The organism is Shinella sp. HZN7 (genome assembly GCF_001652565.1).
In the GTDB taxonomy this organism is placed as follows: Bacteria; Pseudomonadota; Alphaproteobacteria; order Rhizobiales; family Rhizobiaceae; genus Shinella; species Shinella granuli.
On sequence record NZ_CP015736.1, the window covers coordinates 2753133 to 2810542 of the forward strand.

The 57410-nt window shown below is 65.9% G+C and carries 51 protein-coding genes (2 of these 51 cut by a window edge); 21 read left to right on the plus strand and 30 right to left on the minus strand.

Going from position 1 to position 57410, the window contains the following annotated elements:
* On the plus strand, positions 1-1212 hold the 3' portion of the coding sequence (locus tag shn_RS13250; protein ID WP_064330821.1) for an aspartate aminotransferase family protein. 114 nt of this gene lie to the left of the window's left edge; only the last 1212 of its 1326 coding nucleotides appear in the window; the start codon falls outside the window, past its left edge; the stop codon is at positions 1210-1212.
* A 70-nt stretch (positions 1213-1282) separates the two neighbouring features.
* Here shn_RS13250 and shn_RS13255 read toward each other — a convergent pair whose 3' ends face one another.
* A complete protein-coding gene (locus tag shn_RS13255) occupies positions 1283-1693 on the minus strand; it encodes a thiol-disulfide oxidoreductase DCC family protein (protein WP_064330822.1) in 411 nt (136 codons plus the stop codon).
* A 31-nt stretch (positions 1694-1724) separates the two neighbouring features.
* The gene (locus shn_RS13260; protein ID WP_064330823.1) at positions 1725-2225 is read right to left on the minus strand and encodes a GNAT family N-acetyltransferase; all 501 of its coding nucleotides are present in this window, start codon (positions 2223-2225) and stop codon (positions 1725-1727) included.
* 213 nt (positions 2226-2438) lie between these two features.
* Between shn_RS13260 and shn_RS13265 the strand changes: the two genes are divergently transcribed.
* The 3 genes from shn_RS13265 to shn_RS13275 all read left to right on the plus strand — a co-directional run bounded on the left by shn_RS13265 (position 2439) and on the right by shn_RS13275 (position 5342).
* Complete coding sequence (locus shn_RS13265) at positions 2439-3308, plus strand: aldose 1-epimerase family protein (protein ID WP_064330824.1); 870 nt, start codon at positions 2439-2441, stop codon at positions 3306-3308.
* An 81-nt stretch (positions 3309-3389) separates the two neighbouring features.
* Positions 3390-5084: an adenine deaminase gene (gene ade / locus shn_RS13270; protein ID WP_064330825.1), complete on the plus strand. Its 1695-nt coding sequence runs from the start codon at positions 3390-3392 to the stop codon at positions 5082-5084.
* A 57-nt stretch (positions 5085-5141) separates the two neighbouring features.
* A complete protein-coding gene (locus shn_RS13275; protein ID WP_064330826.1) occupies positions 5142-5342 on the plus strand; it encodes a hypothetical protein in 201 nt (66 codons plus the stop codon).
* A 330-nt stretch (positions 5343-5672) separates the two neighbouring features.
* Here shn_RS13275 and shn_RS13280 read toward each other — a convergent pair whose 3' ends face one another.
* A complete protein-coding gene (locus shn_RS13280; protein ID WP_064330827.1) occupies positions 5673-7316 on the minus strand; it encodes an alpha-glucosidase family protein in 1644 nt (547 codons plus the stop codon).
* Between the two features lie 150 nt (positions 7317-7466).
* Between shn_RS13280 and shn_RS13285 the strand changes: the two genes are divergently transcribed.
* Positions 7467-8471, plus strand: a complete 1005-nt coding sequence (locus tag shn_RS13285) for an Ldh family oxidoreductase (RefSeq protein ID WP_064330828.1) — start codon at positions 7467-7469, stop codon at positions 8469-8471.
* Positions 8472-8554: 83 nt separating this feature from the next.
* Entirely contained in the window at positions 8555-9469 is a 915-nt protein-coding gene (locus shn_RS13290) for a sugar kinase (RefSeq protein ID WP_064330829.1), read from the plus strand.
* A 193-nt stretch (positions 9470-9662) separates the two neighbouring features.
* On the opposite strand, the gene der is transcribed toward shn_RS13290, so the two are convergent.
* From der to shn_RS13305, 3 genes are all read right to left on the minus strand, one after another.
* A complete protein-coding gene (gene der, locus shn_RS13295) occupies positions 9663-11096 on the minus strand; it encodes a ribosome biogenesis GTPase Der (RefSeq protein WP_064330830.1) in 1434 nt (477 codons plus the stop codon).
* A 91-nt stretch (positions 11097-11187) separates the two neighbouring features.
* Positions 11188-11859 (minus strand): tetratricopeptide repeat protein, encoded by a 672-nt coding sequence (locus tag shn_RS13300; RefSeq protein ID WP_064330831.1) that lies wholly within the window; start codon positions 11857-11859, stop codon positions 11188-11190.
* 102 nt (positions 11860-11961) lie between these two features.
* Positions 11962-12546, minus strand: coding sequence for an NnrU family protein (locus shn_RS13305; protein WP_064330832.1), 585 nt, complete (start codon positions 12544-12546; stop codon positions 11962-11964).
* A 139-nt stretch (positions 12547-12685) separates the two neighbouring features.
* On the opposite strand from shn_RS13305, the gene shn_RS13310 reads away from it, so the two are divergent.
* On the plus strand, positions 12686-13699 hold the full coding sequence (locus tag shn_RS13310) for a hypothetical protein (RefSeq protein ID WP_064330833.1): 1014 nt from the start codon (positions 12686-12688) through the stop codon (positions 13697-13699).
* A 9-nt stretch (positions 13700-13708) separates the two neighbouring features.
* On the opposite strand, the gene sbmA is transcribed toward shn_RS13310, so the two are convergent.
* From sbmA to glpK, 8 genes are all read right to left on the minus strand, one after another.
* Entirely contained in the window at positions 13709-14974 is a 1266-nt protein-coding gene (sbmA, locus tag shn_RS13315; RefSeq protein WP_064330834.1) for a peptide antibiotic transporter SbmA, read from the minus strand.
* A 95-nt stretch (positions 14975-15069) separates the two neighbouring features.
* Positions 15070-16260 carry a YbfB/YjiJ family MFS transporter gene (locus tag shn_RS13320; protein WP_145925920.1) on the minus strand — a complete coding sequence of 397 codons (1191 nt, stop codon included), beginning with the start codon at positions 16258-16260 and terminating at the stop codon, positions 15070-15072.
* Between the two features lie 109 nt (positions 16261-16369).
* Positions 16370-17122, minus strand: a complete 753-nt coding sequence (map, locus tag shn_RS13325) for a type I methionyl aminopeptidase (protein ID WP_064330835.1) — start codon at positions 17120-17122, stop codon at positions 16370-16372.
* A 45-nt stretch (positions 17123-17167) separates the two neighbouring features.
* On the minus strand, positions 17168-18229 hold the full coding sequence (locus tag shn_RS13330) for an LLM class flavin-dependent oxidoreductase (protein WP_064330836.1): 1062 nt from the start codon (positions 18227-18229) through the stop codon (positions 17168-17170).
* A 131-nt stretch (positions 18230-18360) separates the two neighbouring features.
* A complete protein-coding gene (locus tag shn_RS13335; protein WP_064330837.1) occupies positions 18361-18843 on the minus strand; it encodes an SRPBCC family protein in 483 nt (160 codons plus the stop codon).
* Between the two features lie 79 nt (positions 18844-18922).
* Positions 18923-20179: an RNA polymerase sigma factor gene (locus shn_RS13340; RefSeq protein WP_064330838.1), complete on the minus strand. Its 1257-nt coding sequence runs from the start codon at positions 20177-20179 to the stop codon at positions 18923-18925.
* A complete protein-coding gene (locus shn_RS13345) occupies positions 20176-20550 on the minus strand; it encodes a YciI family protein (protein ID WP_064330839.1) in 375 nt (124 codons plus the stop codon). Before shn_RS13345 ends, shn_RS13340 begins: the two co-directional genes overlap by 4 nt.
* A 378-nt stretch (positions 20551-20928) precedes the next feature.
* Positions 20929-22422: a glycerol kinase GlpK gene (gene glpK, locus shn_RS13350; protein WP_064330840.1), complete on the minus strand. Its 1494-nt coding sequence runs from the start codon at positions 22420-22422 to the stop codon at positions 20929-20931.
* Positions 22423-22618: 196 nt separating this feature from the next.
* On the opposite strand from glpK, the gene shn_RS13355 reads away from it, so the two are divergent.
* Complete coding sequence (locus tag shn_RS13355) at positions 22619-23392, plus strand: 3-hydroxybutyrate dehydrogenase (protein WP_064330841.1); 774 nt, start codon at positions 22619-22621, stop codon at positions 23390-23392.
* Between the two features lie 155 nt (positions 23393-23547).
* The gene (gene xdhC, locus shn_RS13360) at positions 23548-24387 is read left to right on the plus strand and encodes a xanthine dehydrogenase accessory protein XdhC (protein WP_064330842.1); all 840 of its coding nucleotides are present in this window, start codon (positions 23548-23550) and stop codon (positions 24385-24387) included.
* Here xdhC and shn_RS13365 read toward each other — a convergent pair.
* Positions 24384-24563: a hypothetical protein gene (locus shn_RS13365; protein WP_064330843.1), complete on the minus strand. Its 180-nt coding sequence runs from the start codon at positions 24561-24563 to the stop codon at positions 24384-24386. The genes xdhC and shn_RS13365 overlap by 4 nt on opposite strands.
* 101 nt (positions 24564-24664) lie before the next feature.
* On the opposite strand from shn_RS13365, the gene shn_RS13370 reads away from it, so the two are divergent.
* On the plus strand, positions 24665-25558 hold the full coding sequence (locus shn_RS13370) for a LysR substrate-binding domain-containing protein (protein ID WP_064330844.1): 894 nt from the start codon (positions 24665-24667) through the stop codon (positions 25556-25558).
* Positions 25559-25561: 3 nt separating this feature from the next.
* On the opposite strand, the gene shn_RS13375 is transcribed toward shn_RS13370, so the two are convergent.
* Positions 25562-26275 (minus strand): glutathione S-transferase, encoded by a 714-nt coding sequence (locus tag shn_RS13375; RefSeq protein ID WP_064330845.1) that lies wholly within the window; start codon positions 26273-26275, stop codon positions 25562-25564.
* A 159-nt stretch (positions 26276-26434) separates the two neighbouring features.
* Here shn_RS13375 and puuD point away from each other — a divergent pair, with 159 nt between their 5' ends.
* Both puuD and guaD read left to right on the plus strand, forming a co-directional pair.
* On the plus strand, positions 26435-27667 hold the full coding sequence (gene puuD / locus shn_RS13380) for a urate hydroxylase PuuD (RefSeq protein WP_064330846.1): 1233 nt from the start codon (positions 26435-26437) through the stop codon (positions 27665-27667).
* A 5-nt stretch (positions 27668-27672) separates the two neighbouring features.
* Positions 27673-28980, plus strand: coding sequence for a guanine deaminase (gene guaD / locus shn_RS13385; RefSeq protein WP_064330847.1), 1308 nt, complete (start codon positions 27673-27675; stop codon positions 28978-28980).
* A 6-nt stretch (positions 28981-28986) separates the two neighbouring features.
* Here guaD and shn_RS13390 read toward each other — a convergent pair whose 3' ends face one another.
* From shn_RS13390 to puuE, 3 genes are read right to left on the minus strand one after another with little or no spacing between them, the layout of a single operon-like run.
* Positions 28987-29481 (minus strand): ureidoglycolate lyase, encoded by a 495-nt coding sequence (locus tag shn_RS13390; protein ID WP_064330848.1) that lies wholly within the window; start codon positions 29479-29481, stop codon positions 28987-28989.
* Between the two features lie 51 nt (positions 29482-29532).
* On the minus strand, positions 29533-30030 hold the full coding sequence (uraD, locus tag shn_RS13395) for a 2-oxo-4-hydroxy-4-carboxy-5-ureidoimidazoline decarboxylase (protein WP_064330849.1): 498 nt from the start codon (positions 30028-30030) through the stop codon (positions 29533-29535).
* Positions 30027-30959: an allantoinase PuuE gene (gene puuE, locus shn_RS13400; RefSeq protein WP_064330850.1), complete on the minus strand. Its 933-nt coding sequence runs from the start codon at positions 30957-30959 to the stop codon at positions 30027-30029. Before puuE ends, uraD begins: the two co-directional genes overlap by 4 nt.
* Before the next feature lie 136 nt (positions 30960-31095).
* Here puuE and shn_RS13405 point away from each other — a divergent pair, with 136 nt between their 5' ends.
* Positions 31096-31470, plus strand: coding sequence for a PRC-barrel domain-containing protein (locus tag shn_RS13405; protein WP_064330851.1), 375 nt, complete (start codon positions 31096-31098; stop codon positions 31468-31470).
* Between the two features lie 7 nt (positions 31471-31477).
* Here shn_RS13405 and shn_RS13410 read toward each other — a convergent pair whose 3' ends face one another.
* Positions 31478-32656 carry an FAD-binding oxidoreductase gene (locus shn_RS13410; RefSeq protein WP_064330852.1) on the minus strand — a complete coding sequence of 393 codons (1179 nt, stop codon included), beginning with the start codon at positions 32654-32656 and terminating at the stop codon, positions 31478-31480.
* On the opposite strand from shn_RS13410, the gene mnmD reads away from it, so the two are divergent.
* Entirely contained in the window at positions 32655-33377 is a 723-nt protein-coding gene (gene mnmD / locus shn_RS13415) for a tRNA (5-methylaminomethyl-2-thiouridine)(34)-methyltransferase MnmD (RefSeq protein ID WP_064330853.1), read from the plus strand. The two genes, shn_RS13410 and mnmD, sit on opposite strands and share 2 nt — an antisense overlap.
* Before the next feature lie 4 nt (positions 33378-33381).
* On the opposite strand, the gene shn_RS13420 is transcribed toward mnmD, so the two are convergent.
* Positions 33382-37044 carry a response regulator gene (locus shn_RS13420; RefSeq protein ID WP_145925922.1) on the minus strand — a complete coding sequence of 1221 codons (3663 nt, stop codon included), beginning with the start codon at positions 37042-37044 and terminating at the stop codon, positions 33382-33384.
* 246 nt (positions 37045-37290) lie between these two features.
* Here shn_RS13420 and shn_RS13425 point away from each other — a divergent pair, with 246 nt between their 5' ends.
* Positions 37291-38886 carry a trimethylamine methyltransferase family protein gene (locus shn_RS13425; RefSeq protein ID WP_064330855.1) on the plus strand — a complete coding sequence of 532 codons (1596 nt, stop codon included), beginning with the start codon at positions 37291-37293 and terminating at the stop codon, positions 38884-38886.
* Positions 38887-38892: 6 nt separating this feature from the next.
* On the opposite strand, the gene shn_RS13430 is transcribed toward shn_RS13425, so the two are convergent.
* Positions 38893-39345 (minus strand): host attachment protein, encoded by a 453-nt coding sequence (locus tag shn_RS13430; RefSeq protein WP_064330856.1) that lies wholly within the window; start codon positions 39343-39345, stop codon positions 38893-38895.
* 212 nt (positions 39346-39557) lie between these two features.
* Between shn_RS13430 and shn_RS13435 the strand changes: the two genes are divergently transcribed.
* Both shn_RS13435 and shn_RS13440 read left to right on the plus strand, forming a co-directional pair.
* Positions 39558-40658 carry a DNA alkylation repair protein gene (locus shn_RS13435; RefSeq protein WP_064330857.1) on the plus strand — a complete coding sequence of 367 codons (1101 nt, stop codon included), beginning with the start codon at positions 39558-39560 and terminating at the stop codon, positions 40656-40658.
* Between the two features lie 354 nt (positions 40659-41012).
* Positions 41013-42443 (plus strand): DEAD/DEAH box helicase, encoded by a 1431-nt coding sequence (locus shn_RS13440; protein ID WP_084437984.1) that lies wholly within the window; start codon positions 41013-41015, stop codon positions 42441-42443.
* Positions 42444-42691: 248 nt separating this feature from the next.
* Here shn_RS13440 and shn_RS13445 read toward each other — a convergent pair whose 3' ends face one another.
* The gene (locus shn_RS13445) at positions 42692-43576 is read right to left on the minus strand and encodes a DMT family transporter (RefSeq protein ID WP_064330858.1); all 885 of its coding nucleotides are present in this window, start codon (positions 43574-43576) and stop codon (positions 42692-42694) included.
* Positions 43577-43921: 345 nt separating this feature from the next.
* Between shn_RS13445 and shn_RS13450 the strand changes: the two genes are divergently transcribed.
* The 3 genes from shn_RS13450 to shn_RS13460 are packed head-to-tail and all read left to right on the plus strand — an operon-like array spanning position 43922 to position 47096.
* Positions 43922-45316 carry a circularly permuted type 2 ATP-grasp protein gene (locus shn_RS13450; protein WP_206362217.1) on the plus strand — a complete coding sequence of 465 codons (1395 nt, stop codon included), beginning with the start codon at positions 43922-43924 and terminating at the stop codon, positions 45314-45316.
* A gap of 4 nt (positions 45317-45320) precedes the next feature.
* Positions 45321-46262: an alpha-E domain-containing protein gene (locus shn_RS13455; protein WP_064330860.1), complete on the plus strand. Its 942-nt coding sequence runs from the start codon at positions 45321-45323 to the stop codon at positions 46260-46262.
* Between the two features lie 12 nt (positions 46263-46274).
* Entirely contained in the window at positions 46275-47096 is an 822-nt protein-coding gene (locus tag shn_RS13460) for a transglutaminase family protein (RefSeq protein ID WP_064330861.1), read from the plus strand.
* A 103-nt stretch (positions 47097-47199) separates the two neighbouring features.
* On the opposite strand, the gene shn_RS13465 is transcribed toward shn_RS13460, so the two are convergent.
* The 7 genes from shn_RS13465 to chvE all read right to left on the minus strand — a co-directional run bounded on the left by shn_RS13465 (position 47200) and on the right by chvE (position 56440).
* Positions 47200-47901, minus strand: a complete 702-nt coding sequence (locus shn_RS13465) for a hypothetical protein (RefSeq protein ID WP_064330862.1) — start codon at positions 47899-47901, stop codon at positions 47200-47202.
* 199 nt (positions 47902-48100) lie between these two features.
* On the minus strand, positions 48101-49840 hold the full coding sequence (gene araD, locus shn_RS13470) for an L-arabinonate dehydratase (RefSeq protein ID WP_064330863.1): 1740 nt from the start codon (positions 49838-49840) through the stop codon (positions 48101-48103).
* A gap of 53 nt (positions 49841-49893) precedes the next feature.
* Positions 49894-51327, minus strand: a complete 1434-nt coding sequence (locus tag shn_RS13475) for an aldehyde dehydrogenase family protein (protein ID WP_064330864.1) — start codon at positions 51325-51327, stop codon at positions 49894-49896.
* A 48-nt stretch (positions 51328-51375) separates the two neighbouring features.
* A complete protein-coding gene (gene araD1 / locus shn_RS13480) occupies positions 51376-52371 on the minus strand; it encodes an AraD1 family protein (protein WP_064330865.1) in 996 nt (331 codons plus the stop codon).
* A gap of 130 nt (positions 52372-52501) precedes the next feature.
* Positions 52502-53710, minus strand: a complete 1209-nt coding sequence (gene mmsB / locus shn_RS13485) for a multiple monosaccharide ABC transporter permease (protein WP_064330866.1) — start codon at positions 53708-53710, stop codon at positions 52502-52504.
* Positions 53710-55245, minus strand: coding sequence for a multiple monosaccharide ABC transporter ATP-binding protein (gene mmsA, locus shn_RS13490; RefSeq protein WP_064330867.1), 1536 nt, complete (start codon positions 55243-55245; stop codon positions 53710-53712). Before mmsA ends, mmsB begins: the two co-directional genes overlap by 1 nt.
* Positions 55246-55366: 121 nt before the next feature.
* A complete protein-coding gene (gene chvE, locus shn_RS13495; RefSeq protein ID WP_064330868.1) occupies positions 55367-56440 on the minus strand; it encodes a multiple monosaccharide ABC transporter substrate-binding protein in 1074 nt (357 codons plus the stop codon).
* A gap of 256 nt (positions 56441-56696) precedes the next feature.
* On the opposite strand from chvE, the gene shn_RS13500 reads away from it, so the two are divergent.
* Positions 56697-57410, plus strand: partial view of a LysR family transcriptional regulator gene (locus shn_RS13500; RefSeq protein ID WP_064330869.1) — the 5' portion only. Its footprint extends 294 nt past the window's final position; 714 of the gene's 1008 nt are visible here — the first part of the coding sequence; its start codon is at positions 56697-56699; the stop codon falls past the right edge of the window.

Sequence of the window (57410 nt, forward strand, 5' to 3'; positions counted from 1 at the left end):
TACACCACCCATGACGGCCGCCAGGTGCTCGACGGCACGGCGGGCCTGTGGTGCGTCAATGCCGGCCACTGTCGCCCGAAGATCACCGAGGCGATCCGCGAACAGGCCGGCGAGCTCGACTATGCGCCCGCCTTCCAGCTCGGCCATCCGAAGGCCTTCGAGCTTGCCAACCGCCTCGTCGACATCGCCCCCGAGGGCATGAACCACGTCCTCTACACCAATTCCGGCTCCGAATCGGTCGAGACCGCGCTGAAGGTGGCCCTCGCCTACCACCGCGCCAAGGGCGACGGCGCGCGCTTCCGCCTGATCGGCCGCGAGCGCGGCTATCACGGCGTCAACTTCGGCGGCATCTCCGTCGGCGGCATCGTCGCCAACCGCAAGATGTTCGGCACCCTGCTGACGGGCGTCGACCACATGCCGCACACCCACTTCCCCGACAGGAACGCCTTCTCGCGCGGCGAGCCGGAACATGGCGGCGACATCGCCAGCGAGTTGCAGCGCATCATTACCCTGCATGACGCCTCCACCATCGCCGCCGTCATCGTCGAGCCGGTCGCCGGCTCCACCGGCGTGCTCATCCCGCCGAAGGGCTACCTGCAGAAGCTGCGCGAGATCTGCACGCAGCACGGCATCCTGCTGATCTTCGACGAGGTCATCACCGGCTTCGGCCGCCTCGGCGCGCCCTTCGCCGCGCAGTATTTCGACGTGAAGCCCGATATCATCACCACCGCCAAAGGCCTCACCAACGGCGTGATCCCGATGGGCGCCGTCTTCGTGACCTCCGAGATCCATGACGCCTTCATGAACGGCCCGGAGCACATGATCGAGTTCTTCCACGGCTATACCTATTCCGGCAACCCGATCGCCTGCGCCGCCGCGCTCGGCACGCTCGACACCTACAAGGAAGAGGGTCTCCTGACCCGCGCCGCGGAACTCGCCGCCTACTGGGAGGAAGGCCTGCATTCGCTGAAGGACTGCCCGAACGTCATCGACATCCGGAATGTCGGCCTGATCGGCGCCGTCGAACTCGCCTCCATTGCCGGCGAGCCGACCAAGCGGGCCTTCAATGCCTTCCTCAAGGCCTATGAGAAGGGCCTGCTCATCCGCACGACGGGCGACATCATCGCGCTCTCCCCGCCGCTGATCATCGAGAAGCGGGAGATCGACGAACTGTTCGGCAAGCTGCGCGAGGTGCTGCAGAACAACATCTGATCCGGCAGGGGGAATGGCGGCTTCGGCCGCCATTTCCGGACGCAATCACCGCCGAGAACGATGACCCGCCTCACAACACCCGGTCCGCATCCTGCGGCGAGGGTATCCAGCAGGCGGCGCGCCGTCCGAACAACCGGTAGCGGTTGCGCGCCAGCCAGCGATAGGCGGGATCGCGCAGGAAGCGCGGGATGAGACGCAGCGCGGACAGCGCCTTCCATGGCCAGCCGAGCCCGGCATAGATCGCCAGCACCGCATCGCTGTCCTTCAGCAGCCGGTCGCCGTCCACGACGATCATCGATTCGGGATCGGCCGGATCGATGCCGAAGCGGCGATAGAGCGCCGCGCCGACCGCATTCTGCATGGAGGCAAGACGGAAGCGCCGGGCGTGATCGTGCCGGAGCACGAATTGCGCATTGGCCGAGCAGAGGATGCACTCCGCATCGAAGACGATGATCGGGCCTGCCGCGTCGTTCCGGGTCATGTCCTCAACATAGGATGGCGGCGATGCGCCATCAATCCGCGACCGCCGGAGAAAGCCGCTTTTCATAGCGCCAGACCTCCAGGTCGAAAGGCCCCTCGATCGTGTCCAGCCGTTGGACGACGGTCGCGGCAAGGTGCCAGCCGCATTTCTCGTAGAAACGGGCGGCGCGGTGATTGCCGATCGCGCAGGCGAGCCAGGCGGTCGCCACGCCATCGGCGGCCAGGCGTCCTTCGGCATCCGCCACGAGCGCGGCGGCAACGCCCCTGCCGCGCCCTGCCGGCGCCACAAAAAGCTGGTCGAGCTCGTCATGCCGGATGGCGCAAAAGCCGAGCGGTGCGCCGGGCTCGCCGATGACGCGCACATCCGCCAGCATGGCCGACAGGCGATCGGCAAAACTCTGCCGCGTGCGCAGGCGGGCAAGCGCGGCTGGAAGTACCGCCGCATGCGCATCCTGCCATCCGTCAAACCAGAGCTGCGCCAGCGCCTCGATTTCCGAGGGTCCGGGCGTCCTTGTGGTCCATGCCGGCTGCATCCGCTTCTCCCTGAATGAAACACGGGCGTCGCCAAAGTGCGCAGCGATCTTGCAGATTTGCGCCTTGCACTTCGGGTCCCCGGTTTGCGCATGTCTCTTCGCCAAACCGCTGCGCCCATTTGCATGACCTGCTTTAGCCGCGGCCGGATGGGCCTTGCAAGTCCGGCCGCTTTGAGGGCTATTGTGCGCGCCGGAAACCTTAAGGGCGAGCCCATGCCGACCATCACCCGTATAGAGAACGACCTTCTGTCGATCGATATCTCCTCGCTCGGCGCCGAAATGCAGGCGATCACCACCCGGGACGGGGCGCAATGGCTGTGGAACGGCGACGCCGCGTTCTGGACGGGGCGCTCGCCGGTGCTCTTCCCGATCGTCGGCAAGGCGCCCGATGACACGCTCCTCATCGACGGCAAGCCCCATGCGATGGCGCAGCACGGTTTCGCCAGGCGCCGGGAGTTCTCGCTGGCCGCCGCAAGCGATACGCTGTGCCGCTACAGCCTTCAAGCCTCGGACGAAACCCGCGCCGTCTATCCGTTCGACTTCCTGCTCTCCGTCGAGCACAGCCTTGATGGACCGACGCTCACCGTCGCCGCCGAGATCGAAAACCGCGGCAGGACCGCCATGCCCTTCGGCTTCGGTTTCCACCCCGCTTTCGCCTGGCCCCTGCCCGGCGCGGCGGGAAAGCGGCATGTCGTGATGCTCGACAATGCCGGGGAGCCGCAGCGCCAGCCACTGGAAAAGGGCCTGCTGTCGCAAGACCGCACCCCTTCGCCCTTTGCGGCGGGCCGGCTCGTCCTCTCCCCCGATCTCTTTGTAGACGACGCCCTGGTTTTCCCGGAAGGCGCGGGCAGCGGCCTGACCTTCCAGGCCGAGGGCGGTCCCGCGCTGGCCTTCCGCTTCGAGAACCTGCCGAACCTCGCGCTCTGGACCAAGCCCGGCGCGCCGTTCCTTTGCGTCGAGCCCTGGCGTGGCACGGCGGCGGAATATGGCGGATCGGGCGAACTGAAGGACAGGCCCTATACGACGGTGCTTGCGGCGGGAGCACGCGCCCGCTTCGCCTTCACCGTCACCTTTCCGGTCTGAGAACGCAATTCGACGCACCGGCCCTTCCCTCTTGCCGCCGCGCCGCTAGAGTCTTCCGCAATGGAATCGGGAGACTTCGCCATGGCCGACTTGGAACGCTTCATCGATCAGGGAACCGGCCGGGAGCCCGCCGACATCGTGCTGAAGGGCGGGCAGTTCTTCGATCTCGTGACGGGCGACCTCGTCGCCTCCGACATCGCCATCTCGGGCGATCGCATCGTCGGCACCTGCGGCGACTACCAGGGCCGCGCGGAAATCGACATTTCCGGCCGCATCGTCGTGCCCGGTTTCATCGACACGCACCTGCACATCGAATCCTCGCTCGTCACCCCGCACGAATTCGACCGCTGCGTGCTGCCCTACGGCGTGACGACGGCGATCTGCGACCCGCACGAGATCGCCAACGTGCTCGGCACGGAGGGTATCGAATTCTTCCTCGACAGCGCGCTCGAGACGATCATGGACATCCGCGTGCAGTTGTCGAGCTGCGTGCCGGCGACGCATCTCGAAACGTCGGGCGCGGATCTGCCGATCGAGCGCCTGCTGCCCTTCCGCGACCATCCCAAGGTGATCGGCCTTGCGGAATTCATGAATTTCCCGGGCGTCATCCACAAGGACCCCGTCTGCCTCGCCAAGCTGAAGGCCTTCCAGGGCGGCCATATCGACGGCCATGCGCCGCTGCTCTTGGGCAAGGACCTCAACGGCTACCTTGCCGCCGGCATCCGCACCGAGCACGAATGCACCACCGCCGAGGAGGCGCTGGAGAAGATCCGCAAGGGCATGCACATCCTCGTGCGCGAGGGCTCGGTCTCCAAGGACCTGCTGGCGCTGCTGCCGATCATCACCGAACGCCTCTCGCCCTTCATCGCGCTGTGCACGGACGACCGCAATCCACTCGACATCGCCGAGCAGGGCCATCTCGACTACATGATCCGCACCGCCATCGGCCATGGCCGCGCGCCGCTCGCCGTCTACCGCGCCGCCTCGATCTCGGCGGCCAGGGCCTTCGGGCTGCGCGACCGCGGCCTCGTCGCGCCCGGCTGGCGCGCCGACCTCGTCGTCGTCGACACGCTGGAGACCTGCAAGGCCGAGATGGTCTTCTCCGCCGGCCGCAGGGTGGACGATGCGCTCTTTGCGACGCGCCGGCCCGTAGCCCCGGTCGGTCTCGACAGCGTCAAGGCCCGCCCGGTCAACGCCGCCCATTTCGCCGTGCCCGTCACCGATGGCGAAACGCCGGTAATCGGCGTCCTGCCGGGCAAGATCATCACCGAGCACCGCCGCTACCGGCTGCCCGCCAGGGGCAACCAGACGACCGTCGATCTCGCGCAGGACATCATCAAGGTCGCCGTCATCGAGCGTCACGGCAGGAACGGCAACCATGCCAACGGCTTCGTGCAGGGCTTCGGGCTGAAGAAGGGTGCCATCGCCTCGACGGTCGGCCATGACAGCCACAATATCTGCGTCGTCGGCGTCGACGAGGACGACATGGCGCTCGCCGCCAACCGCCTCGGCGAGATCAAGGGCGGCTTCGTCGTGGTGGAGGGCGGCAGGGTGACGGGCGAGATCGCGCTCCCCGTCGCCGGCCTGATGAGCCTCGAACCCTACGAGACCGTCCGCGACACGCTGCACCACCTGCGCCAGGCCGCCTTCGCGCTGGGCGCCACGCTGGAGGAACCCTTCCTCCAGCTCGCCTTCCTGCCGCTGCCGGTGATCCCGCACCTGAAGATCTCCGACCGGGGGATGGTGGACGTGGACCGGTTCATGCTGATGGGGTGAGGTTTACCTTTCCGCGTTCGGCTCCTTCGCATAGAATAGACATGAAGGGAGCGCGACATGACGAAACTGGAGCAGATTGAGAAAAGCGTGTCTGAACTCAGCCCAGAAGAGTTCGACCGGTTTTCCGCATGGTTCGAAGCGCTTCAGGCGGAGCGGTGGGATCGGGACCTTGCCGAAGACGCCGCAAACGGCACTCTGGACGAGCTCGCCGAACTCGCTTTGGCTGAATTCCGCAACAATCGGACACGCCCGCTTTGAAGCATCACGCCACGGACACGTTCTGGACGTGTTACGCGGCACTGCCTTCTCATATACGCGAACAGGCCGACAGGAATTTCACCCTCCTGAAAGCCAACCCCGCGCACCCATCCCTGCAGCTCAAACCCGTCGGCCGCTTCTGGTCGGCCCGGGTGGGTCTTTCCTGGCGCGCCCTCGCCGTCAGAGATGCGCAGACGGACACTCTCGTCTGGTTCTGGATCGGCTCACACGCCGATTACGACCGGCTCGTCGGACGAAAACGGTAGAACGCTCCCGGAAGGGAATATTGGCTGACCGTGCTTGCGCACGGTCAGGAATTGCCGGAACCCGCTACAACCGCACGCAGGCCATATCCAGCCCGTCCAGCTCGATCGTCCCGTCCTTCAGCTTCGCCCCGAAGCCGGGCACCGACAGGGGCGCGCCGAGTTTCAGCGATTTGGCCGGCACGAATTCGGCCTTTTCATGCGTCAGGTTGAAGACGAAGAGCAGTTTCTCGCCGCCCTTCTCGCGGGTGAAGGCGAGGATGTCGTGGTTGGAGTGCAGGAAGGCCATGTCGCCGTCATGCAGGGTCTCGTGTTCCCTGCGGAAGGCGAGCGTGGCCCGGTAATGGTTGAGCACCGAGCCGGCGATCTTCTCCTGCACGTCGACGGCAAGCCGGGCGTGGTCCTGCGGCACCGGCAGCCAGGGCTTGCCGGTGCTGAAGCCGGCATGGGCCTCGCCATGCTGCCAGGGCATCGGCGTGCGGCATCCGTCGCGCCCCTTGAAGGCCGGCCAGAAGCGGATGCCGTAGGGATCGCGCAGGTCCTCGAAGGCGAGGTCGGCTTCGGTGAGGCCAAGTTCCTCGCCCTGGTAGAGGCAGATCGAGCCGCGCAGGGTCGACAGCAGGGTGATGGCGAGCTTGGCAATGCGCTCGCGCTCCTCAGGCGCGCGGATGAAGCGGCTGACATGGCGGTTGACGTCGTGGTTGGAAAAGGCCCAGCAGACCCAGCCGTCCGTCACTGCCCGCTGGAAGCTCTGCACGCATTTGCGCACATGGTCGGCGGTGAAATCCGGCCCGAGAAGATCGAACGTGTAGCACATGTGCAGCTTGTCGCCGCCGCTCGTATAGTCGGCGACGGTCTTCAGCGAGCGGGCGCCGTCGCCCACCTCCCCCACCGTCGCACGTCCCTCGTATTCGTCGAGCAGCGCGCGGAACCGCTTGAGGAAAGCGACGTTCTCCGGCTGCGTCTTGTCGTAGCGATGGGTCTGCATGCCATAGGGATTGACGTCCGGCGCATCGAGGCCGACCGCTTCGGGATCGGGCTCGTGGGGCGGGTTGTCGCGCAGCTTCCTGTCGTGGAAGTAGAAGTTCACCGTGTCGAGGCGGAAACCGTCCACGCCGCGATCGAGCCAGAAGCGCACGGTCTTCAAGAGCGCCTCCTGCACATCCGGGTTGTGGAAATTGAGGTCGGGCTGCGAGATCAGGAAGTTGTGCATGTAATATTGCTTGCGCACGCCGTCCCATTCCCAGCCAGGCCCGCCGAAGATCGACAGCCAGTTGTTGGGCGCCGTGCCGTCGGGCTTGGGATCGGCCCAGACATACCAGTCCGCCTTGGGATTGCTCCGGCTGGATCGGCTCTCGACGAACCAGGGATGCTGGTCGGAGGTGTGCGAGATGACCTGGTCGATGATGACCTTGAGGCCGAGGCGATGGGCCTCCGCCAGCATGGCATCGAAATCGGCGAGCGTGCCGAACATCGGGTCGACGTCGCAATAGTCCGAGACGTCATAGCCCATGTCGGCCATCGGCGACTTGAAGAAGGGCGAAAGCCAGATGGCATCGACACCGAGCGAGGCAACATGCCCGAGCCGCTTCGTGATGCCTCGCAGGTCCCCCATGCCGTCGCCGGTCGTGTCCTGGAACGAGCGGGGATAGACCTGATAGATCACCGCCCCGCGCCACCAGTCATCAGCCTTCTTGCGGGGCTTCGCCATGCCTTTTCGCTCCGGTTTCCTGTTGCTTTCGGCAAGATGTAACGCGGCCCCGGCGGGGCGTAAACGGCAGGTACCCCGATTTTTCGAAGGTTGACGCGAGCCGGGTCGATCGGGATGATGCCGGCAAATTCCATAGAGAAGGTTGACCCCATGACCGATGCCGTCACCCTTTCCCCGCAGGAAGCACGCGACCTTGCCCGCACGGCGCTGATGCGTGTCGGCATGGTGGAGACCGCGGCCACGGCGCTTGCCGGCGCCACGGTGGATGCCGAAATGGCGGGCAAGAACGCGATCGGCTTCACGCATCTGACGGATTACCTGCGCAGCCTCGTCGACGGGCGGATCGACGGGCGGGCGGAACCGCTCATCACCTCGCCGGTCCCCGCCATCGTGAAATGCGACGCCATGGGCGGCGTGGCCCAGCATGGCTTTGCGATCGCCCTTGAGGAACTGGTGACGAAGGCGAAGGCGCTCGGCATCGCCGTCTTCACCGTCCAGAACAGCTACACCACCGGCGAGCTCGGCTGGTATGCCGCCCAGCTTGCCCAGGAAGGCCTGGTCGCCATCGCGGCGACGAACGGGCCGGCGCTGCTGGCCGGCGCGGGCAGCCGCCTGCCCGTCTACTGCACCAACCCGCTGGCCTTCGCCGCCCCGCTTGCCGACGGGCGCTTCCTGCTGGTCGACCAGGCCTCCAGCGCCACGGCCTATGTGAAGATCCGCGAGGCGGCCGCCCGGGGCGAGGCCATTCCCGCGGGTTGGGCGCTCGACCAGGAGGGGGAGCCGACCACCGACCCCTTCGCCGCGATGAAGGGAGCCCTGCTCGCCTTCGGCGGAACGCGCGGTGCCAATGTCGCGCTCATGGTGGAGGTGCTCGCCGCCGGCCTCACCGGCGCGAACTGGTCGCTCGATGCCCCGGACTTCCAGGCGGGCGATGCCTCTCCCGGGGTCGGCCTGTTCCTCCTGGCGCTCGCCCCGCAGCTTCTCGCCGACGGTTTCTCCACCCGCTTCGCCGAGCAGGTGGAGCGGCTTTCAGGCGTCTACGGCGTCCATATCCCCGGCCTCGACCGCGTGGAACGGCAGCGGCAGGCGGAAAGCGCCGGTATCGTCTTGCCCCGCCAACTCTTTGACAGTATTTCCTCTTTCCGGCGCAACTAGAGCGTTTTGTTTTGACCGCATTCTCCGGCGCCGAAGCGATCTCGCCTCGGCAGGAAATGCACGGGTCGGGAGGACCTTGGGACATGGCGGCACGCCTGCTGACGATCGGCGAATGCATGGTGGAACTGATGCAGGCCGAGGGCGGCCTCCTGCGCAAGAGCTTTGCCGGCGACACGTTCAACACCGCCTATTATGCCCGCCAGTACCTGCCGGCCGACTGGAGCGTCGACTATGTCTCGGCCGTCGGCACCGACATGATCTCCGACGAGATGCTTGCCTTCATGGATGGCCACGGCATCGGAACCGGGCATGTCGCGCGCATCGAGGGCCGCTCGCCCGGCCTCTACATGATCCACCTGAAGGACGGCGAGCGCAGCTTCTCCTACTGGCGCTCCGCCTCCGCGGCAAAGCTGCTGGCGCGTGACGGCGACCGGCTGCGCGCGGCCATCGACGCCTGCGACATCGTGGTCTTCTCCGGCATCACGCTGGCGATCCTGCCGCCCGAGGATGTCGAGACGCTGCTCGCCGAGCTGCGTCGCGCCAAGGCCGCGGGAAAATGCGTCGCCTTCGACCCGAACATCCGCCCGCGCCTGTGGGACGATACCGAGCGCATGCGCGCGACGATCACCGCGGGCGCGCGCGCCGCGACGCTGGTCATGCCGAGCCTCGACGACGAGACGACGCATTTCGGCGATGCCGGGCTGGAGGACACCATTGCCCGCTACCGCGCGCTCGGCGTCGACGGGCTTGTCGTGAAGGACGGCGCCGAAGGCGCGACCCTCGTCTTCGGCGAGAAGCGCAGCCATGCGCCGTCCGCGAAGGTGGAGAAGATCGTCGACACGACCAGCGCCGGCGACAGCTTCAACGGCGCCTTCCTCGCCCGCCTTGCGACAGGCGCCGCGCCGGAAGAGGCTGCCCGCTTCGCCGCGGATGTCGCGGCCGCGGTCATCCAGCATCACGGCGCGCTGGTGGCGAAGGACAAGCTGCCGGAGGGTTGAGGCCACAAGGGCAACGACTCCGGCCCCTCATCCGGCCTGCCGGCCACCTTCTCCCCGTAAACGGGGCGAAGGGGATATGCCGCGCCGGTTTCCCCAACAAATGCCCGCAAGTGGGGCAGGTCCCCTCTCCCCGCTTGCGGGGAGAGGGTTAGGGTGAGGGGCAAAGCCATATCCGCCGAGGGCAACGGAGCGCTCAGCGCTTCTTCTTCGCCTTGTTCGCGAACGGGTTGTCCGATGCGCGGAAGTGGATGCGGATCGGCACGCCCGGCAGGTTGAAGTCGTTGCGCAGGCCGTTCGTCAGGTAGCGGATATAGGATTCCGGCAGCGCATCGGGGCGCGTGCAGGAGATCATGAAGCCCGGCGGGCGGGCCTTCACCTGCGTCATGTATTTCAGCTTGAGGCGGCGGCCGGAAACGGCCGGCGGCGGATGCTGCGTCTGCTGCGCATCCAGCCAGCGGTTAAGCTTGGCGGTGGAGATGCGGCGGTTCCAGGTGCGGTCCGTGTCGATGACGGCCTGCATCAGCTTGTCGAGGCCGCGGCCCGTCTGGCCGGAAACCGGCACGGCGCGGATGCCGCGCGCCTGCGGCAGGAGGCGATCGGTCTTTTCGCGCAGCTCCGCGAGCACGGCCTGCGGGTCGTCGATCAGGTCCCACTTGTTGAAGGCGAGCACGGCGGCGCGGCCCTCGCGCAGCACGAGGTCGACGATCTGGAGATCCTGCTTCTCGAAGGGAATGGTCGAATCGAAGACGATGACGACCGTCTCGGCAAAGCGGATGGCGCGCAGGCCATCGGCGACGGAAAGCTTTTCCAGCTTCTCCTGCACCTTCGCCTTGCGCCGCATGCCGGCCGTGTCGAACATCTTGATCGTACGGCCCTTCCAGTCCCATTCGACGGAGATCGAATCACGCGTGATGCCGGCCTCCGGGCCGGTCAGCAGCCGGTCCTCGCCGAGGAAGCGGTTGATCAGCGTGGACTTGCCGGCATTCGGGCGGCCGACGATGGCGACGCGCAGCGGCTTCGTCTCGTCATATTCCGGCTCGAAATCCTCGTCCTCTCCGGCGCCCTCGGCAGCCGCCGCGGCGCGCACGTCGACATCGGTGACGGCCTCGTCCTCCTCGGGGAAGGCCCGCTCCTCACCGATCGCCGCGACGATGGCATCGCGCAGGTCCAGCATGCCCTGGCCGTGCTCGGCGGAAATCGGCGTCGGCTCGCCAAGGCCGAGCGTGAAGGCATCGTAGAAGCCGCCGTCGGAGCCACGGGCCTCCGACTTGTTGGCGACGAGCACCACCGGCTTGCCCTTGCGGCGCAGCATGTCGGCAAGCGCCTGGTCGACCGGCGTCAGGCCCATCTTGGCATCGACGACGAAGAGCGAGAGGTCCGCCTCGTCGATCGCCGCCTCCGTCTGGGCGCGCATGCGGCCCTGCAGGGTTTCGGGCGCGGCCTCCTCGAGGCCGGCCGTGTCGATGATGCGGAATTTCAGGTCGACGAGCCGCGCATCGCCGGGGCGGCGGTCGCGGGTGACGCCCGGCGTGTCGTCGACAAGCGCGAGCTTCCTGCCCACGAGCCTGTTGAACAGGGTGGACTTGCCGACATTCGGGCGTCCGACAATGGCGACGGTGAAGCTCATGGATGTGTTCCGTTTCGGTGGCCGGCTAAAGCAGTTCCGGTAAAAGGGCGAAGCGGTCTTTCATCCGGAACTGCGTAAAAAAGATACGAGATCAGGAAGACAGCTTGCCGCTTGCGGCGATCAGGTCAAGCAGCATCTGCGCCCGGTTGGCGACGTTGCGCGGGCTCTCGTTGTCGGCAAGGATCGCGTCGAACCATTCCTTGGCGCGCGCATAATCCTCGTGCTTGTAGGCGGAGAGGCCGAGAACCTCGCGCGCGGAGTGGCGCAGCGCGCTCTGGGGCGTGGCAAGCTGCTCGGCTTCGGCGGAAACCTGGTCGTAGGTGCCAGTATCGACGAGCAGATAGGCGGCGCGCAGGCGCGCGGCATCGCGCAGCGCCTGCGGCACGGAACCATCCTTGGCGATCGCCGTGAAGGCATTGACGGCGCCCTGCGCGTCCGTCGTCGCCAGCAGCGAGGCGGAGCGCATGCGCGCCAGCACCGGATAGGAGCCGAAGCCGTCCTTCTCCAGCGCGGTCAGCGCGGCGAGCGCCTCCTCGTTCTTGCCCTCGCGGGCGAGCGTCAGGGCGGCCAGGAAGCTGTCGCCGGCGGCCGAGGCCTCGCTGTCGCGCCAGTAATCGTAGCTCACCTTGCCGATCGTGCCGAGGACGACCAGAACGGCGGCGCCGATGAAGATGCGGCCGAAACGCTTCCAGATCAGGCGCATCTGGTCGGAGCGCAGCTCCTCGTTCACCTCGCGGATAAAGCTGTCGTCCTGATTTACCATTCCCTGCCCGGCTCTTGCTGACGATTGGAGTTTGCGCCTTCTACCCCATTTTGGCGGCGTTGTAAGGGGGCAGGCGCGAAAAGCGCGGGATGGACGAAGGGATCACGGCAGCGGCGGAACGCCGATCACCCATTCGTGAAGCTTGAAGACGATCACGGCATAGAGCGCAAGACCGACGACGATGGAAATCAGGTCGTATTTCGCCGAGACGAAAACCGGCAGCGTCGTCTCGCCGGCCGCGATGCGCTTCTTCAGCGTGATGCGCAGGATGACCGCCCAGGCGAGGATCGTCACGAAGAGCAGCACGGAATAGCTTTCGCCATTCGCCAGGAGATGGGCCAGCGCCCAGATCTTGATGGCGACGAGGATCGGGAACTTCAGCTTCGTGCGGATGTGCCCGGCCGGCAGGAAGCCGGCGACGAGACAGATCGAGGCGATCAACATCAGCGTCAGCGCGATATGCGACAGGAAGGTCGGCGGGAAATAGAGCATCTGGCCGCCGTTCTCGCGCGCATCGACGAAGCCGTAGGCGATGAGCACGAGGCTGAGCAGCGAGACGACGCCATGCAGCGCCATCCAGCCCGGCTTGCCGATGGCGGCAATGCCCGCATTGCGCAGGCCCGGCGCGAAGGGGCGCAGAAGATGGGTGACGATGAAAAGAACAAGACCGGCGATGAGCAACGTCATGAAAATGCCCCTTGAAGAAAACACGGCCCGCGGCCGTTTCCTCTGGAATAGCCCTCGCACGGCGACAATTCCAGCCCGATCAAAGGATTGCCGCATTCGCGACCCATGAAAACCCCTTTGCAAATTGTCGCGGGTAGCCATGTCGTCTTCAGTCTCGTCCCGTATAGTCCTCCTTCCCCTCGCCGTCGCGCTTGCCGCCGGCCCGGCCCTTGCCAAGGACGATGCGGTCGAGGCCGCAAAGCGCAAGCAGCTCGTCATCGTCTCCTTCGACGGAGCACACGACAACCTCCTGTGGGAGAAGAGCCGCGCCATGGCGAAACGCACCGGCGCGCATTTCACCTATTTCCTCTCCTGCACCTTCCTCTTCCCGAAGGACGAGCGCGCCAAATACCAGGCGCCGCACGAAAAGCGCGGCCGCTCCAATGTCGGCTTCTCGCCGGACCGGGAGGACACGATCCTGCGCCTCGGCGAGATCTGGCTGGCGAAGCTGGAGGGCCACGATATCGGCAGCCATGCCTGCGGCCATTTCGACGGCGGCAAATGGAGCGCGGAGGACTGGAAGAGCGAGTTCACCTTCTTCCACGAGGCGCTGAAGAACGCCTGGCAGAATGCCGGCGTCGGCGAGCGGGAACCGGCGGACTGGCAGCGCTTCGTTAAGGAGGACATCAAGGGCTTTCGCGCGCCCTATCTTTCCGCCGGCAGCGGACTGATCAAGGCGCTGGAGGCGCACGGCTTCACCTATGATGCCAGCCTCGTCTCGAAGGGCCCGGCCCTGCCGGTCGCAAGCGGCGAGATCGCCCGTTTCGCCCTGCCCCTCGTGCCGGAGGGCGCCGCCCGGCGCCCGGTCATCGCCATGGACTACAACCTCTATGTCCGCCATTCCAAGGGCAAGGAGGCCCCGGAAAAGAGCGCCGCCTTCGAGGAAAGCACCCTTCAAGCCTATCGCGACGCCTTCACGAAGCAATATGGCGGCGAGCGCATCCCCCTCCAGCTCGGCTTCCATTTCGTCGAGATGAATGCCGGCGCCTACTGGCGCGCGCTCGACCGCTTCCTGACGGAGACCTGCGGCAAACAGGACGTCGCCTGCGTCAGCTATGCCCAGGCGATGGATATTCTCGCGAAAGAGAAGAAGGCGGCCGGAGCCGCCCTCTGATCGTCAAGCCTACCGCGCCAGTTCCTCGTTGCCGCCGGCCGCGATGAACTGCTGGTCGATGCTCGGCAGTTCCTGTCCCTCGATCGCCGCTTCGAAGGCGCGAAGGCGCTTGTGGATCGACTGCAGCTCGATGATCGTCGACCACGAGTTCACGAGATACTGGAACGAGCTGGACACCTGGCCGAAGGCCGTCAGGATCTGCTGCAGGATGCCGTAGGTGATCTTGCCGGTGACGATGGTCGGCACGAGGATGAAATAGACGAAGAGGTTGTCGGCCTGCAGATAGAACATGCGGGCGACGTTGAAATAGAGATAGTGGAAATAGAGCCGGAAATAGTTCATCCGGACATTGTCGAAGAGCTCGCGCACCGTCGGCGGCTGGGCCTTGGTCTCGTCGTCTTCGCCATAGACCAGTTCCTTGCGGTAGGCGGCCTCGACACGCTGGTTGCGGAACTCCAGGCCCGGCAGCTTGATCCCGACGAAGGCGAGCAGGAAGGTGCCGAAGGCCGACCAGAGGATCGCCGCCCAGAACAGCGCATGCGGCACTTCGCCGATGACCGGCAGCGGGCCGATATGCACGGAGAGGGCGAAGAGCACCGGCAGGAACGCGATCAGCGTCATCACCGCGTCGATCAGGCTGACGCCGAGGCCTTCGGTGATCGTCGCGAAGCGCATCGTGTCTTCCTGCACGCGCTGCGAGGCGCCTTCGATATGGCGCACGCGCGGCCAGAGCGACATGTAGTAGTTGTTCATCGCCGTGCGCCAGCGGAAGACATAATGGCTGACGAAGAAGCGCGTCATCACGTAGACGAAGACGCTGATGAAGGCGATCTGGCAGAAGATCAGCATCAGGTCGAAGAAGTTCTGTGTGGTGACGCCGCCCGTGCCCTGGAGCGCGTTCTGCAAGGTATCACCGAACGGCCGGCGCCAGTTGTTGATAGCCAGCGACACCTGCACGCTGAAATAGGTCGAGAAGATGATGAAGGCCGAGCCCCAGATCGACCAGTTGGTCCAGGGATGGTCCTTCGCCCGGATCTGCCAGAACAGGCCGAAGAGGCCGGTGCAGATCACGAAATAGAGATAGAACCAGATATTGTCCGGCGTCACGAAATAGCCGAGGCCCACCGGGGGCGCCGTGTCGGCCGGCAGCGGCGGCAGGCCGATCAGCGCACCGAAATTGGCACCGACCGAGTACCAGACCGCGATCGAAAGCAGCGTCCAGGCGACAAGGGAGGAAAAGAACAGCTTCGGCTGCGGGAAGAAGGAATGGAACAAGGTGCGAAACTCTCGTTTGCAAGGGGCGGCAGCGCCGCCGGTTCGCGCAGAACCTAGAGGAGTTTGCGCATAGCAACAATCGTCGAGCGCCCGGATTACCGAGATTTAATGGAAAGCGCCCCGCCAAGAACGGTGATGCCGGCGGCAAGAAGCAGGATGGCCGCAGCCGCAAGGCTGGGCAGGAAATAGCTCCCCGTGCGCGCCGCCAGAAAGCCGGCGCCGAGCGGGCCGAGGATCTGCCCGACGCCGAAAGCGGCCGTCATCAGGGCCAGCACGCGCCGCGGGCTTTGGCTGGCGAGAACCCGGCCGAGCTGCAGCCCATAGGCCGTGACGACGATGAAGGTGATGCCGAGCAGCGCCCCGCCGACAAGCGCCGACCAGGGAAAGGGCAGCGTCACCGTCGCCGCGACGCCCACCGTCTCCACGAGGATCGCGAGCAGATAGGCCATCGCCACGCCGAACCACCGCTCCAGCGGTTTCCAGGCGAGGAGCGAGAGCGCGGCGGCAGCCCCCGTCACGAGCCAGGTGAGGCATTCGAGCAGCGGGCTTTCCGCTCCCTCCCGAGCGATGGCGACGATGAAGGTGGCCGTAACGACATAGCCGATGCCGAAGAGGCCGTAGCTTGCCGTCAGGGCGACAAGCGGCCGGGTCCAGGCGATCGGCGGCTCGCGCAATGCAGACGCGCCGCCCTCCGGACGCGGCAGCAGGATCGCGACGGCGACAAGGCCCGCCGCGCCGAGCAGCGCACCGGCAAACCAGTCGACGCGCCAGGTGGGCATGGCGGAAAACTCGACCAGCGACAGGAGATAGACGAGCACGGCAGAGACCGCGATGCCGCCGCCCACACCGGAAAAATGCGCCATCTGCACGCGCGGGTCCCGGTGCACGAGGCCGATGGAGAGCACGATGCCGGAGGTGAAGATCATGGCGAAGGCGCTGGCAAGGCCGGCGAGGAAGCGCACGACGGAGAGCGCGGCGACGCCGGAGAGCAGCCCCATGGCAAGCAGCAGCAGCACCGTGGAAACCAGCGCGCCGAGTGCAAGGCGCCGTTCGAAACCGGCCGCCCAGCCATAGGCGGCCAATACGGCGCCGAGCAGGTAACCCGCGAAATTCGCCGCCGCGATGATGCCGGCATCGGCGGCGTTCAGGCCGAGCCCGGCCATCATGCCGGGCAGCACGGGCGTATAGAAGAAGCGGCCGAGCCCCATGGCGACGGCCATGGCGAGCGCGCCGGCGATCGCCGCCCGGACAGGCTCATGCGACGGGGCGGGAGTGCGGTGCATCATGGCGAGACCATCGCACCGCAACATAAAGGCGACAAACGACATTTATTGATCGACGGATCAGCGGCGGTGAAGGCTCGCCCTGCCCGCGCCAGCGGCCTGCCGGACCGGTTCAGCCCGGCAGCGTCACCACGAGCGGCCCGTTGCGGGTGGCGACGACCGTGTGCTCGAACTGCACCGTCGGCGCGCTCGGCTCGCTGTAGAGCGTCCACTCGTCGTTGCTGCCGCCTTCCGCCCAGTTGGCGCCGAGCGAGAGGAACGGCTCGACGGTGAAGACGAGGCCTTCTGTCATGCGGCGCTTTTCCTGCGGGTCCGGCCAGGTGGCGATTTCCGTCGGCTCCTCGTGCAGCGAACGGCCGACGCCGTGGCTGGCCAGGTTGGCGATCAGCGTATAGCGGTTCTTGCGGGCGAATTCGCCGATGGCATTGCCGACCTCGGCAAGCGGCCTGCCGGCCCGCACCGATTTCAGCCCGACCCAGAGCGCACGCTTGCCGTCGCGGCACAGGCGCTCGACGGCCGGCGTCGACCGCCCGACCGTGAAGGAGGCACCCGTATCGGCGAAATAGCCGTCGAGCTCGGCGGAGACATCGATGTTGACGAGGTCACCGTCGCGGATCACCCGCTCGCCCGGAATGCCGTGCGCCACCTCTTCGTTGACGCTGATGCAGGTCGCGCCCGGAAAGGCATAACAGCTTTCCGGCGCCGAGCGCGCGCCCGCCGCCTCCAGCATGCGCCGGCCGATCAGGTCGAGCTCGGCGGTCGTCATGCCCGGCCGGATGGCGGTCGACATGTGCTGCAGCACATTGGCGCAAATCCGGCCGATGGCCTTCAGGCCGTTGAGGTCTTCGTCGTTTTCCAGGGTCATCGCGTCTCTCTTTCGCGGGCCTCTTACCATGCCCGTGCGCCGTTGTCAGGCGGAAGCGGCCACGTCGCCCTTCGCGTCGTCCGCCAGCATCTCGCGCACCAGCGGGGCGACCTTTATGCCGTAGAGCTCGATGCCGCGCAGCACCGCCTCGTGCGGCATCGGGCCGATCGCCATCTGCAGCATGAAGCGGTCATTGCGGAAGATCCGGTGGTGATCGACGATCTTCTTCGCCACCGTTTCGGGATCACCGAGGAAGAGATGGCCGGTCGGCCCGGTCGACTGGTCGAACTGCGCCCGGCTCGTCGGCCCCCAGCCGCGCTCGCGGCCGATGCGGTTCATCACCTCGGCCTGCGGGCCGTAGAAGGTGTCGGCCGCAGCCGCGGTGGTGTCGGCGATGAAGCCATGCACGTTGATGCTGGTCTTCAGCCCGCCCGCATCCTGCCCCGCGCGGCGCGCGGCCTCGCGGTAGAGATCGAAGAGCGGCGCATAGCGGGACGGCGTGCCGCCGATGATGGCAAGCGCCAGCGGCAGCCCGTAGGCCCCCGCCCGCGCCACCGATTGCGGCGTGCCGCCGACGGCGATCCAGATCGGAAGGCGGCCATGCGCCGGGCGCGGGTAGACGCCGAGCCCCGGCAGCGGCGGGCGCATCGTGCCGTTCCACGACACGGTCTCTCGCTCGTTGAGCGCCAGCAGCAGGTCCAGCTTCTCCTCGAAGAGCCGGTCATAGTCATCGAGCGCATAGCCGAAGAGCGGGAAGGATTCGATGAAGGAGCCGCGCCCGGCCATGATCTCCGCCCGGCCGCCGGAAAGAAGGTCGACCGTCGAGAACTGCTGGAAGACGCGCACCGGATCGTCCGAGGAGAGCACCGTCACCGCGCTCGTCAGCCGGATGGTCCTGGTCTGCGCGGCGGCGGCGGCCAGCACGACGGCCGGCGCCGAGGCGGCATAATCCGCCCGGTGATGCTCGCCGAGCCCGAAGACGTCGAGGCCGACCTGATCGGCAAGCGCGATCTCCTCCAGGAGGTCCTTCAGCCGCCGCCCCCCTTCCCGCCCCTTGTCGGCAGCATTGGGATCGACGTCGGCAAATGTATAGAGGCCAAGTTCCATGGGATGTTCCAGGCAAGAGGGATTTGCCCAGAGATATGGCCCGCACACGCAGGTTGAAAGGGCCGTTCGGGAAACAGTGTGTTCACGAAGATAAAAGGACGGACGCAGGGCGCCCGTCCTCCATCCCTCCATCAGAGCCGCGAGGCCACGGCTTCCAACTGCGTCGCCACCTGGCCCCAGCCCTCGTGGAAACCCATCTTCTCGTGCATCTCGCAGTCCTCGACGGACCAGTGGCGGGCGATGGCGGTGTAGCGGGTCTTGCCGTCACCGAGGTCGTCGAAGAGAATCTCGGCGCTGAAGAAGGCCTTTTCGGTGGGCTTCCAGTCGGGGCCGAAGGCATCGGTCGTGATGATGCGCCTGTCCTTTTCCACCTTCAGGAAGATGCCGGTGTTGTCCATGTGGAAACCGTCCGGACCGGTCATGACCGTGCGGAACTTGCCGCCGTCGCGCGGCTCGATCTCGATGACCGGCGTCTCGTAGGGTTTCGGTGCGAACCATTCCTTCATCAGCTCCGGCGTCGTCCAGGCCTTGAAGAGCTGGGCGGGCGTGGCGTTCAGCACGCGGGTCAGCACCAGTTCGCGGTTGTTGGCGGGCTTGATCTCGGCGTCGGTCATGTCTGTCTCCTCGTTGGATATGTTCGGTGGTTCGCCTCAAGGACGGCCGGCGAACGGCCAATCCGACATCGAAAAGGGGTTATTTTTCGGCTGCGGCCCGTTCGCGCTGCATGCTGTCGAGATGCTGGCGGATATGGGCCGCCTCTGCCGAACTGGTGGCGAGCGCAATGGCGCGGTCGAAGGCTTCGTGCGCCTCGCCATAGCGGCCGAGTTGCTTGAGCAGGCCGCCGCGCAGCCCGTGGAAATAGAAATAGCCGTTCAGCTTGTCGGCAAGCGGCTCGATCAGCGCCAGCGCCGCCTCCGGCCCTTCGCGCTTCGAGACGGCGACGGCGCGGTTGAGCCGCACCACCGGCGAGGGCTGCAGGCGCTCCAGCGTCTGGTAAAGCAGGTCGATCTCGAACCAGTCCGTCTCATCGGCCGTTTTCGCGCGGGCATGCAGCGCGGCGATCGCCGCCTGGATCTGGAAGGCACCGGGCGCGCGGTGGCGGATCGCCTTGTCGATCAGCACCAGCGCCTCATCGATCAGGCTGCGGTCCCACAGCGAACGGTCCTGGTCCTCCAGGAGCACGATCTGCCCGTCCTTGTCGAAGCGGGCCGCAAGCCGCGAATGCTGGAGAAGGAGAAGCGCCGTCAGGCCCATGATCTCCGGCTCGGCCGGAAAGAGCTTCAGGAGCAGCCGCGCCAGCCGGATGGCCTCCGCGCAGAAGGGCGTATCCGCCTTGTCCGGCACGCCCGCCGAGTAACCCTCGTTGAAGACGAGATAGATCATCGCCGCGACGAGGCCGAGCCGTTCTGCCCGCGCCACCGCATCCGGCGTCTCGAAGGGAATGCCGGCCGCGCCCACCTTCGCTTTCGCCCGGGTGATGCGCTGCTCCATCGCCGCCTCCGAGACGAGGAAGGCGCGGGCGATCTGCCGGACCGACAGGCCCGAGACGATGCGCAGCGCCAGCGCGATCTGCTGTGTCGCCGGCAGGTCCTTGTGGCAGCAGACGAAGAGCAGGCGGAGAATGTCGTCCCGGTAGTGCGCGCCGTCCAGCCGGTCCGCAAGGTCGCGTTCCGTGTCCTCCAGGTCGGACAGCACCTCCTCGGGCGGCAGCGGCTGGTGCCTGGCGCGCTTGCGCACCTGGTCGATGCCGCTGTTGCGGCCGACGAAGATGAGCCAGGCTGCCGGATCGCGCGGCGGGCCCTTGTCGGGCCAGGTCTTCAGCGCACGGAGGCACGCCTCCTGATAGGCCTCCTCCGCCATGTCGAGGTCACGGAAGTAGCGCAGGAGCGCGCCCATGGCCTGCGGCCGCGCCGAGGTCAGCGCCAGATCGATCCAGGCAAGCTCTGTCATGTGATGGGTACTCCCGGATTGAAATACTGCAGCGGCCGGACCTCATAGGTACCGTTGGCCGGATTGACCGCGGAAAGCTCGCGGGCGAAGGTGATCGCCTCCTCCAGCGTCTCCACGTCGAGCACGAAGAAGCCGAGGAACTGTTCCTTGGTTTCGGCGAAGGGACCATCCATGACGATATCGTCCGTCACGCCCTTGCGCACGGTGACCGCCGCCGTCGTCGGCATCAGCCGCGCGACCGGACCGAGCTTGCCCGCCTCGGCATAACGCTGGTTGACCGCCCCGAGATCGGCCATGACCTTCGCGTCGAGCTCCTTGCTCCAGGCGTTGACTTCACTTTCGGCGTCGTAACAAAGAACGGCATACAGCATGGTGAACTCCCGTTGGTTGAAAGACGTAGGAGTAGCGTCTCAGCCGACAGGGCGCACCGGAATATTTTTGATCGATGGGATGAGCCGCGTGAAACGGCGGCCGGGACAATATGACCGGGCGCGGCTCCTTCAGGCGTCCCCGTTCGGGCACGCCAGACGCCCCTCTGCCTTTCAGGCGCCGTCCATCAGGCGCCCCGTTCAGGCGCGCCTCCCTCCGTTGTTCATCCTCCGCCCTCTCCTCCGTCATCCTCGGGCTCGACCCGAGGATCCACCGAAACGGCACGCGCGGAGTTTGGGGCATGGATCCCCGGGTCAAGCCCGAGGATGACGGAAGAGAGCGACGCACCGGCAGGAAGAACCGCGAAGAACCGCCTGGACCTACCCCGCGCTCAGCGTCCGCCGCACGGCATCCTTCCAGCCCTTGATCTTCACCGCGCGGGTCTTCTCGTCCATCTTGGGCTCGAAGCGCGTATCCCGCGCCCAGGACTTGGCGAACCCCTTGCGGTCCGGCCAGACGCCCGCGCGCTGGCCGGCGAGCCATGCGGCGCCGAGAGCGGTCGTTTCCAGGATGGTCGGGCGGTCGACGGGGGCGTCGAGGATGTCGGAAAGGCGCTGCATGGTCCAGTCGGAGGCGACCATGCCGCCGTCGACGCGCAGCACCGTTTCCTTGCCGTTCGCCTTCCAGTCCTTGTGCATGGCGTCGAGCAGGTCGCGCGTCTGGTAGCAGACGGCCTCCAGCGCGGCGCGGGCGAATTCCGCCGGCCCCGTATTGCGCGTCATGCCGTAGATGGCGGCGCGGGCGTCAGGGTCCCAGTGCGGCGCGCCGAGGCCGGTGAAGGCGGGCACGAGGTAGACGTTCTGCGTCGGGTCGGCCCTGGCGGCAAGGTCGCCGGTGTCAGGCGCGGCCTTGATGACCTTCAGCCCGTCGCGCAGCCATTGCACGGCCGCCCCGGCGATGAAGATGGAGCCTTCCAGCGCATAGGTCGTCTCGCCGTCGAGCCGGTAGGCGATGGTGGTGAGCAGCCGGTTCTTCGAGCGCACCATGTCGGTGCCGGTGTTGAGCAGCGCGAAGCAGCCGGTGCCGTAGGTGGACTTCATCATGCCGGGTTCGAAGCAGGCCTGGCCGATGGTCGCCGCCTGCTGGTCGCCGGCAACGCCGAGGATCGGGATTTCCGCGCCGAACAGGCCCTTTTCCGTCACGCCGAAATCGGCGGCGCAGTCGAGCACGTCGGGCAGCATCGCCTTCGGCACGCGCAGGATGTCGAGCAGCTCGTCGTCCCAGGCGTTGGAGGCGATGTTGTACATCAGCGTGCGGCTGGCATTGGTGGCATCGGTGACATGGGACTTGCCGCCCGTCAGCCGCCAGATCAGGAACGTGTCGATCGTGCCGAAGCAGAGGTGCCCGTGGGCAGCCCGCGCGCGGGCGCCCTTCACGTTGGAGAGCATCCAGGAGAGCTTGGTGCCCGAGAAATAGGGATCGAGCAGCAGGCCCGTCTTCCGGGTGAAGGTCTTTTCGAGATCCTGCTTCTTCAGCTTCTCGCAATAGGAGGCGGTGCGGCGGTCCTGCCAGACGATGGCATTGTGGATCGGCCTGCCGTTCTCGCGCTCCCAGACGACGACCGTCTCGCGCTGGTTGGTGATGCCGATGGCGGAAATGTCGGAGGCGGCAAGACCCGCCTTCTTCAGCGCGGCCTTGACGGACCAGACGACGCTGTCCCAGATTTCCTCCGGATCGTGCTCGACCCAGCCGGACTGCGGAAAATGCTGCGTGAATTCCTTCTGGCCGGAACCGACGACCTTCTGCTTGCCGTCGAAGACGATCGCCCGGCTCGATGTCGTGCCCTGATCGATCGCGAGAACATATCCGCCCATCTCTTCCTCCCAGCTGCGGGTCGCTCCCAGACCCTTCGGAATCTTCAATACGATACTAAAACGAATGTCAAAGGAAAATAAAACGCAAGTCGCGTTCTGCCCTCAGCGGGACTGTACCGCGCGGAAAACGCAATTGTCATCGCGCGAGTTTTGGGCGTAGGCTACCGCAACGCAGCATGATCGGGAGACAGCAAGCATGAAAAGCGTCGTCGTAACGGGCTCCACCAGTGGCATCGGCCTTGCCATCGCCACCGCCTTCGCCGAAAGCGGCGCCAATGTCGTCATCAACGGGTTCGGCGCGGCGGACGAGATCGAGGCGATCCGCGCACGGCTCGACGGCCTCGGCAAGGGACGCGTGCTCTATCACTCCGCCGACATGACGAAGCCGCATGAGATTTCCGACCTCGTCGAAACGGCGGTGGAGGCATTCGACGGCGTCGACATCCTCGTCAACAATGCCGGCATCCAGCATGTCGAGAAGATCGAGGATTTCCCGGTGGAGAAGTGGGACCAGATCATCGCGATCAACCTCTCCAGCTCCTTCCACACGATCCGCGCCGCCATTCCGCACATGAAGCGCAAGGGCTGGGGCCGCGTCATCAACGTCGCCTCGGCGCACGGCCTCGTCGCCTCGCCGTTCAAGTCTGCCTATGTGGCCGCGAAACACGGCATCATGGGCCTGACGAAGACCGTCGCGCTGGAAGTCGCCGAGAACGGCATCACCGTCAACGCCATCTGCCCCGGCTACGTGCTGACGCCGCTCGTCGAAAAGCAGATTCCCGACACGGCCAGGGCCCGCGGCATCAGCGAGGCTGAGGTGAAGTCCGACGTCATGCTGAAGTTCCAGCCGACCAAGGAATTCGTCGGGGTCGACGAGGTCGCGGCCATCGCGCTCTTCCTCGCCTCCGATGCGGCAAAGTCGATCAACGGCACCCATATATCGGTGGATGGCGGCTGGACCGCCCAGTAGAAACGGACGCGCGGGCACCCTGTGCATCCGCGTGTTCCCGATGGCTGGGCACCGTGCTCCGCCACAGGCCGCCCCTTCCCGGCGGCGGCCAAACCGCCCCACGCCCAGGCGCGTGCCGGCCATCGGACGGCTGAGGGCCGTCAAAGAAGGATGACATGAACTTTCTGCAGGACAGTCTGGAGGGCTTTCTCGCCCGGGAACACCGCGTCGTCATCGTCGAGGTCACCGCCGCCAAGGGGTCGACCCCGCGCGACGAAGGCACGTTCATGCTGGTGGCGCCGACGGAAATCCACGGCACCGTCGGCGGCGGCCAGCTCGAATACGACGCCATCGAGAATGCGCGAAAGATGCTGGCGGATGCCGGCGGCGAGGCCAGGCTCGACATTCCGCTCGGCCCCGAGATCGGCCAGTGTTGCGGCGGACGCGTCGAGCTCACCTTCACCTTTGCCGACGCGCAGGCCCGCGAGGCGCTCGAGGCACGCCTTGCCGAAGAGGAACGGCGCAAGCCGCAGGTCTGGGTCTTCGGCGCCGGCCATGTCGGCCGGGCGCTGGCGGATGCGCTGACCATGCTGCCGCTCAACATCTTCGTGGTGGAGGCGCGCCAGAGCGAGCTCGACCAGCTCACCTCCGAAGTGCACCATCGCCTGGCCGCCCTGCCGGAGGCGCTGGTCGCCGACATTCCGCCGGGCTCGGCCGTCGTCATCGTCACCCATGACCATGCGCTGGATTTCCTGATCGGGCAGGAAGCGCTTGCCCGCACCGACCTTGCCTATGTCGGCATGGTCGGCTCGACGTCGAAACGCGCCTCCTTCCTGCACCATCTGGAACGGCAGGGCATCGACCGCGGCGCGGCCGACCGGCTGGTCCTGCCGATCGGCGGCACGGCGGTGAACGACAAGCGCCCGGCGGTCATCGCCGCGATGACCGCCTCGGAAGTGCTGCTCGCTTTCGCCGCCTGGCGGCACAAGGGGGGCGCCCCCACGGCGGCAGGCTAGCCGCGGCCGTCGAGAAAGCCGAGATCGCGCTTCATGTAGTCGGAAAGCTCGCGCGGATCGAGACGGGGGACGCGCTTGCGCTGCCGCCCCCGAAAGACACGGGAGAGCTTATGCCAAAGGCCTTCCTTGCGAAACGGCAGGCGGGCCACCGGGGCCTGATCGACGATACATGACATGGTAAAACCTCGTAAATTCCATCCATTGGCTTGCAGGATGCGCCGAAAGATGATGGAATTCCAATCGAAGCTTCGTCTGTATCCATAAAGAGAACTTGGCCTTGAAGATGTCGCGCAACTTTCCGCTCAACGCGCTTCGCGTCTTCGAGGCGGCCGCGCGGCATGCCAGCTTCACCCGCGCTGGCGACGAGCTCGGCATGACGCAGACCGCCGTCAGCTACCAGATCAAGCTCCTGGAGGAGACGCTCGGCGAGACGCTGTTCCTGCGCCAGCCGCGGCAGGTGATGCTGAGCGAGGCCGGCGAGCGGCTGGCGCCCAAGGTTGCCGAGGGGCTGACGAAACTGGCAGAAGCGGTGGCGGACCTGCGCGGGGTGGCCGAGCAGAAGCTGCACATCCATTCGACGCCCACCTTCGCCACGCAATGGCTGAGCCGCACGCTCGGCGACTTCCAGCTCAAGCACCCGACCATCGCCGTCCGGCTTTCCACCTCGCAGGAGCTGATCGATTTTACCCGGGAAGAGGCGGATGTCTCGATCCGCTGGGGCAAGGGCGACTGGCCGGGCCTTACCTGCCATCGCGTCATGCGCATGGACTTCGCCCCCATGCTGAGCCCGGCGCTGGCCGAGACGATCGGCGGCATAAGGGAGCCGGCCGATCTCCTGAAACTGCCGATCATCAGCCCGCTGGACATCTGGTGGCGCACCTGGTTTTCCGCCGCGGGCATCGACGATCCGGGCCTCGAACGGTTTCCCCCGAACGAACTCGGCGTGCAGACGATCGACGCCCAGGTGGCGATGGCCGGCCAGGGCGTCGCGATCCTCAATCCCGGCCATTTCCGGGCGGAAGTCGCCGCCGGCCAGCTTTACCAGCCCTTCGAATTGACCTGCAACGATGGCCGCGACTATTGGCTCGCCTATCCGGAAAACCGCCGCAACATCCTGAAGATCCGGGCCTTTCGCGACTGGATCCTCGCGACGATGCCGGCAGCGGTGTGACCACTACGCCTTGGCGTCCAGTTCGGGATAGTGGCGGAAGAGGTCACTTTCGTTGCCGGGAAGCCGGCGCTCGCTGGCGAGATAGGCCCTGATCCGCGAATGCCCGGCGACCGCGGCGCAGAGCGCCCTGATCTTCGGATAGCGCGGATAGAGCTCGCCCATCAGCACAGGGAAGGCGTAGGCCAGGCCGTCCATGACCTGGAACAGCGAGAGATCCGCATAGCTGAGCCTGTCGCCGACGAGATGCGTTTGACCCTCCGGGTTTCGCGATAGGATGCCCTCGAACCAGCCGAGGAATTTCGGAACGCGCTGCGCGCGGAATTCCGCCGCCCGCCGCAGCGATTCGGGCTTCTGGTTCTCGTAGTATTCCCCTGCCCCGATCGGGTGGTGGACGTCATGGCCCTCCAGGACGAAGTCGGCGATGGTCAGCTGGATCTGATGCGTCCAGAGCCGCAGCCGCGGCTCGCGGGGCGCAAGGTCGAGCTTGTCGCCGAGATAGAGCAGGATGGCCGCCACCTGCCCGACGACCACGTCGCCGTCCCTCAGGAAGGGCGGCGCGAAGGAGGGCGTGGCCACCTCCCGGCTCACCTTCGACAGAATGCCGTCGCCCTCCTTGCGCGCGACGTCGCGATAGGGCGCACCGGCCGCCTCCAGCGCGAGGCGGATATATTCCCCGCGCCCCTGGATGCCGGTCCAATAGTAGAGTTCGTAGGTCATGGCGCAAAACACCCTTGGCCGGGCGGCGGTTCCGCCCGGGGCGAATTTTCGGGCGCACCGCCATCGAAATCAGAGGGATAGCCGGCCGGCCCGCCCTTCCCTCGCCGCCGATTATTGCGCAATGTGCGCGGTGCGGAAAGAGCATGAGGGGACGCGCCGATGTATGAATATGCCATCGCCTGGGAATGGCTGACCTTCGCGGTCCGCTGGCTGCATGTCATCACCGCCATCGCCTGGATCGGCTCGTCCTTCTATTTCATCGCGCTCGACCTCGGCCTCGTGAAGCGGCCGCATCTGCCGGCCGGCGCCTATGGCGAGGAATGGCAGGTGCACGGCGGCGGCTTCTACCACATCCAGAAATACCTGGTGGCGCCGGCCTCGATGCCCGAGCACCTGACCTGGTTCAAATGGGAAAGCTACATGACCTGGCTTTCCGGCTTCGCGCTGCTCTGTCTCGTCTATTACGGCGGCGCCGACCTCTTCCTCATCGACCGCTCGGTGCTCGACGTCTCGACACCCGTCGCCATCCTCATCTCGCTCGCCTCGCTGACGCTCGGCTGGATCCTCTACGACCTCATCTGCAAGTCGCCGCTCGGCAGGAACACCTGGGGACTGATGCTCGTCCTCTATTGCATCCTCGTCGCCATGGCCTGGGGCTACACGCAGGTCTTCACCGGCCGGGCCGCGTTCCTCCATCTCGGCGCCTTCACGGCGACGATCATGTCGGCGAACGTCTTCTTCATCATCATGCCGAACCAGCGCGTCGTCGTCGCCGACCTCATCGCCGGCCGCACGCCCGATCCGAAATACGGCGTCATCGCCAAGCAGCGTTCCACGCACAACAACTACCTGACGCTGCCCGTCATCTTCTTCATGCTGTCGAACCACTATCCGCTCGCCTTCGCGACGGCCTTCAACTGGATCATCGCCGCGCTGGTCTTCCTGATGGGCGTGACGATCCGGCACTGGTTCAACACGACCCATGCCCGCAAGGGCAAGCCCACCTGGACCTGGCTCGTCACCGCGCTCCTCTTCCTCCTCATCATGTGGCTTTCCACCGTGCCGAAGGTGCTGACCGGCGAAAGCGCGAATGCCGGCCTTCCCTCCTCCGCCGAGCGGTTCGCATCGAACGGCCATTTCCCGGCGGTGCGCGATCTCGTCTCCACCCGCTGTTCGATGTGCCATGCCGCCGAACCCGTCTGGGAAGGGCTTCGCGCGGCGCCGAAGAACGTGGTGCTCGAAAGCGAAACGGCGATTGCCCTCCATGCCCGCGAGATCTATCTGCAGGCCGGGCGCAGCCATGCCATGCCGCCGGGCAATGTCACCGGCATGACGGGGCAAGAGCGCGCCCTGATCACCGCCTGGTTCGAAACAGCAGCAGAAGGACGCTGACCGCCATGACGACAACCCTCATCCGCGGACGCCTGCTCTCTTTCCTCCGTCGCCCGGTCGCGATCGACGATACGGCAAGCTATCGCTACGAGGAGGACGGCGGCCTGCTGGTCGAGGACGGGAAGATCGCCGCCGTCGGCCCGTATGCGGACATGCGCGCGGCTGCGCCCGCCGAGGTGGAGGAGATCGACCATCGCCCGCATCTCATCCTGCCCGGCCTCATCGACACGCACCTGCATTTCCCGCAGATGCAGGTGATCGGCTCCTATGCCGCCAACCTCTTGGAATGGCTGAACACCTATACCTTCCCGGAGGAATGCCGCTTCGTGGAGAGCGAGCATGCCGCCCGCATCGCCCGCCACTTCTACGACGAGATGATCCGCCACGGCACGACGACCGCGGTCGCCTATTGCTCCGTGCACAAGACCTCCGCCGACGCCTATTTCGCAGAGGCGCTGAAGCGCGGCATGTGCATGGTAGGCGGCAAGGTGATGATGGACCGCAACGCGCCGCAGGGCCTGCTGGACACGCCCGAAACGGGCTATGACGAGACGCGCGCCGTGATCGCCGAATGGCACGGCAAGGGCCGCAACCATGTCGCCATCACCCCGCGCTTCGCCATCACCTCGACGCCGGCGCAGATGGAGATGGCAGCCGCGCTCGCCCGCGAATTCCCGGACCTCCACATCCAGACGCATCTTTCCGAAAACCACGACGAGATCCGCTTCACCAGCGAGCTCTATCCCGATGCGATCGACTATACGGACGTCTATGCGAAATACGGCCTGCTCGGCCCGAAAAGCCTGTTCGGCCATTGCATCCACCTCTCCGAGCGGGAAGCGGACGCGATGAGCGAGGCGGGTGCCGTCGCGGTGCACTGCCCCACCTCCAACCTCTTCCTCGGCTCCGGCCTCTTCCCCCTCAAGGCGCTGTCGCGCCGGGAGAGGCCGGTGCGCATCGGCGTCGCGACGGATGTCGGCGGCGGCACGAGCTATTCGATGCTGAAGACGATGGACGAGGCCTACAAGATCCAGCAACTGCTCGGCGAGCGGCTGAACCCGTTCGAGAGCTTCTACCACATGACGCTCGGCAATGCCGAGGCGCTGTCGCTCGAGGACCGCATCGGCACGCTGGAGGCCGGCACGGACGCCGACTTCGTGGTTCTGGATGCCGCCGCGACGCCCGCCATGGCGCTGAAGATGGAAGTGGTGCGCTCGCTGACCGACGAGCTCTTCCTGCTCCAGACGCTCGGCGACGACCGGGCGGTGCGCGAGACCTACGTGGCCGGCCGGCCGATGAAGGCGGCGCTTTGAACCGTCCTACGGCGCTTCGATGATGAAGGGCTCGTCGAAGAAGAACTCTTCCAGGTTGACGCCGCCGCCGAGGCGGTCGACCACGAGGAAATCGCTCACCGTGTCGAGGGTCATCAGCGGATGGTGCCAGACGTTGCGGCGATAGTTGACGCCCTGCCGTCCCCCGGCGCGGAAGACCTGCGGCCGGCCGGGCCTGCCGCCCTCGTCCTCCGCCACCACGACCAGCCAGGGCCGGTCGTCGATCGGCGAGAAGCTCTGGCTGCCGAAGGGATGGCGCTCCATCATGTCGACGGCATAGGGGAAGGCCCGCGGGCTGCCGCGGAAGAGGTTGATGATGACCTTCGCGTCCTCGCCGACAGCCTCGGCCTCGGCGAGCGCGTGGTAGCGCTCCGTATTGCCGCCGTTGATATGGCGCATCGTGGCGGGATCGGCCTCGATCACCGTGCCGAAGGGCGCGAAGGCATTCTGGGTCAGCGGCCGGATCGTCAGTTTCTCAGCCATCGGACAGCCCTCCCGGGGAGAGGAAGGGCGGTCGTTGGTGGTCGGGCATGTTCATTCTCCGGGCAGAGCAGCGGTCAATCTGAGGAGCGCGATGCGCTCCACCTGGGTTTTCGCGGTTTCGAACTCCGCCGCTGCCGTGTTGCCGATGCGGGCCTCGAAGGCGGCGAGGATGTCGTCCTTGGTAAGCCCTTTCACCGCGATGATGAAGGGGAAGCCGAACTTTTCCGTATAGGCGGTGTTGAGCTCGGTGAAGCGGGCGTGCTCGGCCGGGGAGAGCCGGTCGAGGCCGGCGCCGGCCTGCTCGTTGCGGCTGTCCTCCGTCAGCTCGCCGGCGATCGCGAGCCTGCCGGCAAGGTCCGGGTGGGCGCGCAGCACGCCGAGCTGCTCGGCCTCGCTCGCCTTGCGGAAAACCGCAACGAGCGCGGCATGCACGCCGGCTGCCGTCAGCGGCAGGACGACCGCGCCGGCATCGAGCGCCCGCTCGGCGATGAAGGGCGAATGCTCGAAGACGCCGCCGAAACGGGCGAGGAAATCGGCCCGGTCGATCATGCGCCCTTCCCCTTCGACGGGTGGTGGTTCTCGATCCAGTGGTGCGCGATGTCGATACGCCGCGGGATCCAGACCTTTTCATGGCCGAGCACGTAATCGACGAAGCGGGCGAGCGCGGCGGCGCGGCCGGGCCGGCCGACGAGACGGCAGTGCAGGCCGATGTTCAGCATCTTCGGGCTGCCTTCGGCGCCCTCCTGGTAGAGCACGTCGAAGGCGTCCTTCAGGTAGGTGAAGAACTGGTCGCCGGTGTTGAAGCCCTGCGGCGTCGCAAAGCGCATGTCGTTGGTTTCGAGCGTATAGGGAATGATGAGGAAGGGCTCGCCGTCGAGGCCAGGCACCCAGTAAGGCAGGTCGTCCGCATAGGAATCGGAGGAATAGACGAAGCCGCCCTCCTCCATGACCAGGCGCAGCGTGTTGCCGGAGGGCTTGCCCTGGTACATGCCGAGCGGATGGGAGCCCGTCAGCTCCTTGTGCAGGCGCACGGCCTCGCGGATGTGCTCGCGCTCCTTTTCTTCCGAGAAGTCCTTGTATTCCAGCCAGCGGTAGCCGTGGCTGGCGATTTCCCAGCCGGCCTCCTTCATGGCGGCGACGGCTTCCGGGTTGCGCGCCATGGCGAGCGTCACGCCGTAGACGGTGGTCGTGACGTTGCGGCTGGTGAACAGGCGGTGCAGGCGCCAGAAGCCGGCGCGCGAGCCGTATTCGTAGATCGATTCCATGTTGAGGTTGCGCTGGCCCGGCCAGGGCTGCGCGCCGACGATTTCCGAGAGCAGGCACTCCGACGCCCCGTCACCGTCGAGGATGCAGCTTTCGCCGCCCTCTTCATAGTTGATGACGAACTGCACGGCGATGTTGGCATCGCCCGGCCAGCGAACCTTGGGGGGCGTGCGGCCGTAGCCGATCAAGTCGCGCGGATAGGTCTTCTCAGTCATTCGATCACCTCGACAATGGGCGGAGCCCCTGCATCGGACGGCCGGAAGCCGAATTGAATCCGATGCATACCCTCATGAAAGGAACCATTACCGTCTTGCCCCGTTTCCTGTCCATCACAAGCAAGGAGAAACACCTATGGCCATGCAGGATGCAAACATTCGTGAAACCCAGGATCTGATCGCCAGCGACAAGGTGGAGGGCACGAGCGTTTACGGCGCGGACGGCAAGCATATCGGTTCGGTCGAACGCCTGATCCTCGACAAGCGCAGCGGTCACGTTTCCTACGCCGTGCTCAGCTTCGGCGGCTTCCTCGGCCTCGGCCAGGACCACTATCCCCTGCCCTGGGCGAAGCTGAGCTATGACGAAGGCCTCGGCGGCTATCGCGTCGACGTGACGAAGGAGCAGGTCGAGCGCGCGCCGCACTATGAAAGCGATGCCGAATACGACTGGAACCGCCGCAACGGCAAGGTGATCCACGACTATTACGGCGTGCCGCCCTACTGGATGTAAGCACGGGTCAAACCCGTCCGGCTTCCTCGAAGTGGGCCGCGACGGTGAAGGAGGGCGGTACGCCAAGCGTGCCGCCCTTGATTTCGTCCAGCACCGCGCGCGCCAGTTCATGCGCCAGGCCGAAGCTCACCTTGAAGCCGCCGGTCATCAGGCTGACGGTCGGGTGATCGGGATGGCGGCCGACCATCGGCTCGCGGCCGATCGCCTTGGGCCGCAGCCCTGCCCAGCGCTCCACGACCGGCGCTTCCGCCAGGACCGGGGCCATCTGCCGCGCCTTGGCGATCAACGCGTCGAGAAGGCCGTCGGTGCCAAAGGGATCGGCAAAGCTGTTCTCGCTGGTGCTGCCGATGGCGACGAGGCCGTCCTCATGCGGCACGATGTAGAGCCCGTCGGCAAAGATCACCGGCAATGCCGGATCGACAGGCGCCCGAAGAAGCGCCGCCTGCCCCTTCACCGCGCTGCCCACCGGTCTTGCCAGCGGGGGAGTCAGCGGCGCGAGCAAGGCGAAGGTCTCGACGCCGGCCGCCAGCACGCAATGGCCGAACGCCAGGCTGGTGCCATCGTCGAACCGGGCGACGGCCGTGGCGGGGTCCAGCGACCGAAACTCCACCCCCTCGCGGATGGTGACATTCGGCAGGCGCGCAAGCGCGGCACGCAGCGCGGCGAGCAGCGCCCGCGGCGCGAGGCGGGCGGCGAGATGGTCATGCACGAGCCCGGAGGCCATCGCCGCCTCGGCCGGCCATCCGGCGACAGGGGACGCATCCAGCACCTTAAAGGCGAAGGTCCGGCCGGGCGTCGTCCAGACGGAGAGCGCATCCTGCGCATGACCGAGCGCGATGGCGCGGTTGTGGGGCTTCGGCAGGGGAATGAGGCGGCCGGAGCGGCGATAGCCGGCGGAAAGCCCGGTTTCGGCCTCCAGCGCCGCGATCTCCGCTTCGAGCGAGACCAGCGCGGCGAACTGGAAGGCCTTCTTGGCGTTCCAGCGGTCCGGCAGATGCGGCATCAGCGCGCCGAGCACGCCGCCGCTGGCGCCGGCCCCGATCGCCCGCCGCTCGGCAAGATGCACGGACAGGCCCTGCCGGGCGGCAAGAAGCGCGGTCCACAGGCCCATCACACCGCCACCGGCGACGATGAGGTCCACGGCCGGTTGACCGGCGGCCTTCCCGCGATTATCGGCATTCGCCATGGCTGACCACAATCCTGAAAATGCGCCGCAGACCGAAGCCGTCCTCGACTGGCATGACGGCGATATGCCCTATTCCCGGGCCTTTGACGACCACTTTTATTGCCGCAGCGACGGCCGGCTGGAATGCGGCCACGTCTTCCTCGCCGGCAACGAGCTGCCGGCCCGCTGGCAGCGGAAAGCGCCTTTCCGCATCGCCGAGCTCGGCTTCGGCACCGGCCTCAACCTCTGCGAGACCTGGCGGCAATGGCGCGGGACCGCGCCGGAAGGCGCAGGCCTCCACTTCACCTCCTTCGAGCGTTTTCCCATGGCGCGCGCCGATATCGCCCGGGCGCTCGCGCATTGGCCGGAGATCGAGCACGAACGCACGATCCTTACCGAGAAATGGCCGGATGCACCGGCCGGACACGTCGAGATCGACCTTGCGCCCGGTGTCCGCCTCACCGTGGTCTGCGGCGCGGCGCTGGAAAGCCTCGGGAGCGAGACGGAGCCCTTCGACGCCTGGTTCCTCGACGGCTTCGCGCCCGCGCGCAATCCCGACATGTGGTCGGCCGAGCTGATGGCGGCGGTCTTCCGCCTGACCGTTCCCGGCGGGCGTTTCGGCACCTATGCGGCGGCCGGCTTCGTGCGGCGCAACCTTGCGGCGGCCGGTTTCACGGTGGAGCGTTGGCCGGGTTTTGCCGGAAAACGCGAGATGCTGTGCGGAGAACGGCCGGCGGCCTGAGCGCTCAGGACAGCGTGCCGGCCACGGCTTCCTTGCCGCTGCGCTTCAGCCAGCGATCGAGCTTTTCCTCCAGCTTCTCGATGCTGATCGGCTTGGTCAGGTAGTCGTCCATGCCGGCGGCCAGGCATTCCTCGCGGTCGCCGTCGAGCACATGGGCGGTGACGGCGACGATCGGCACCCGGCGGCCCGAGCCGCTCTCGATCTCCCGGATCGCACGGCTCGCCTGCAGGCCGTTCATGACAGGCATGGATATGTCCATCAGGATCATGCCCGGGCGGGAGGCACGGAAGACCTCGACCGCTTCCTTGCCGTTTTCGACGAGCCGGAAGCGCAGGCCGGAAGCCATCAGCATCTGGGTGAAGAGGATCTGGTTGACCTCGTTGTCCTCGGCCACCAGCACATCCAGGATCTCGCCTTCGGCGGCAGCGACCTCGGGAGCGGCCACATGCGGGCGCAGCGGCAGGATCTTGCCCTCGCCCCCGCCCTGGGCCGGTGCCTTCGGCCCGCGCATCGCCCGCAGCACCTCGGAAACCGTCTCGCGCAGGAGGTCGGCCCGCACCGGCTTCATGAGATGGGCCTGGATATCCGGCGAGGCGAGCAGCGTGTCCTCGGCCGGAAGGCTCATGGAGGTGAGCACGATCACCGCGATGCCGGCAGTCTGGGCACCCTCGCGCAGCATCCGCACGAAATCGGGGGCACGATCCGGCCGGTAGTCGAGCAGGATCGCATCGACCGACACGCCCATGTCGCTCGCCGCGGCGAGCACGGCAAGCGCCTCCGTCTCGGAGGCGACCGCTGTCGCGTCGAAACCCCAGTCGAGCAGCATGTCGTATGAGGCCTTGCGGGAAAGATCGTGCCCGTCGACGACGAGGATGCGCGCGCCCGGCGCCCTGGCGGGCACGATGCGCGCCGGCAGGGCGGCGACCGCGAGCGCCATCGGCAGGCGCACGGTGAAGGCCGAGCCGTTGCCGACCTCGCTGGTCGCCGTGAGCGTGCCGCCGAAGAGGCGCGTCAGCCCGTCGGTGATGGCAAGGCCGAGGCCGGTGCCCTCGTGGCGGCGGGTGGAGGAAGCGTCGACCTGCGAGAATTTCTCGAAGATCGATTCCATCTTCTCGGCCGGAATACCCGCTCCCGTATCCTCGACACGGATGACGATCTCCACACCGCCATCCCCGTTCATCTGCGAGGAGAGGTCGATGAGAACATGCCCGCGATCCGTGAACTTGACGGCATTGCCGACGAGGTTGGTGACGATCTGGCGGAAGCGGCCCGCATCCCCCATCACCATTGCCGGCATGTTGGCCGCGCCGCGCACGACGAGTTCGATATCCTTCTCCGCCGCCTTCGCCGACAGCAGCGTCGCGACGTCCTCGATCGCCTCCACCGGGTTGAACGTGACGGCGCGCAGCGTCATCTGGCCGGCGTCGATCTTGGAGAAATCGAGGATGTCGTTGATGATGGTGAGCAGCGCGTTGCCGGACTTCACCATGATGTCGATGAAGGTCTTCTGCCGCGTATCGAGGTTCGACTTGGCGAGCAGTTCCGCCATGCCGAGCACGCCGTTCATCGGCGTGCGGATTTCGTGGCTCATATTGGCGAGGAATTCCGACTTCGCCTTGTCGGCCATCTCGGCGCGGGTGACGAGGCGGCGCAGCTCGTCCTCGCGGCTCTTGAGGTCGGTGATGTCGGAAAAGACCATGACGTCGCGGCCGCGGCTCGTCGGCGTCACGTCGAGGCGCAGCCAGCGCTGGTAGCCGCTGAAGATGGTCAGCGAGGCCGGCTTGCCGGTGAAGAGGATGTTTGCGAACTGGCTGGCATCGACGGGTTGCTCACCGAGGAAACCGCCGATCTTGCGGTCGATGCAGCTCTGCAGCACGTCCTTGATGAGCGTGCCCGGCTGCAGGAGTTCCCGCGGCATGGCGATCATGGTGGAGAGCGCCTCGTTGGAGAGCACCACCACGCCGTCCTCGATGATCAGCAGGCCCTGGCTCATCGAGGAGACCGCATCCTTGACGAGGCTGCCGACCTCCTCGAGGGCACCACGGGTCTCGAGCACTTCGCGCTCGCGCGCGCGCCGCTCGGTGATGTCGATATAGGTCAGGAGGCAGCGGCCGCCGGAAATCGCGCAGCCGGCCTCGATCACCGCCCGGCCGTTGGCATAGGCGACCTCGCGCACCGGTGTCTTACCGGCGCGGATGCCCGAAAGACAGGCCGCATACCCCTCGGCATGCGGACCGTCCTCCCCGCTGATGCCGCCCTGCGCCTGCTGGAAGCGCAGGAGGTCATCCAGCGGCTTGCCCTTCATCGGCGGCAGCGCGCCATCCCACAATTCCTCGAAGGCACCGTTCACCAGTTCGATATTGCCGGTTTCATCGACAACGACGATGCCGACGGGCAGCGATTCGACGATGCTTTCGATGTCCGCCCTGGCAGCCTCCGCCTGGCGCTGGGCCTCGATCAACTGGCCTTCGCGCTTCTTCAGCACCGTGGTGTCGGTGATCGAGCCGATGAGATAGCGCTTCTCGTCGAGCGTGGTGACCCGGTAGAGCCGCGAGATCGTCGGCAGCACCGAGCCGTCCGGCCGGATATATTCGATCTCGGTCTCGAGCAGTTCGCCGGTATCGAGCACCTGCTGGTTCTGGGCGTGGAATTCCTCACCCTGCTCCGGATACATGTCGAGCGTGGTGAGGCCGAGCAGCTCTTCCGGCTGCCGGCCCGTCAGCGCGACATAGGCGCGGTTGGCGAAGATCATGCGCTGGTTCTCGTCGCGCATGAAGCTTGCGACCGGCAATTCGTCGAGCAGCGCCCGGTAGAGGCTGATCTCCTGCGAATGCTGCTTGAGCCGCCCTTCGTTCTCCTTCAGCGCCGTCACGTCGATGCGCAAAGCCACCAAGGTGCCATCGGGCCTGCGCTGCGTGACGAGACGCGACCAGCCGCCGGCAAGGCGGACGACGCATTCGTGCAGCGGCAGGTCATAGCTTGAAAGCTGCGCGGCGACCCAGCGCTCGCGGTCGGCCTCGCAGGTGCGCCCCACTTCGATGTCGTGCAGCGCGCGCGTGAGCGCGGCAAGGCTGACGGGACCGTCCGCAAACTCGCCGACGAGCACCCGGTAGAACTCTCGCATGCTGCGATTGGCATAGCGCAGACGGTTGTCGGCGCCGAAGACGCCGACCCCCGCGCCGAGCGCGTCGAGCGCATGCTCCACATGGTCGGCAGACGCGGCCTCCTCCCGATCCGATGCGGCGATGTCCGCCGGCGCCCCCCCATCGCCATTCGCATTGGCGGCAGCAGCGACCGTGGCGGCCAGCGTCTCGACCGAGGGCGTGAAGAGGCCGACGAGCACCGAAAGGGTGGCGGAGATCCGCTCGCGCTTCATCGCGATCTCGAAACTGCCGCCGCCGAAGGGATGCAGATAGCGGGCCCGCTCGGGATTCCCGAAGATCAGGCAGCGGCGTTCGGGATCGTCCCGGTCGCCATGGCCCGGCGTTTCGCCGATTTCCTCGCTGGTCAGGCCGATCATCTCCGCGGCGCCGTGGCCGAACAGGCGGGCATAGGCCTCGTTCACCGCCAGATAGCGCAGTTCGCTGCTTTTGACGTATGCCGGATGCGGGTGTTCGCGAACGCGCGCACAGGCCGCCACCAGCAATTCGTCTTGAGATTCAGCCACGCCAAGTGCTCCCCAAAGCGGGACGGAGGGAGAGATTTGTACCCCTCGGGGAGTATCAGCAATCCTTGAACGGATGGTTAACCCTTCGTTGCCGGAAGTCACGCATCCGGGCAGGGTCGCCCCGAAAGAGCACGGCGCCGGCGCCGCTTATCCACCAGGGCATTTCGCTGTCGCAAATGGCGGGGCAGGCCGTTGCAAGATGTGCAACAAGGCCAGGAGGCAAACCAGACCGGGGCTGCGCTGCACATGGGCGACGTGATCAAACTCGAAAATCACCTCGAACAACCGGAGGCGTCCGAGACGCCCGTCGAACGCCGGCGCCGCAGCGGCGGGCGCAGCGCAGAGCGCATCCGCCGGCCGCCGGCCACTTCCAAGTACCTCCATCTCGTCAACACGACGGCCCCCTCCGCGGTGTTTTCCGAGGACGCGCTGGAGGCCGTGCACCAGGCCTCGCTCGCCATCCTCGAAGAGATCGGCATGGACATCATCCTGCCGGAGGCGCGCGAGTGCATGAAGGCGGCGGGCGCCGAGGTGACGCCCGGCACGGACCGCGTGCGCTTCGACCGCGGGCTCATCCTGGACATGATGGCCTCCGTCCCGCCCGCCTTCACGATGCATGCGCGCAATCCCCTGCGCAATGTCGAGATCGGCGGCAACAACCTCGTCTTCGCGCAGGTCGCCTCCGCCCCCTTCGTCGCCGACCGCGACGGCGGCCGGCGCGCCGGCAACCAGGAGGATTTCCGCAAGCTGGTGAAGCTCGCCCAGTCCTACGACGTCATCCACACGACGGGCGGCTACCCGGTCGAGCCGGTCGACATCCATGCCTCCATCCGCCATCTCGACTGCCTGTCGGACCTGGTGATGCTGACCGACAAGGTGTTCCACGTCTATTCGCTCGGCCGGCAGCGCAATCTCGACGGCATCGAGATCGCCCGCATCGGGCGCGGCATCCCGATGGAGCAGATGGAGCGCGAGCCCTCGCTCTTCACCATCATCAACACCTCCTCGCCGCTGCGGCTCGACGGGCCGATGCTGCAGGGCATCATCGAGATGTCGTCACGGGGCCAGGTCGTGGTGGTGACGCCCTTCACCCTGGCTGGTGCCATGGCGCCGGTGACGATCGCAGGCGCCGTCGTGCAGCAGAATGCCGAGGCGCTGGCCGGCATCGCCTTCACGCAGATGGTGCGGCGCGGCGCGCCGGTCATGTATGGCGGTTTCACCTCCAATGTCGACATGAAGACGGGCGCGCCCGCCTTCGGTACGCCGGAATACATGAAGGCGGTGATCGCCGGCGGCCAGCTCGCCCGCAAGTACAACATCCCCTACCGCACCTCGAACACCAATGCCTCCAACACGCTGGATGCGCAGGCCGCCTATGAATCCGCCTTTTCCCTCTGGGCGCTGACGCAGGGTGGCGGCAATTTCATCATGCATTCCGCCGGCTGGAGCGAGGGCGGCCTGACGGCCTCCTTCGAGAAATTCATCCTCGACGTGGACATGCTGCAGATGGTGGCCGAATATCTGGCGCCGCTCGATGTCAGCCCCGACGCGCTGGGCATCGAGGCCGTGCGGGACGTCGGCCCGGGCGGCCATTTCTTCGGCACGCCGCACACGCTCGCCCGCTACGAGACGGCGTTCTACTCGCCGATCCTGTCGGACTGGCGCAATTTCGAGACCTGGACGGAAGCCGGCCGGCCGACCACCTACGACCATGCCAACCGGGTCTTCAAGGAAAAGCTCAACGCCTACGAAAAGCCGCCACTCGACCCGGCGATCGCGGACGAACTGGAAGCGTTCGTCGCCAGGCGCAAGGAAGAGGGCGGCGTTCCGACCGACTTCTAAAAAGGGTCAGGCATTGAACATGATGGAGCGAACGGAGGAGATCAGCTTCTCCGTCGGCAGGTTGGAGAAGTTCTTGTCGATCTCCGCCATGGTCAGCGTGCGCGACTTGTCGGAGAGCTTGTTGCGCAGGTCGCCGAGCGTCTGCGGCGCGGCGCAGACGACGAGCCGGTCGAAGGCACCCTCGGCGGCATAGTCGTCGATGCGGCCGGCGACCTCAGCGGTGAACTTCTGCTGCTCCTCGCGCACCGGATCGCTCGAATATTCCATCGCGGAACGGCCGTGGCCGACGGAGGAATGGCTGCGGCCGGGCTTGTCGGCCATGATGTCCTGCGCCTTCTTCGGCTCCCAGCGAAAGACCTCCTGCTCCGGGCTCTGCTGGCCATCCTTCAACAGGTTCACCCCCTTGAGAAGGCGTGCCTGATTGCCGTCAGCGGCGAGAATCCAAGTCGTAGCGGTCATGTTTCACTCCCGTAGCGAGGTTCATGGACAGGCGGATGAATCCGCCCTGCAAAGCATCCAACAGGATTGTGGCAGGATGCGCGTTGATCCAACGCAAGGGATGGGCGCATGTTCCGGGTGGCGTGCATCGCGAAGCTGTTGGAAAGCCGTGTGCCCCCTATCCGCGTGCCGCCGTCGCTCGCTAGGGTGCCCGCGAAAGACAGGAGAACGCCGTGGCCGAACCGCTCAAGAACCTGCTGCATCCCGGACTGGTGAGGGAGATGGCGGAGCATGTCTCCCGCGCCGCGCCGGATTTCGACGCGGACCGCTTCACGCGGCTTGCAAGCGACGGCATGGAGGCGCTGGAACTCATGCAGCGCGCCGAGCGGATCAAGGACGCGCTGGTGCAGACGCTGCCCGCCGACTATGCCGCAGCCGCGGCGATCCTTCGAAAGGCGCTGCCGCATGCCGAGGGACCGGGGCTTTCCGGCTGGGCGCTGCTGCCGGTCAACCAGTTCGTCGCGCAGCAGGGCCTTTCGCATTTGGACCTGTCGCTTGCCCTCCTCAAGGCACTGACGCCGCATTTCACCGCGGAGTTCGGCATCCGCCGCTTCATCCATGCCGAGCAGGACCGGGCGCTTGCGGAAATCTCGGGCTGGACGACCGATGGCGACCATCACGTCCGCCGGCTTGCCAGCGAGGGCACCCGCCCGCGCCTGCCCTGGGCGATGCGCCTGCCGGCACTGGTCAGGGACCCGGCGCCGATCCTGCCCATCCTTGTCGCCCTCCTCGACGATCCGGAAGACTATGTGCGCCGCTCCGTCGCCAACAGCCTCAACGACATCGCCAAGGACCATCCGGCCCTCGTCGCCGATTTCGTCGAGCGGCATATCGAGGGCGCCTCCGCCGAGCGCCGGCAATTGCTGCGCCATGCCTCGCGCACGCTGCTGAAGAAGGGCGATGCGAAAGCGCTTGCCAATTTCGGCTTTGCGGTGGCCAGGGGCATCGAGGCGACCCTCGCCCTCGCAGCGCCCGCCGTGGTCTTCGGCGACAAGCTCAGCTTTTCCATCGTCGTGACGAATGCGGATGCGGCGCCGCAGCGGCTGATGATCGACTATGCGATCCACCATGTGAAGGCGAACGGCACGCTGGCGCCGAAGGTCTTCAAGTGGAAGCAACTCGACCTGCCGGCCGGCGCCAGCCAAGCGATCGCACGGGATCACGCGATCCGTGCGATCACCACGCGGCGCTACTATCCCGGCAGGCACCGCATCGAGATCCTGATCAACGGGGCGGTCTGCGCCGCCGCCGACTTCGATCTGCGCATGGCGTGAGGGCCGTCTTTTCGCATCTGCGAAAACTAGGACTTGACTTTTCGCCGCAAAACAACGACATGAGCCGCAGCGTCGCCCTTCGGCCGCCGCGTGAGCGAGCCTGAGATTTCCCCGCAACGGGATGCTAAGAAGGACAAGCGCAAGAGAACGGTCCGCCTCCCATTGCGGATGACTGCGCAGACGATTGCCAACCAACCCACAAGTTCCCAATTCACGCGGGGTTCTTGACGCCAGACGAAACCGGAAGCGCATGGTGCGGTTCCGGCCTGATGCAGTTCGAGCAAAAGCGTGACGCTGTCTTGCGTCCGGAACTGCGGTCGGGACAGTCGCCTGGCGCCCCGAAAGGTATTAGACTTGACCACGTTCCACGACCTCGGCCTCTCGAAGACCATCGTCGCCACGCTCTCCGCCCTCGGCTTTGAAAAGGCAACGCCGATCCAGGAAAAGGCCATCCCGCTCGTCCTCGAAGGCAGCGACCTGATCGGCCTTGCCCAGACCGGCACCGGCAAGACGGCCGCCTTCGGCCTGCCGATGATCGAAAAGCTCCTTGCAGAAGCCCGCCGCCCCGATCCGCGCAACATCCGCGCCCTCATCCTCGCCCCGACCCGCGAACTGGTGAACCAGATCGCCGACAACCTGCGCGACTTCGTGAAGAAGACGCCGCTGCGCGTCGTCACCGTCGTCGGCGGCGCCTCCATCAACAAGCAGTCGGAAATGCTCTCGCGCGGCACCGACATCCTCGTCGCCACCCCCGGCCGCCTGCTCGACCTCGTCGCCCGCAAGGCCGTGACGCTGACGCAGGCCCGCTACCTCGTGCTCGACGAAGCCGACCAGATGCTCGACCTTGGCTTCATCCACGACCTGCGCAAGATCTCCAAGCTCGTGCCGAAGAACCGCCAGACGCTGCTCTTCTCGGCCACCATGCCGAAGCTGATCGCCGAGCTTGCCGGGGAATACCTCGTCAACCCGAAGAAGGTCGAGGTCACCCCGCCCGGCAAGGCTGCCGACAAGGTGGAGCAGTACGTGCACTTCGTGCCCGGCAAGGACCAGAAGACGCAGATCCTCAAGCAGACGCTCACCGCCAATCCGGATGGCCTGTCGCTCGTCTTCTCGCGCACCAAGCACGGCGCGGAAAAGCTGATGAAACATCTCGACCATATCGGCTTCAAGGCCGCCTCCATCCACGGCAACAAGAGCCAGGGCCAGCGCGAGCGCGCCCTCAAGGCCTTCCGTGACGGTGAGATCCGCGTGCTGGTCGCCACCGACGTCGCCGCCCGCGGCATCGACATTCCGGGCGTCACCCACGTCTACAACTACGACCTGCCGGAAGTGCCGGACGCCTATGTCCACCGCATCGGCCGCACGGCCCGCAACGGCCGCGACGGCATCGCCATCGCGTTCTGCGCGCCGGACGAAGCGCATCTGCTGCGCGACATCGAGAAGCTGATGGGCATCAAGATCACGGTCGCCAGCGGCGAGGCCCCGGCCATCGTGACGGCCGGCCCCGGCGGCAAGTCGCGCAAGGGCCGCAACAATGGCGGCGGCCAGCGTTCCGGCAACGGCCGCGCCGCCCAGCGCCCGCAGCGCAAGCCCTTCGGCGATGGTGCACAGGCCGCCTCCGAGGGCGCCGCTCCGGCCGCCGGCAAGCGCGCCCATGGCGGCCGCCCGCAGCAGAAGCAGGGCGAGCGCCAGAACCGCAACCACGGCGCCGGCAACGGCCAGGGCCGCCCGAGCCAGCACGGCAAGCCGCGCCGCTCGGAAGGCCAGCGCCGCGAGCAGGCGTAAGCAGGTTGATCAGAAGATGAGCAAACGGCGGGCTTCGGCCCGCCGTTTTCGTTTGGGCCAACCACCGGCGTCGCGGGTGTCGCGTGGATCCTCGGCTCGGAGGCCGAGGATGACGGAGGGGAGGTGAGGCTGCCCACCCGTCAAACCGTGCGGCATGCGGCATCGTTGCCTTGAGCCTGCAAACCTCTCTTCTTTCGTCATCCTCGGCCTCCGAGCCGAGGATCCACGCGACACCCACCGACCGCCACCTACTCCGCCGGAGCGACATCCTTGCGGTTGGTGAGATAGACCCCGACCACGACGATCGCCGTGCCGAGGATCATCGGCATCGTCAGTTCCTCGCCGAAGACGGCGGCCGCCTGCAGGGCCGCGATCGGCGGCACGAGGTAGATGAGGGAGGCCGCGCGGGAGACCTGCCCGCGGCGAAGAAGGTAGAGGAGCAGCAGGACCGCGCCCATGGAGATGCCGAGCACCGACCAGGCGAGCAGCGCGACGAAAGCCCAGCCGAATTCGACGTGCAGGCTTTCCAGGAAGAGCGCGAAGGGCACGCTGACGAGGAGCGCCCCGACATATTGCAGGGTCGCGATGGCCCTGATATCGCCGGCCTGGAGATGCTGCTTCTGGTAGATCGTGCCATAGGTGACGGCGGCCATGCCGAGCATGTTGACGATGATGGCGAAGGCCGGGATTGCCGCAGCCCCCTGGCCGAAGAATTTCGGCAGCACCGCCAGCAGCACGCCGAGGAAGCCGAGACAGAGGCCGGCCTTCTGCGTCGGGCTCAGCCGCTCGCCGATGAAGAAGGGCGCGGCCAGCGCCGTCATCAGCGGCTGGAGCGCCGCGATGATGGAGGAGAGCGCCGCCGGCACGCCCTCGCCGATCGCCCACCAGACCGCCCCGAGATAAAGGCCGTGCAGGAAGGCGCCGGAGACGACGGCATGCGCGATCGTGCGCCGGTCTCGCGGCCAGGCGACGCCGGAGGCAAGGCACAGGCCGGCGAACAGAATGGCGGCAGCGGCATAGCGGATGCTCAGAAACGTCAGCGGCTCGGAGACGATGGCGCCGAATTTCGCGACGACCCAGCCGGTCGACCAGAGCAGGACGAAGATGGCCGGAGCCAGGCGATCGAGGGACATGGGACTTCCGGCATAGGACAATCGGTGCGCGAGCGATAGGCGCCGCCTCCACGATGGTCAAAGGAATTTCCTTGATGATTAGGTTCAACGAAAGACCGGGCCAAACCGCTTTTTCGGCATCTGCCCATGTTTTCGGCAGACCCGGTCCCGCCTGCTTCCCGCAGACCGGCGTGGACGGAACTCCCGCACGATTCTTTCGCCGGAAAACCGTCCTGCCGGCCGGTTTGACCGTTCCCAAAGCGGTGTGAGAATTCTTTCCTGCTAATTGAGCATGGTTCTTGCATTGCCTCTGATGTTGTACTCAAATGGCGAAAAATGGGGAACACGCCTTTGGCATTTGATGAAATGATGAATGCGGACCAAGGCCCGCGGCAGCCATACGAAAACTACCATGACTGGTACGAAGGACAGGATCGGGCTCGCCTGATCGCCAAATCAAGGGACGCCGAGAACCTCTTTCGAAAAACCGGCATCACCTTCGCAGTCTACGGACACGAGGACAGTTCCGAAAAGCTCATCCCCTTCGACATCATTCCCCGCATCATTTCCGGCCGAGAGTGGCGCAGGCTCGCCCAAGGCATCGAACAGCGGGTCATCGCCCTCAACGCCTTCCTCGACGACATCTACCACAAGCAGGAAATCATCAAGGCGGGCCGCATTCCCCGCGAGCTGATCGAGCGCAACGAAGCCTTCCTGCCGCAGATGATCGGCTTCAAGCCGCCGGGCGGCGTCTATACCCACATCGTCGGCACCGACATCGTGCGCACCGGCGAAGACCAGTTCTACGTGCTGGAGGACAATGCCCGCACGCCGTCCGGCGTCAGCTACATGCTGGAAAACCGGGAAACCATGATGCAGATGTTCCCGGAGCTGTTCCACATCAACAAGGTGCGGCCGGTCGAGGACTATCCGAAGCTCCTGCGCCAGAGCCTCGCCTCGCTCGCCCCGCCCGGCTGTTCGGGCAAGCCGCGTGTCGCGGTGCTGACCCCCGGCATCTTCAATTCCGCCTATTACGAACACGCCTTCCTCGCCGACATGATGGGCGTGGAACTGGTCGAGGGCTCAGACCTGCGCGTCGTCGACGGCAAGGTGAAGATGCGCACCACCCGCGGCTACGAGGCGATCGACGTGCTCTACCGCCGCGTCGACGACGATTTCCTCGACCCCCTCACCTTCCGGCCGGATTCGGCGCTCGGCATTCCCGGCATCATGGATGTCTACAGGGCCGGCAACATCACGATCGCCAACGCCCCCGGCACCGGCATTTCCGACGACAAGGCGATCTATTCCTACATGCCCGAGATCGTCGAGTTCTATACCGGCCGCAAGGCGATGCTCGAAAACGTGCCGACCTGGCGCTGCTCGGAAGAGGACAGCCTGAAATACGTGCTCGAACATCTCGAAGAGCTGGTGGTGAAGGAGGTGCACGGCTCGGGCGGCTACGGCATGCTCGTCGGCCCCACCGCCTCGAAGAAGGAATGCGCGGCCTTCGCCGAAAAGCTGAAGGCCCGGCCGGCGAACTACATCGCGCAGCCGACGCTGTCGCTCTCCACGGTCCCGATCCTCGTCAACAAGGGCATCGCGCCCCGGCACGTCGACCTCCGGCCCTATGTGCTCGTTTCCGACAAGGTGCAGATCATTCCCGGCGGGCTCACCCGCGTGGCGCTGAAGGAAGGCTCGCTGGTGGTCAATTCCAGCCAGGGCGGCGGCACGAAGGACACCTGGGTACTGGAGGACTGAGCCGATGCTGGGACGAACTGCAAACGGCCTCTACTGGATGTTCCGCTACATCGAGCGGGGCGAAAACATCGCCCGCCTCATCGATGCGGGCCTGCGCATGGCGCTGACGCGCTCCGGCTCCTCCGACGAGGACTGGGACGGCGTGCTGCAAAGCGCCGGCGTGCGCGAGGATTTCGACGCGGTGCACGGCAAGCTCACCAGCGCCGACGCGATCGACTACCTGCTGCGCGACCGCTCCAACCCGTCGAGCGTGATGTCCTGCATCGAATCGGCGCGCAACAATGCGCGCATGGTGCGCACGGCGCTGACCCGGGAGACCTGGGAAGCGACCAACGAGTGCTGGATCAATTTCAAGGACATGCTGGCCAAGCGCGTCCGCCCGGCGGAAATGCCCGAGGTGATCGACGGCATCAAGCGCTGTACCGGCCTCATTCGCGGCGCCTTCCACGGCACGATGCTGCGCGACGACATCTACAACTTCTCGCGCATTGGCACCTTCATCGAGCGGGCTGACAACACGGCCCGCATCCTCGACGTCAAGTATTACGTGCTGCTGCCAGCGATCGCCAAGGTCGGCTCCTCGCTCGACAACATGCAGTGGGAATCGATCCTGCGCTCGGTCTCCGCACACCGCTCCTACAGCTGGGTCTATGACGGCGACTATTCCTCGACCAACATTTCCGACTTCCTCATCCTCAACGACCGCATGCCGCGCTCGCTCGCCTACAGCTACGACAAGATCGTCAGCAATCTCGGCTATCTCGCAAAGCTCTACGGCGACAACCACGCGGCGCACGAGACGGCCTCCGCCACGCTGATGCTGCTGAGAAGCCGCACCATCGACGACATCATGGAACAGGGGCTCCACGAGTTCATCGAGGAGTTCATCGTGCACAACAACCGCCTCGGAGAGGAAATCTCCGAAGGCTACCGTTTCTATCGATAGGGCTGGCGAGCGATGCGACTGAAGATCAGCCACACGACCGAATATCACTATGACGACCCGGTGCAGTATTCCCTGCAACGGCTTCGCCTGACGCCGAAGACCCAGCCGGGCCAGATCGTGCGCGACTGGAAGACCACCGTGCACGGCGCACGGCTGGAGGCCGGCTATACCGATCACTTCGGCAACCATGTCGATCTCGTCAGCACCAATGCCGAGCAGGTGGCGATCCGCATCGTCGCCGAGGGCGAGGTGGAGACGGAAGACCGCGCCGGCGTCTTCGGCCCGCACCAGGGTTTCGTGCCGCTCTGGCTCTATCTGCGCGAAACGCCGCTGACCAGGCCCGGCAAGCTGGTCCGCGACCTCGCCAAATCTGCCAGCGGCGAGAACGAGCTTGCGCGCATGCATGCGCTGATGGCCGCCATCCACGAGACCATCGCCTACAAGCCGGGCGAAACCGCCTCCGACACGACGGCCGAGCAGGCGCTGGAGAGGAAGCAGGGCGTCTGCCAGGACCATGCCCATATCTTCATCTCCGCCGCACGCCATCTCGGCCTGCCGGCCCGCTATGTCTCGGGCTACCTGCTGATGGAAACGCCCGAGCAGACGGCAAGCCACGCCTGGGCGGAGGTGCACCTGCAGGGCCTCGGCTGGGTCGGCTTCGACGCGGCCAACAAGATCTGCCCGGACGCGCGCTATGTACGCCTGTCGAGCGGCCTCGACTACAAGGACGCCGCCCCCGTTTCCGGCATGGTGGTCGGCACGGCGGCCGAAACGATGAGCGTCGCCATCACGGTGGCGCCTGCCGGCCAGAGCCAGTCGCAGAGCCAGAGCTGACGCGGGCCGGACTTGAATCAGGATGCGCAAAGCGCGCCATAAGCCCCTGAATCGACTCACAAGCCCTTAAAGCGAATTCGCTTTAAGGGCTTGTGAAAACGCTTTAACGCGCTGCCGTTTCGAGCAGGCGGCAGAGTTTCACCAGCGCCACATCATAACCATCGCTGGTGACGCCGCGGCAGCGTTTGATGAGCTGCATGCGCTCGCCGCCAGAAAGCCGCGAGAATTCGCGCACGACGGTGCGGTCATCCGGATCAGGGCGCCACCGGTCGTCGTCGCCGGGCGTGCGCGGGTCGCGGCGGTCCGGCCGGGTGAGCACGTCGTCGTCGCCGAGGCTGACATCGACATCCGCATCGACAAGACCACGCCCGCCCACCGTCGCGCCGACCCCGGCCGCAAGACCATCACGCCCGCCGACCGTTGCCCGGATATCCGCATCGGCAAGGCTGTCCGAGCCGCCGACATTGGCTTTGGCACGCGCGTTCACGCCGTCCCGCCCGCCAAGGCCCGCCTTCACATCCGCATCCGCAAGCCCCCGGCTGCCGCCGACATTCGCCTTGGCATCGGCCTTGAGGCCGTTCCGGCCGCCGGCCCGCGCCCGGACATCCGCGTCGACGAGCCCTCTGCTGCCTCCGACCCGGGCATCGACACCGGCCTTTATGCCGCCGACGCTGACACCGACACCGAGCCCGAGGCCGTCCCGCTTGCCGCGGTCGGCCGCCTGTACCGGCAGGGCAAGGACCGCCGCGACCAGCACACCGGCCGAGAGGCAAAGAAACGATTTGCGATTTGACGTTCCAGACATGGGAACCTCCCTTTCCGCGACCGGCCCGGAAGTGGACCGGCCTTGCGAAACGAAGGTCGGATGGCCGCGGACAGTTCCGCACGGATGCAACCGGCGCGGCGCAAAGGGAAAGGAAGCGTTGCGACAGACGGGAAGACAGGCCCGACCGTGCCGAAATGAAACGGAAACGGGCGCGATCCGAAGACCGCGCCCGAAAAACTCAGTGGCTGTCCTTGCCGACCGCGTTGCCGCGGCAGCCCTTGAGGAAGTCGAGGTCGGCGCCGGTATCGGCGCCCTGGACATGCTGCTGGTGCAGCCAGGCATAGCCGGAGGCCGGCAGGTCGTGGTTCGGCGTCCACGCAGCGAGCCGGCGCGCCAGTTCCTCCTCGGAAATGTCGAGATGCAGGCGGCGGTTCGGCACGTCGAGCTCGATCATGTCGCCGTTCCTGACGACTGCGAGCGGCCCCCCGACGGCCGCTTCCGGCGAGGTGTGCAGGACGACGGTGCCATAAGCCGTGCCCGACATGCGCGCATCGGAGATGCGCACCATGTCGGTGATGCCCTTCTTCAGCACCTTCGGCGGCAGGCCCATATTGCCCACCTCGGCCATGCCCGGATAACCCTTCGGCCCACAGTTCTTCATGACCATGACGCAGGTCTCGTCGATATCGAGAGCGTCGTCGTTGATCTTGGCCTTGTAGTCGTCGATGTCCTCGAACACGACCGCCCTGCCCCGGTGCGTCAGGAGATGCGGCGAGGCGGCCGACGGCTTCAGCACCGCCCCCTTCGGCGCGAGATTGCCGCGCAGCACGACGATGCCGCCCGACTGCGTCAGCGCCTTTTCCGCCGGCAGGATCACGTCCTCGTTCCAGTTGACGACGTCCTTGACCTCGTCCCACATCGTCTCGCCCGATACCGTCAGCGCGTCCTTGTGCAGAAGACCGGCCTCGCCGAGGCGCTTCAGCACCACCGGCAGGCCGCCGGCATAGAAGAACTCCTCCATCAGGTACTTGCCGGAGGGCATCAGGTTGACGACGGTCGGCACGTCGCGGCCGCAGCGGTCCCAGTCGTCCAGCGTCAGGTCGACGCCGACCCGGCCGGCGATGGCGAGCAGGTGGATCACCGCATTGGTCGAGCCGCCGATGGCCGCATTGGTGCGGATGGCGTTCTCGAAGGCGTCCTTTGTCAGGATGTCCGACGGCGTCAGGTCGTCCTTGACCATCTGGACGATGCGCCGGCCGGTAAGCTGCGCCATCACCCTGCGGCGGGAATCGACCGCCGGGATGGCGGCATTGCCGGACAGCGCCATGCCCAGCGCCTCGGCCATCGAGGCCATGGTGGAGGCCGTGCCCATCGTGTTGCAGGTGCCCGACGAGCGGCTCATCGAGGCCTCGGCCTCGAGGAACTCGGCCTGCGTCATCTCGCCGGCCTTCACCATCTCGGAGAATTTCCACAGATGCGTGCCCGAGCCGACGCGCTCGCCGCGGAAATAACCGTTCAGCATGGGGCCGCCGGTGACGACGATCGACGGCAGATCGACCGAGGCCGCGCCCATCAGGAGAGACGGCGTGGTCTTGTCGCAGCCGACCATCAGCACGCAGCCATCCATCGGCTGGCCGCGGATCGCCTCCTCCACCGCGAGCGCGGCGAGGTTGCGGTACATCATCGCCGTGGGGCGGAAGGTGTTTTCCGAGGCCGAGAACACCGGCACTTCGAGCGGGAAGCCGCCCGCCTCCCAGACGCCGGCCTTCACCTTCTCGGCAAGCTCGCGCAGGTGGCCGTTGCACGGCGTCATGTCCGACCAGGTGTTGAGGATGCCGATGACGGGGCGGCCGTCGAACAGGTCGTGCGGATAGCCCTGGTTCTTCATCCAGCCGCGATGGTAGATCACGTCGCGGCTGGTGCCGCCGTACCATTCCTGCGATCTCAGCCTGCGCGGCCATTCGGCTTTCTTCTTCATCTTTCCAGTCCTTGAAGGGGCCGTCCGGCGCAGGGCACCGGCCGGCCTTTGTCTCACGCCAGGGTGTAGGCGGTCTTGACGGTTGTGTAGAATTCGCTGGCATAGCGGCCCTGCTCGCGCGGGCCGTGCGAAGAGCCCTTGCGCCCGCCGAAGGGCACGTGGAAATCGACGCCCGCCGTCGGCAGGTTGACCATGACCATGCCGGCCTCCGCATTGCGCTTGAAATGCGTCGCGTGCTTGAGGCTGGTCGTGGCGATGCCGGAGGAGAGGCCGAAGGGCGTGTCGTTGGCGACGGCGAGCGCTTCCTCATAGTCCTTGACGCGGATGACCGCGGCGACCGGACCGAAGATTTCCTCGCGCGAAATGCGCATGTCGTTCGTCGCCTCGGTAAAGAGCGCTGGCGCAAGGTAGAAGCCGGGTGTGTCGCGCTTCAGGCGCTCGCCGCCGAAGGCAAGCTTCGCGCCTTCCTTTTGGCCGATCTCGATATAGTCCGTGTCCTGCTTGAGCTGGCTCTCGTCGACGACCGGGCCGATATGCGTGCCGGCCTTCAGGGCATCATCGACGACGACGCTCTTCAGCCGCTCGCCGACGGCGGCGACGAATCTGTCGTGGATGCCTTCCGTCACGATGACGCGCGAGGAGGCCGTGCAGCGCTGGCCGGTGGAGAAGAAGGCCGAGTTGACGGCGGCTTCCACGGCGACGGAAAGGTCCGCGTCGTCGAGCACGACGAACGGGTTCTTGCCGCCCATTTCGAGCTGGTACTTGCGGTTATGCTCGACGGAGGCGAGCGCCACGCGTTTTCCGGTGCCGGTGGACCCCGTGAAGGTGATGGCGTTGACATCGGGACTGTCGAGCATGGTCTGGCCGACGACGGAGCCCTTGCCCATGACGAGGTTGAGGACGCCCTTCGGCAGGCCGGCGCGCACGAGGATGTCGACGATGGCCCAGGAACAGCCGGGCACCAGCTCGGCGGGCTTGAAGACGACCGTGTTGCCGTAAGCGAGCGCCGGCGCGATCTTCCAGGCCGGGATGGCGATCGGGAAGTTCCACGGCGTGATGATGCCGACGACGCCGACCGGCTCGCGGGTGATCTCGACGCCGATATTCGGGCGCACCGAAGGCAGCACCTCGCCGGCAAGGCGCAGGCATTCACCGGCGAAGAAATCGAAGATCTGTCCGGCGCGCACCGTCTCGCCGATGCCTTCGGCCAGCGTCTTGCCCTCCTCGCGCGAGAGCAGCCGGCCGAGCTCGTCCTTGCGGGCCAAAATCTCGTCGGCGGTCTTCCTGAGGATCGCATGGCGCTCCAGGATGCCGGAGCGCGACCAGGCCGGAAACGCGGCCTTCGCCGCCGCGATCGCCGCCCCGGTATCCTCGGCGGAGGCGCGGGCATATTCGCCCACCACGTCGTTCGTGTTCGACGGATTGATGTTCCGGATCGCATCCGAGCCGACCCATTCGCCGGCAATCAGGTTCTGGTGGATCGTCATGGGCAAGGCCTCCTGTCTGTCCCGTGCCGCACGAAGGCGGCACATCCCCTACAATTGGCGGATTTCGATCTCTTCTTCCCTGGCAATCGCCAAGGGATTGCGCAGCGGCAGGCCGAAACCGTCGGCCCCGATCTCGAACACGTCCCCCGCCTCGGTGCGGATGCCGTCGCCGAAGGAGAGCGTCGCCGTGCCGAACATATGGACATGGACATCGCCCGGGGCACGGAACAGGCCGTATTTGAAATGGTGGTATTCGAGGTTGGCGAAGGTGTGGGACATGTTCGCCTCGCCGGAGACGAAGGGCTTTTCCCACAGGACCTTGCCGCCGCGGACGATGCGCGAGAAACCGCGGATATCGTCAGGTGCGGCGCCGACGCGGATCTCCGGTCCGAAGCTCGCCTGGCGAAGCTTCGAATGGGCGAGGTAGAGATAGTTGATGCGCTCCGTCACATGGTCGGAGAATTCGTTCGAGACGGCAAAGCCGATACGGAAGGGCGAACCGTCGGCGGCGATGACATAGATGCCGCCCATTTCCGGCTCCTCGCCGCCATCGAGCGCGAAGGAGGGCGAGGTGAGCGGGCTGCCCGGCGCCACCGCCTGCGTGCCGTTGCCCTTGTAGAACCATTCCGGCTGCACGCCCTTTTCGCCGGGCTTCGGCTTGCCGCCTTCAAGGCCCATGCGGAACATCTTCATGGAATCGGTCAGGCTCTCCTCGGCCGCCTCCGTCGTCTTCTTGTGCATGGAATCGCGCGTGGCCGCAGAGCCGAGATGGGTGAGGCCCGTGCCGGTCAGGTGGAGATGGGCGGCGTCCGGATGGGTGATCGGCGAGAGCAGCCGGCCCGCGGCATAGGCCGCCTCCAGATCGATGGCCGCGCCGAGGCCCTTCGCGTCGATGACGGTCTTCAGGGACTGCCCGCTGTTGGCGGCTTCCATGGCGAGCGCATAGACGCTGTCCGCCCCCTTCACCGCGCGGCCCTCGCCACCCTCATCGCGCACGACCACCGTGATCGAGCCGTCGGCATTTGCGACCTGTGACATCAGCATTTCCGTTTCCTTCCTGAAGCCTGGGCCCGGCCAAAGCTCCGCACCTGCGGCGGACAGACGTCACCGCACTGGCCGCATCCGCAGCCGGTCAAACACGTTTGCAATCCTTGGGCGGACCGGTGTTCCCCGGTCAGCCCTTGTTCTTGTTGTAGACGTCGAAGAACACGGCGGCGAGCAGCACCAGGCCCTTGATGAGCTGCTGGTAGTCGATGCCGATGCCCATGATCGACATGCCGTTGTTCATGACGCCCATGATGAAGGCGCCGATGACCGCGCCGGTGATCTTGCCGACGCCGCCCGAGGCCGAGGCGCCGCCGATGAAGCAGGCCGCGATGACGTCGAGCTCGAAGCCGACGCCGGCCTTCGGCGTCGCCGAATTGAGGCGGGCGGCGATGATCATGCCGGCGAGCGCGGCAAGCGCCCCCATGTTGACGAAGGTGTAGAAGGTCAGCCGCTCGGTATTGATGCCCGAGAGCTTCGCCGCCTTCTCGTTGCCGCCCATGGCGTAGATGCGCCGGCCGATCGTCGTGCGCGTCGTCACGAAGGTATAGAGCGCGATGAGCAGGCCCATGACGACGAGAACGTTCGGCAGGCCGCGATAGGTGGAAAGCTGGAAGCCGAGGAAGATCGCCACCGCGCTGATGACCGCCATCTGCACGGCGAAGAAGGCGAAGGGCTCGTTCTCCGTCTCGTGCAGCGTGTTCATGCGCCGCTCGCGAAGCCCGGCATAGATGGCATAGCCGACCAGCAGGATGACGACGAGGAGCGCGAAATAGTTCTTGATGAGGCTCGTCGCAGGGTCCGTGAGCGACAGGAAATCCGGCACGAAACCGGTGGAGAGGATCTGGAAATCCTTCGGGAACGGGCCGACCGGACGGCCACCGAGCACGACATAGGTCATGCCGCGGAAGACGAGCATGCCGGCGAGCGTGACGATGAAGGACGGGATCTTCTGGTAGGCCACCCAATAGCCCTGCGCCGCCCCCATGATCGCGCCGACGAGGATGCAGAGCGGCACGACGACGATCGCCGGAAGCCCCCACTTCACCAGCATGATCGCCGAGATCGCGCCGATGAAGGCGACGATGGAGCCGACCGACAGGTCGATATGCCCCGCCACGATGATCAGCAGCATGCCCAGCGCCATGATGACGATGAACGAGTTCTGCAAGACGAGGTTGGTGATGTTGACCGGGCGGAAGAGCACGCCGTTGGTGATGACCTGGAAGAAGATCATGATCACGACGAGCGCGACGAGCAGGCCGTATTCGCGGATGTTCCTGCGCAGGTAGTCTCCCACCGAAGGCTGGGTCGTCTTGGTCGCGGTATCGGTGGACATCAGTGTTTCTCCCCGGAGCGCATGATGGCGCGCATGATGGATTCCTGGCTTGCTTCCGCCTTGGAAAGCTCGGCCACGATGCGTCCTTCGTTCATGACATAGATGCGATCGCAGGTCCCGAGCAGTTCCGGCATCTCCGACGAGATCATCAGGATGCCCTTGCCCTCGGCGGCAAGCTGGTTGATGATGGTATAGATTTCGAACTTGGCGCCGACATCGATGCCGCGCGTGGGTTCATCGAGGATCAGAACCTCGGGATTGGTGAAGAGCCACTTGGACAGCACGACCTTCTGCTGGTTGCCGCCCGAAAGATTGACCGCCTCCTGATAGATCGAGTGCGAGCGGATGCGCAGCTTCTGGCGATAGCCGGAGGCGACCTTGGCCTCCTGCCGGTTGTCGATGACCGTCGCCTTCGAAACGCCGCCGAGATTGGCGAGCGTCGTGTTGTGCATGATGTTGTCGATCAGCACGAGGCCGAGCTGCTTGCGGTCCTCGGTCACATAGGCAAGGCCGGCCTCGATCGCCTTCGGGATCGTGCTGACATCCACCGGCTTGCCGCGCATGGAGACGTCGCCGGTGATCTTGTGCCCCCAGCTCCTGCCGAAGAGGCTCATCGCCGTTTCGGTGCGGCCCGCGCCCATCAGGCCGGCAATGCCGACGACCTCGCCGGCGCGCACGTTGAAGCTGATATCGTGCAGGAACTGCCGGTCGCGGTGGTGCTGGTGGAAGACGTTCCAGTTCTTCACCTCCAGCAGCGTCTCGCCGATATCAGGCTCGCGCGCCGGGTAGCGGTCCTCCATCTCGCGGCCGACCATGCCCTTAATGATGCGGTCCTCGGAAATGTCCTCGTGATGACAGTCCAGCGTCTCGACGGTGCCGCCATCGCGCAGGATGGTGATCTGGTCGGCGACTTTTTTGATCTCGTTCAGCTTGTGCGAGATGATGATCGAGGTCATGCCCTGCGTTCGGAACTCCATGAGCAGCTTCAGGAGCGCGTCGGAGTCCTTCTCGTTGAGCGAAGCGGTCGGCTCGTCGAGGATGAGCAGGCGAACCTTCTTGGAGAGCGCCTTGGCGATCTCGACGAGCTGCTGCTTGCCGACGCCGATATCGGTGATCAGCGTGCCCGGCGGCTCCTTGAGGCCGACCTTGTCGAGCAGCTCCTGCGTGCGGCGGAAGGCAAGCTTCCAGTCGATCACGCCGTTCGTCGCCACCTCGTTGCCGAGGAAGATGTTTTCCGCGATCGACAGCAGCGGCACCAGCGCCAGCTCCTGGTGGATGATGATGATGCCCAGGTGCTCGCTGTCGGAGATCGTGGAGAAGCGGCGGACCTCGCCGTCGAAATGGATTTCGCCCTCGTAGGAGCCGGCCGGATAGACGCCGCTCAGCACCTTCATGAGGGTGGATTTGCCGGCGCCGTTCTCGCCGACGAGGGCGTGGATCTCGCCTTCGCGGACCTTCAGGTTGACGTTGTCGAGGGCCTTCACGCCCGGAAACGTCTTCGTGATGCCGCGCATTTCGAGAAGGGTCTTGCTCATGTACCAGTTTCCAGCGGCCGGCCATCACCCATCGATGGGGAAACCGAGCCTATTCGCTCTGCGATCCGGAGAAAAGAGGGTTCGCGCAGCCAGGCGCGAACCCCGAAGAGGGAAGAAACGATCAGTTCTTCAGCTGGTCGGCCGTGTAATAGGCCGAGTCCGTGACGAGGATCTGCTCCGCGTTGGACTTGTCGACGGCGACGGGCTTCAAGAGGTAGGACGGAACGACCTTGACGCCGTTGTCATAGGTCTTGGTGTCGTTCACTTCCGGCTCCTTGCCGTCGAGGATGGCATTGACCATGCCGACCGTGACCCTGGCGAGTTCGCGCGTGTCCTTGAAGACCGTCGAATACTGCTCGTCGGCGAGGATCGACTTGACGGAAGGCAGCTCGGCGTCCTGGCCGGTGACGACGGCCATCGGCTGGTCGCCCGAGCCGTAGCCGACGCCCTTCAGGGCCGACAGGATGCCGATGGACAGGCCGTCATAGGGCGAGAGCACGCCATCGACGCGGCCGTCCGTGTAGGTCGAGGAGAGCAGGTTCTCCATGCGGGCCTGCGCGACGGCGCCGTCCCAACGCAGCGTGCCGACCGTTTCCATGCCGGTCTGGCCCGACTTGATGACGATGTCGCCGCTGTCGATCAGCGGCTGGATGACCGACATCGCGCCATCATAGAAGAAGAAGGCGTTGTTGTCGTCCGGCGAACCGCCGAAGAGTTCGACGTTCCACGGCTTGGTGTCCGGGAACTTCGCCTTCAGGCCGTCGACGAGGCTGGTGGCCTGGAGAACGCCGACCTGGAAGTTGTCGAAGGTGGCGTAGTAGTCGACATTGCCCGAATCGCGGATCAGGCGGTCATAGGCGATGACCTTCACGCCGGCATCGGCCGACTTCTGGAGGATGTCGGAAAGCGTCGTGCCGTCGATGGCGCCGATGACGAGGACCTTCGCGCCCTTGGTGACCATGTTCTCGATCTGGGCGAGCTGGTTCGGGATATCGTCGTCAGCGAACTGCAGGTCCGGCGTGTAGCCGGCTTCCTTGAAAAGCTTTTCCATCGTCTCGCCGTCGGAAATCCAGCGGGTCGAGGTCTTGGTGGGCATGGAAATGCCGACCATGCCCTTGTCCTGGGCGAAGGATGGCGCCACGAACGACGCGACGCTGACGGCAGCGGCGGCGAGAAGCGAAGTGATCATTTTCATTGAAAGGTCTCTCCCTGGTGCGCACTGGCCGAAATTGCGGCCAGGCATTGTTCTGTGCACGGGCGGGGTCGCATTCAGACGACGGCCTGGACTGGAGGGCAGAAAGCCCGCCGGTCCCCACTCCCAAGGACCCCAGCGCACATTGGCGCAACCTCTTACGAATTGCCATAACTGTCAAATGCAATGAACTTCTAAATTGATATCAAATCTGGTATATAATGTCGGATATATACTATTTTATTGATCGAGGTGACCAATGCGTCCGGACGATGACATCGACGAGCAGCTCTTTCCCGGCGAGAGCGGCGGCGACCTCCAGGACGTCGGCCTCCTACGCAGCGGCCTGAAGCTCAATCACCTGCGCATGATCGTCGCCATCGAGGAGCACAGGCAGGTCAGCGCGGCAGCCGATGCGCTGAACATCTCGCAGCCCGCCGCCTCCCGCATGCTGACGGAAATGGAGACCATCCTCAAGGCGCAACTGTGCGAGCGCGTCTCGCGCGGCGTGGCGCTCACGGCCTTCGGCCGGGCCTTCGCGCGCCGGGCGCGCACCATCCTGCTCGAGCTGCGCGAAGTCGACCGCGAGCTGTCCGCCCTGAAATCGGGCACCGGCGGCTCGGTCTTCCTCGGCTCGGTGACGGCGCCGGCGATCAGCCTTGCCGTGCCGGCGATCCAGCAGGTGAGCGCCGCCTATCCCGGCATCGAGGTGAACGTGCGCTTGGAGACGAGCAACGTGCTCGCGCGCGAGCTGCTGGCGGCGCGGCAGGACTTCATCATCGCCCGCGTGCCCGACGATCTCAACCCGCGGCTCTTCAACGTCACCGAGATCGGCATCGAAAAGGCCTGCCTCATCGTGCGCAAGGGCCATCCGCTGCTCGAAAAACCCGCCGCCAGCCTTGCCGACCTGCCGCATTACGACTGGGTCTTCCAGCCGGCCGGCACGCTGCTTCGCCGGCGCATCGAGGACCTG

Coding starts and splice junctions, on each gene's coding strand:
- shn_RS13255 (WP_064330822.1), bottom strand. CDS start 1,693: ATGACCCGGAACGACGCGGCAGGCCCGATCATCGTCTTCGATGCGGAG.
- shn_RS13260 (WP_064330823.1), bottom strand. CDS start 2,225: ATGCAGCCGGCATGGACCACAAGGACGCCCGGACCCTCGGAAATCGAG.
- shn_RS13265 (WP_064330824.1), top strand. CDS start 2,439: ATGCCGACCATCACCCGTATAGAGAACGACCTTCTGTCGATCGATATC.
- ade (WP_064330825.1), top strand. CDS start 3,390: ATGGCCGACTTGGAACGCTTCATCGATCAGGGAACCGGCCGGGAGCCC.
- shn_RS13275 (WP_064330826.1), top strand. CDS start 5,142: ATGACGAAACTGGAGCAGATTGAGAAAAGCGTGTCTGAACTCAGCCCA.
- shn_RS13280 (WP_064330827.1), bottom strand. CDS start 7,316: ATGGCGAAGCCCCGCAAGAAGGCTGATGACTGGTGGCGCGGGGCGGTG.
- shn_RS13285 (WP_064330828.1), top strand. CDS start 7,467: ATGACCGATGCCGTCACCCTTTCCCCGCAGGAAGCACGCGACCTTGCC.
- shn_RS13290 (WP_064330829.1), top strand. CDS start 8,555: ATGGCGGCACGCCTGCTGACGATCGGCGAATGCATGGTGGAACTGATG.
- der (WP_064330830.1), bottom strand. CDS start 11,096: ATGAGCTTCACCGTCGCCATTGTCGGACGCCCGAATGTCGGCAAGTCC.
- shn_RS13300 (WP_064330831.1), bottom strand. CDS start 11,859: ATGGTAAATCAGGACGACAGCTTTATCCGCGAGGTGAACGAGGAGCTG.
- shn_RS13305 (WP_064330832.1), bottom strand. CDS start 12,546: ATGACGTTGCTCATCGCCGGTCTTGTTCTTTTCATCGTCACCCATCTT.
- shn_RS13310 (WP_064330833.1), top strand. CDS start 12,686: ATGTCGTCTTCAGTCTCGTCCCGTATAGTCCTCCTTCCCCTCGCCGTC.
- shn_RS13320 (WP_145925920.1), bottom strand. CDS start 16,260: ATGATGCACCGCACTCCCGCCCCGTCGCATGAGCCTGTCCGGGCGGCG.
- map (WP_064330835.1), bottom strand. CDS start 17,122: ATGACCCTGGAAAACGACGAAGACCTCAACGGCCTGAAGGCCATCGGC.
- shn_RS13330 (WP_064330836.1), bottom strand. CDS start 18,229: ATGGAACTTGGCCTCTATACATTTGCCGACGTCGATCCCAATGCTGCC.
- shn_RS13335 (WP_064330837.1), bottom strand. CDS start 18,843: ATGACCGACGCCGAGATCAAGCCCGCCAACAACCGCGAACTGGTGCTG.
- shn_RS13340 (WP_064330838.1), bottom strand. CDS start 20,179: ATGACAGAGCTTGCCTGGATCGATCTGGCGCTGACCTCGGCGCGGCCG.
- shn_RS13345 (WP_064330839.1), bottom strand. CDS start 20,550: ATGCTGTATGCCGTTCTTTGTTACGACGCCGAAAGTGAAGTCAACGCC.
- glpK (WP_064330840.1), bottom strand. CDS start 22,422: ATGGGCGGATATGTTCTCGCGATCGATCAGGGCACGACATCGAGCCGG.
- shn_RS13355 (WP_064330841.1), top strand. CDS start 22,619: ATGAAAAGCGTCGTCGTAACGGGCTCCACCAGTGGCATCGGCCTTGCC.
- xdhC (WP_064330842.1), top strand. CDS start 23,548: ATGAACTTTCTGCAGGACAGTCTGGAGGGCTTTCTCGCCCGGGAACAC.
- shn_RS13365 (WP_064330843.1), bottom strand. CDS start 24,563: ATGTCATGTATCGTCGATCAGGCCCCGGTGGCCCGCCTGCCGTTTCGC.
- shn_RS13375 (WP_064330845.1), bottom strand. CDS start 26,275: ATGACCTACGAACTCTACTATTGGACCGGCATCCAGGGGCGCGGGGAA.
- puuD (WP_064330846.1), top strand. CDS start 26,435: ATGTATGAATATGCCATCGCCTGGGAATGGCTGACCTTCGCGGTCCGC.
- guaD (WP_064330847.1), top strand. CDS start 27,673: ATGACGACAACCCTCATCCGCGGACGCCTGCTCTCTTTCCTCCGTCGC.
- shn_RS13390 (WP_064330848.1), bottom strand. CDS start 29,481: ATGGCTGAGAAACTGACGATCCGGCCGCTGACCCAGAATGCCTTCGCG.
- uraD (WP_064330849.1), bottom strand. CDS start 30,030: ATGATCGACCGGGCCGATTTCCTCGCCCGTTTCGGCGGCGTCTTCGAG.
- puuE (WP_064330850.1), bottom strand. CDS start 30,959: ATGACTGAGAAGACCTATCCGCGCGACTTGATCGGCTACGGCCGCACG.
- shn_RS13405 (WP_064330851.1), top strand. CDS start 31,096: ATGGCCATGCAGGATGCAAACATTCGTGAAACCCAGGATCTGATCGCC.
- mnmD (WP_064330853.1), top strand. CDS start 32,655: ATGGCTGACCACAATCCTGAAAATGCGCCGCAGACCGAAGCCGTCCTC.
- shn_RS13410 (WP_064330852.1), bottom strand. CDS start 32,656: ATGGCGAATGCCGATAATCGCGGGAAGGCCGCCGGTCAACCGGCCGTG.
- shn_RS13425 (WP_064330855.1), top strand. CDS start 37,291: ATGGGCGACGTGATCAAACTCGAAAATCACCTCGAACAACCGGAGGCG.
- shn_RS13430 (WP_064330856.1), bottom strand. CDS start 39,345: ATGACCGCTACGACTTGGATTCTCGCCGCTGACGGCAATCAGGCACGC.
- shn_RS13445 (WP_064330858.1), bottom strand. CDS start 43,576: ATGTCCCTCGATCGCCTGGCTCCGGCCATCTTCGTCCTGCTCTGGTCG.
- shn_RS13450 (WP_206362217.1), top strand. CDS start 43,922: ATGATGAATGCGGACCAAGGCCCGCGGCAGCCATACGAAAACTACCAT.
- shn_RS13455 (WP_064330860.1), top strand. CDS start 45,321: ATGCTGGGACGAACTGCAAACGGCCTCTACTGGATGTTCCGCTACATC.
- shn_RS13460 (WP_064330861.1), top strand. CDS start 46,275: ATGCGACTGAAGATCAGCCACACGACCGAATATCACTATGACGACCCG.
- shn_RS13465 (WP_064330862.1), bottom strand. CDS start 47,901: ATGTCTGGAACGTCAAATCGCAAATCGTTTCTTTGCCTCTCGGCCGGT.
- araD (WP_064330863.1), bottom strand. CDS start 49,840: ATGAAGAAGAAAGCCGAATGGCCGCGCAGGCTGAGATCGCAGGAATGG.
- shn_RS13475 (WP_064330864.1), bottom strand. CDS start 51,327: ATGACGATCCACCAGAACCTGATTGCCGGCGAATGGGTCGGCTCGGAT.
- araD1 (WP_064330865.1), bottom strand. CDS start 52,371: ATGCTGATGTCACAGGTCGCAAATGCCGACGGCTCGATCACGGTGGTC.
- mmsB (WP_064330866.1), bottom strand. CDS start 53,710: ATGTCCACCGATACCGCGACCAAGACGACCCAGCCTTCGGTGGGAGAC.
- mmsA (WP_064330867.1), bottom strand. CDS start 55,245: ATGAGCAAGACCCTTCTCGAAATGCGCGGCATCACGAAGACGTTTCCG.
- chvE (WP_064330868.1), bottom strand. CDS start 56,440: ATGAAAATGATCACTTCGCTTCTCGCCGCCGCTGCCGTCAGCGTCGCG.